Genomic DNA, 46,574 nt, shown 5'->3' on the forward strand with positions numbered 1-46,574 from the left:
AGACAGCTCTTCTGCTGGGCCGCCGCGAGCGACTCCGCCAGCGCGACGGCATCGAAGGGCGACACCGGCAGCGTCGGGCACTGCCATTCGCCGAGCCGCCCGAGTTCCGCGAGACGCGCGTGCATCACGCGCGCCTTGAACGATTGGGGAGAAGAGCGAAAGCCGTGCAGATAGAGAATCACGAATGTCCTCCTGCGCCACGCGCCGACAGCGCGTCGAGCAGTTTCTGGTGAACGCCGCCGAAGCCGCCGTTGCTCATCACGAGCACGTGGTCGCCCGGGCGCGCGGCGGCCGTGACCGCTTTCACCAGCGGTTCGATTTCGTTGAACGCCCGCGCCTTGTCGCCGAGCGGAGACAGCGCCTCGGCGAGATCCCAGCCGAGCTTGTCGCGGCCTTCGCGCGCGCCGTAGCCGAAAACCAGATCGGCGTCCGCGAGACTGGCGGGCAGCTGCGCCTTCATCGTGCCGAGCTTCATCGTGTTCGAGCGCGGCTCCAGCACGGCGAGGATGCGGACATGGCCGTCCCGGCCATCGCCGATGCGCGTGCGCAGTCCCGCGACCGTCGTTTCGATCGCGGTCGGATGATGCGCGAAGTCGTCGTAGACGGTGACGCCGTCCACGCTGCCCTTCACTTCCATGCGCCGCTTGACGTTGCGAAAGCCCGAAAGCGACTTCACCGCCTGCGCCGCCGGCACGCCGACCGAGCGCGCCGCCGCGATCGCCGCGAGCGCGTTCATGCGATTGTGCTCGCCCTGCACCTGCCAATCGACGACGCCCTGGCGCTCGCCTTCCCAATACACGGCGAACTGCTCGTCGACGGGCGCGCCATCGGCCGCGGGCAGCGCCTGCCAGCCGCCTTCCACGCCGAAGCGCTCGACGCCCGACCAGCAGCCGCGCGTGAGCACGCGTTCGAGTGCGGCCTCGCGCCCGTTCGTGACGATGCGGCCGACACCGGGCACCGTGCGCACCAGATGATGGAATTGCGTTTCGATCGCGGCGAGATCGGGAAAGATGTCGGCGTGATCGAATTCGAGATTGTTGAGCACCGCGGTGCGCGGGCGATAGTGGACGAACTTCGAGCGCTTGTCGAAGAACGCGGTGTCGTATTCGTCGGCTTCGATGACGAAGAAGCTGGAATCGGTGAGCCGCGCCGAAATGCCGAAGTTGAGCGGCACGCCGCCGATGAGGAAGCCCGGGTTCATGCCCGAGTCTTCGAGGAGCCACGCGAGCATCGAGCTCGTCGTGGTCTTGCCGTGCGTGCCCGCAACCGCCAGCACCCATTTGCCGGCCAGCACGTGCTCGCCGAGCCATTGCGGGCCGGACGTATACGGCAGGCCGCGGTCGAGGATCGCCTCCATCAGCGGATTGCCGCGCGTCACCACGTTGCCGATGACGAACAGATCCGGCTCGAGCGCGAGCTGCTCGACGCCGTAGCCTTCGATCAGCTCGATGCCCTGCGCTTCGAGCTGCGTGCTCATCGGCGGATAAACGCCCGCGTCGCAGCCGGTGACCTTGTGGCCCGCTTCGCGCGCCAGGACGGCGAGTCCGCCCATGAAGGTGCCGCAGATGCCGAGGATGTGGATGTGCATAAACCGTGTCGCGCCGCGCGGGCGATGAAGTGCGGAAAACAGGAACGGCGCCTTGGGATCAACCCGTGCAGGAAAGCGCCTGAAGGCGCATATTGTAACCGAGCAGGCTAAGCCCTCTTGCGCGCGCGGCAGCGGATCGCGCCGCATGTCGAGCTGCGGGCGGAAAGGCCGCCTGGCGTTATCTAGTATGATTTCGGGATGGTTCGCAAATCACATTTCGATCCGCAGCGCGTGCGCGAGGAAATCGCCATCGCCGCTGCGAGGATGATCGCCGAGGACGGTCTCGACTACTCCACCGCGAAGCGCAAGGCCGCGCGTCAGGTGGTCGGCGAGGCGAAGATCGGCGGCGAGTTCCTGCCTGATAACGATCAGATCGAAGAGGAAATCCGCGAGTATCAGGCGATTTTCCAGAGCGACAGCCAGCCGGCCGTGCTGCGCCGCATGCGCGAGGCCGCGCTCGACTGGATGGAGCGCCTGAAGCCCTTCGATCCGTATCTGACGGGCGCGGTGCTCAACGGCACGGCGGGTGAGCATTCGGACATCCACCTGCAATGCTTCTGCGACAATCCGAAGGAAGTCGCGATTTACCTGCTGAACGCGAACGTGCAGTACGACGTGTCGGAGACGCGGCATTTCGCCGGGCGCGGCTACGTCGAAACCTTGAGCTTTCTGCATCGCGCGCGCGGAGAAGAGCCGATCGGCGTGCATATCGCGCTCTACGGCACCGATGATCTGCGCGGCGCCGTGCGCGCCGACGGCCGCGGCCGTCTCGCCCGCGCGAACGCCGCGGCGGTGCGCTCGCTGCTCGATCATCCCGATTCACCGCCGCTGGAAATCGGCGGCTGACCTTCTTCCGGACGCTCATGAACACTACACGCATTCTGGCGGCCCTCGTGGTGGCGGTCGCCGCGACGGTTGGCGGCTTCTATGCAGGCCACGTCTTCAACGGCGGCGACACCGTGGCGGCGACGCAGCCCGGCGCCGGCTCGGGCAACGCCGTCGAGCAATTGTGGAAGGCCACGCCGCCGGGCGCCGCGGGCACGTCGCAGCCGCTCGCCGCGTTCAAGGGCAAGCCGGTCGTCGTGAATTTCTGGGCGTCGTGGTGCGGGCCATGCGTCAAGGAAATGCCGACGCTTTCCGCCATGCAGCGCGAATACGAGAAGAAAGGCATCACGTTCATCGGGCTCGGCGTGGACAGCGAAAAGAACGTGAACGACTTCCTGCAAAAGGTGCCGGTCGCCTATCCCGTCTACGTGACCGGATTCGGCGGCGCGGACCTTGCGCGCAGCTTCGGCAACAACGCGGGCGGCTTGCCGTTCACCGTCGTGATCGACTCGAAGGGCGCGGTTCGTTCGACAAAATTGGGCGAAGTGAACCCGACGGAGCTCAAGCATATCCTCGACAGCCTGTAATAATTGGCTGTCCGCAGTCTGCGTAATGCCCTAAGTAAGCTGCGAGTTAAGGTGTATTACGGCGATCTTGCATGAATTTCGACGTATTGATTCCAGGCAAACGGTAAATTGTCCCGTACATTCGGAACCGTCCGCACGGTAAAACTAGACAAAATTCTCTAAACGGCGCTAAAGTGCGCCCAATTCCGCACAACCCGAAGCCACCATGACTACTCTGCCGGTGCCGCAAGGCTGCCTTGCCGTCGAGTCCGACACCCGTGAAACCGGTGCCGGCCGCCGCGCGGCATCCGGAACCGTCATGTGCATGCCGTTCGGGCGCGCGCTTCAAAACGACCACGCCGGCGCGTTCGACATGAACGCGCTTCGCGTGCCGATCGATTCTGCCGCCGCATTCCCCGTCGGCGCATGTTCGGGCGCGGCAGGGCGCGCCGGACACGCGCGCGTCGGACGGCTGGCCGCGCCGGCTCGCGGCTGAGCAATCAGAACACCCACAAATCAAGTCAAGTGCCGGGCCACCCCGGTCTCCAAGTATTGAAAGGGGATTTTTCGATGGACCTTCGTAAACTGAAAACGCTGATCGACCTCGTCTCGGAATCCGGCATCTCGGAGCTGGAAGTGACGGAAGGCGAAGGCAAGGTTCGCATCGTCAAGAACGCGGCGCCCGTCTACATGCAGGCGCCGCAGCAATACATACCGCAAGTCCAGGCTCCGGCCGCGCCGCACTTCGCCGCACCGGGCGAAGCGGGCGCGCCGGGCGCCGCGACGCCCGCCGCCGCCGCGCCGCAAGGCCATGTCGTGACCTCGCCGATGGTCGGCTCGTTCTACCGCGCGCCGTCGCCGGGCGCGGACCCGTTCGTGCAGGTCGGCGATACGGTGAAGGAAGGCCAGACCCTCTGCATCATCGAAGCGATGAAGCTCTTGAACGAGATCGAATCGGACAAGTCCGGCATCGTGAAGGAAATCCTCGTCGAGAACGGCCAGGCGGTCGAGTACGGCCAGCCGCTCTTCGTGATCGGCGACTGACGCGTCCTCGCGCCGGATGCGCCGCCTTCGCAGTCGTTCGCACCGTTCGCACATTGAACGCGCGCTTCTCGCTCCCGCCGTCCGGCATCGCGCCTCGTGCGCGCGCCTCGTCGCGGACATCGTCCGAACGAAGAGCGCGCGCCGCCGATTGGATCCCCGAGGGCCGCTCGCGCGAGCCCGTTGATGAGCCGACCCACCACCATGTTTGAAAAAATTCTCATTGCGAACCGCGGCGAAATCGCGCTTCGCATCCAGCGCGCGTGCCGCGAGCTGGGCGTCAAGACAGTCGTCGTCTACTCGGAAGCCGACAAGGAAGCCAAGTACGTCAAGCTCGCCGATGAAGCCGTGTGCATCGGCCCGGCGCCCTCCAATCTCTCTTACCTGAACATGCCGGCGCTCATCAGCGCCGCCGAAGTCACCGACGCCGAGGCGATCCATCCCGGCTACGGCTTCCTCTCCGAAAACGCGGATTTCGCCGAGCGCGTCGAGCAATCCGGCTTCACGTTCATCGGGCCGCGTCCCGAGACCATTCGCCTGATGGGCGACAAGGTCACCGCCAAGCAGACGATGATCAAGACCGGCGTGCCGTGCGTGCCGGGTTCGGAAGGCGCGTTGCCGGACGATCCGCGCGAAATCGTGAAGATTGCCCGCACGATCGGCTACCCGGTCATCATCAAGGCGGCGGGCGGCGGCGGCGGGCGCGGCATGCGCGTGGTGCACACCGAAGCGGCGCTCGTCAACGCGGTCAACATGACGCGCGAGGAAGCGGGCCGCGCCTTCGGCAACCCGCAGGTGTACATGGAGAAGTTTCTCGAGAATCCGCGCCACATCGAGATTCAGGTGCTGTCGGATTCGTTCCGCAACGCGATCTGGCTCGGCGAGCGCGACTGCTCGATGCAGCGCCGTCACCAGAAAGTGATCGAGGAAGCGCCGGCGCCGGGCATCGCGCGGCGGCTGATCGAGCGCATCGGCGACCGCTGCGCCGACGCGTGCAAGAAGATGGGCTATCTCGGCGCGGGCACGTTCGAATTCCTGTACGAGAACAACGAGTTCTACTTCATCGAAATGAACACGCGGGTGCAGGTCGAGCATCCGGTGACGGAGCTCATCACGGGCGTCGACATCGTGCAGGAGCAGATCCGCATCGCCGCCGGCGAGAAACTCTCGATCCGCCAGAAGGACATCCAGTTCCGCGGCCACGCGATCGAATGCCGCATCAACGCGGAAGATCCGTTCAAGTTCACGCCGTCGCCGGGACGCATCACGTCGTGGCACACGCCGGGCGGCCCCGGCATCCGCGTCGATTCACACGCCTACAATGGCTATTTCGTCCCGCCGAACTACGATTCGATGATCGGCAAGCTCATCGCCTATGGCGCGACGCGCGAGCAGGCGATCAACCGCATGCGCATCGCGTTGTCGGAGATGGTCGTGGAAGGCATCCAGACCAACATCCCGCTGCATCGCGAGCTGATGATCGACGCGAAGTTCGTCGAAGGCGGCACGAGCATCCACTATCTCGAGAACAAGCTGGCCGCGCGTCAGGCGGCAGTGGCCGAAGAGTCGTAAGCGCAAGGGAACGAGACGAGAGCATGAGTTACCGGGAACTGATCGCCGAACTGGACCGTGAGCACGCGGAAGCGCTGTCGGATGCGCTGCTCGAAGTCGGAGCGCTGTCGGTGTCCGTCGAGGACGCCGACGCCGATACGCCCGACGAGCAGCCGCTCTTCGGCGAGCCGGGTCTCGTGCCCGAAAAAAGCGCGTGGAAGCGCTCGCGCGTCGTCGCGCTGCTCGCCGAGGAAGCCGATCCGGCCGTGCTGCTCGCGGCCGCCGCGAACGAGGTCGGACTCGACGCGACGCCCGCGTTCACGGTGCGCGAGGTCGAGGAGCAGGACTGGGTGCGCCTGACGCAAGCCCAGTTCGATCCGATCTCCATCGGCGAGCGCATCTGGGTCGTGCCTTCGTGGCATGACGCACCCGATCCGGACGCGCTCGTGCTCGAGCTCGATCCCGGTCTCGCGTTCGGCACCGGCAGCCATCCGACCACGCGGCTGTGCATGGAATGGCTGGAGCAATCGGTCGGTCCCGGACAGTCGCTGCTGGATTACGGCTGCGGCTCAGGCATCCTCGCGATTCTTGCGAAGAAATGCGGCGCGGACCCCGTCTTTGGCATCGACATCGACCCGCAGGCGGTGGAATCCGCGCGGCAGAACAGCGAGCGCAATCGCGCCGAAGTGACCTACGGATTGCCCGGTGAATGTCCCGCCGGCGAGTTCGACATCGTCGTCGCGAACATTCTCTCGAATCCGCTCAAGCTAATGGCGTCGATGCTTTCCGCGAAGGTGAAGCCGGGCGGCAGGATCGCGCTCTCGGGCGTGCTCGCACGGCAGGCCGACGAGGTTGCGGCGGCCTATGCGAAATGGATCGACATCGGCGTCTGGCGCGAGCACGAAGGCTGGGTGTGCCTTGCGGGAACCCGGCGCGAAAGTCATTAAAATAGCGCCATCGTCCACGAACAGGCCTTCGGGCCAACGGCAATTCTTATATGGCGCTGGCAACCCGCTGCCCTCACTGCGAAACCGTATTCAAGCTCGACCCGCACCTGCTCGCGCCCCATGACGGCCGCGTGCGCTGCGGGCACTGCCAGGAAGTTTTCGACGCCGCGCATCATCGCTTCGAGCTTCCGGAGGAAACGGCCGCGCCGAACGTCGCCCAGCATGCCGCGATCATCGACGACGAGGCCGCAGTCGGCCCCTCGACGAGCTCCGGCGCCGCTCCGGCTGCCGCTGCCGCCGCGACGTCCGAGGCGCCGCTAAAGCCAAAGCCATTCGCACCGCGCACGCTCGACCTCGGCGCGTCGGGGCCGGCCAGGCGCGTCGATGCGCCCCCTTCTCCTCCACCGTCTCCGCCAGTCAGCGTCAGCCCCGACGAAGACGCCGATCGCACCGTCTACGCGAACGCGCCCTCGTTTGCCGACGCATCCGCGCAGACGCACGCGACGCCGCCGCGCAACGACGTCACGCCTCCCGGGCAGGCGGACGCGGCAAACGAACCTTCCGCCGAGCCTGTGGAACCACCGCGCATGAAGCAATTCATCCGCGTGGGCGCGCCGCAACCCGATCTCGCGAAACCCGCGCAAGCCAGAGCGGATGCGCCGCCCGTCGAACCGCCCGCTCCGCCCTTCGCGGATCGGCTCGACGATCGCGCCGAGCCTTTCATCGGTCCGGCGCAGCGACCGGCCGACACGCCGCCGCCCGCGCGCCCCGCGCCGGAGCCGCCCGCCGCACCCGCGTGGCGCGACGAGGCCGAGCCCGGCTTCGGCGGCAGGCCGCCCGGCGGCGCGCGTCCGGCAAGCGCCAACGAAGCGTTTCCCGCGACCCGCGAATCGCGCCCGCCCGCGGCTTCGCGCAAGGACAAGAGCAAAGGCAGGCGCATCGTGGGGACCCTCGTCGCAGTGCTGCTGGCGTTGCTGCTCGTCGTGCAGCTCGCGTGGTGGCAGCGCGAAATCGTGATGGTCAATGTCCCCGGTGCACATGCCCTCTACTCGGACGTGTGCGACGAGCTCGGCTGCACGATCTCGCCGCCGCGCGACATCGACGGATTGCAGATCGAGAGCTCCGGCCTGCGCCAGGTCGATGGCCCGCACAAGCTCGAGCTGAAGCTGTCGCTGCGCAATCGCAAGGACGTCGCGCTTGCTTATCCTGCGCTCGAACTCACGCTCCTCGACGACAAGAACAATGTCGCGATCCGCCGGGTGCTTTGGCCGCAGGATTACGCGCGACCGGGTACGATATTCGCCATCGGCCTTCCGCCGCAAAGCGCGCAGCCGGTCGTCGTCCGGCTCGATACGGGCGATGCGGTCGCCGCGAATTACCGGGTTCAGGTCTTTTATCCGTGATCGCGGGCAGGCGCGGGGCTTCCGCCTCGCACGGCCCGGCGCGCGAAAGGCGCCTGGCCCCTGTTCCATACGACGCGCGTCACGGCCCTCAGGGTTAGTCACGCGCGATTTTCCCGTCAGCATCTGACAATTCTCTGGAGCGCAACATGAGTCAAGTTACCCTCGGCGGCAATCCCATCGACGTAAGCGGCACGTTCCCGGGCAAGGGACAGCAGGCGGCCGAGTTCACGCTCGTCGGCGCGGACCTCGGCGACGTCAAACTCGCGAGCTTCGCCGGCAAGCGCAAGGTGCTGAACATCGTGCCGAGCCTCGACACACCGACCTGCGCCACCTCGACGCGCAAATTCAACGAAGCCGCGGCCAAGCTGGACAACACCGTGGTCGTGGTCGTCTCGGGCGATCTGCCGTTCGCCGCGAAGCGCTTCTGCACGACCGAAGGCATCGCGAACGTGGTGACCGCTTCGACCTTCCGCGGCCACGAGTTCGCGCAAGCATATGGCGTCGACGTGACGAGCGGCCCGCTCAAGGGCCTGACGGCGCGCGCGGTCGTCGTGCTGGACGAGAACAACAAGGTGCTGCACTCGGAACTCGTGTCGGAAATCAAGAACGAGCCGAACTACGACGCGGCGCTCGCCTCGCTGAAGTAACACCGGTCGGGCCGCGCGGCTGGCGGCCCGCGCATACGAGGCGCGGCAACCGGCTTCGCCGCGCGCCGTATGCGCCTTCCCTTTCCAGGCTCCTAACGATAAGGACGTTCGCCTTGGCTACGCTCATCTGCGGCTCGCTCGCCTACGACAACATCATGACCTTCCAGGGCCGCTTCGGCGACCACATCCTGCCGGACCAGGTGCACATGCTGAACATCAGCTTCCTGGTGCCGACGATGCGGCGCAACTTCGGCGGCTGCGCGGGCAACATCGCCTATGCGCTCAAGCTGCTCGGCGGCGACGCGAAGATCATGGCCACGCTCGGCGCGGCGGACGCGCAGCTCTACATCGACCGGCTCGACGCGCTCGGCCTGTCGAAGCAATACGTGCGCGTGCTGCCCGATCAGCACTCGGCGCAGTGCTTCATCACGACCGACCTCGCGAACAATCAGATCACCGCGTTCCACCCCGGCGCGATGATGGAATCGCACCTGAATCGCGCCGACGAAGCGCAGGGCATCACGCTCGGCATCGTCGCCCCCGACGGCGCCCAAGGCATGCGCGAGCACGCCGAAGGATTCGCCCGCGCGGGCGTGCCGTTCGTGTTCGATCCGGGTCAGGGATTGCCTATTCTTGAAGGTGTAGAGCTTTGTCGCATGATTGAACTTGCCACCTACGTGGCGGTCAACGACTACGAAGCCAAGTTGTTGAGCAACAAGACCGGATGGTCGATCGAAGACATCATGAGCCGCATCAAGGCGCTCGTGATCACGCGCGGAGAACACGGCGCGCAGATCTATCATGAAGACGGCGTGCTGGAAGTGCCGGCCGTCAAGGCGCGGCAGGTGGTCGATCCCACCGGTTGCGGCGACGCATTCCGCGGCGGCCTTCTCTACGGCATCGAAAACGAGCTTGGCTGGGAAAAGACGGGGCGTCTCGCGAGCCTGATGGGCGCATTGAAAATCGAGCATCAGGGGCCACAAACCTACGCGCCGACGCGCGCCGAAATTGAAGAGCGTTACCAGCAGGCATTCGGAACCAGCCTGTCGTGATGATTTGGAGTAAGAGTATGAAAACGGTTAGTCGTATCGTGCTGGCGGCGGCGCTCGCCGGCTCAGTGGCGATGACGGGCTGTGCCTACAACAGCAGTTCGCCCGACGTCTACACGGCGTCGCAGGCGCAGCGCGAGGAAACGGTTCGCATGGCGACCGTCGAAAGCGTGCGCGGCGTGAAGATCAGTTCGAACAACGGTCAGCCGACCGGTCTCGGCACGATCGGCGGCGGCGCGCTGGGCGGCGTCGCGGCGGCGAGCGCGATCGGCGGCGGCAATGGTTCGATCATCGCGGGCATCATCGGCGGCCTGGCGGGCGCGGTCGCGGGCAACGCCGTCGAGAACAACGTCGCGATGAAGAACGGGCTCGAGATCACCGTGCGTCTGGACAACGGCGATCTGCGCGCGATCACTCAAACCGCGAACGGCGAAGTGTTCCAGGCGGGCGAGCGAGTGCGTCTGCTGTCGAGCGGCGGCGTCACGCGCGTCACGCACTGACGCATTCAGCGGAGGAATAGACACCGCACCGCAAGGCGGGCATCTGTTTCGACACACGAGCGCATGTATCGAAAGATACATGCGCTTTTTCTTTGCGTGCTTCCGCCCAGCCTCCCGCGCGCGGGAAATTCGTTCGCCGAAACGAAAAACCCGCCGCCGGGATTGCGCCGGCGACGGGTTCAGGCCGGGTAGGACTACCCGGGCTAAAGGCACATCGTGTGTGCCTGAGTGTCGCTTACCGCGAGAACTTACGGACGGCTGCCCGTCGGGAACGGCCATGCCGCTGCCGGGTTCAACGCCGTCTTGACCGCAGCGGCCGGTGCCGGAGCAGGCGCCGATACGGTCGTTGCCGTCGTTGCAGGAGCAGCAGCCGTGGTCTTCTTCGCAGCAGCGGCCTTCTTGGCCGGAGCCTTTTTCGCGGGGGCCTTTTTCGCAGCGGGAGCAGGCGCAGCGGCTGCGGATTTCGCAGCCGCCTTTTTCGCAGGAGCCTTTTTCGCAGCGCCCTTCTTCGCCGCCGCCTTCTTCGCAGGCGCCTTCTTCGCGGCTGCCTTCTTCGCAGGCGCCTTCTTGGCCGCGGCCTTCTTCGCCGCTACCTTCTTGGTCGCGACCTTCTTGGCTGCCGTCTTCTTCGCTGCTGCCTTCTTCGCGGGCGCCTTCTTCGCTGCAACCTTCTTTGCGGCGACCTTCTTCGCCGCTACTTTCTTCGCAGCGACTTTCTTGGTTGCCACTTTCTTCGCAGCGACCTTCTTGGCTGCAACCTTCTTCGCCGCAACCTTCTTAGCGGCAACCTTCTTCGCGGCGACCTTCTTCACAGCAACCTTCTTCGCTGCGACCTTCTTCGCCGGAGCGGCCTTCTTGGCGGTGACTTTCTTCGCTGCAGCCTTCTTGGCGGCGGGTTTTTTCTTGGCAACTGCCATGGTTTTCTCCTTCAGGTTTTCGGATGAGAGTCAGTTCAAACAACACCCTTCGTCAAAACCCGCTTCCCACGTGTCGCCTTCTCGACAGCGCACGCTACGAAGCGGATTATTCATCGGCGTACGCTGATCCCACCTGCTTACGCTAATGAATACGGCAAGGCGCGCCGTGCCCCGAGGCACCGCGCGCCAAATTGAGTCAGCACCGCATCTTCGCGGCGCCGGCCATCGCTTGATCGAGCCGGCGAGCTTGTCGCCGGCATTTTCCGGGGGGAAGTTTGCCCATCCCCTTTCGGGGATCGCAAAACGCCTGTCTTCTATTCGAGCCACTCGGCCCGCCAAGTCAGTAGGCGCACTTTGCATCAGGCGACCGTTCTCCTAAACCTTGTCGGTCGGGCGCGCGTGAGCGACACGCAGCTGCCCGACCGTCCCATCGATTTCGTCTGCAACACGTCCTGGATTTTTATTATTCCCAAGTCAGCGCGCCGCCGGTTTGATACTCAATCACGCGTGTCTCGAAGAAGTTGCGTTCCTTCTTCAAGTCGATCATTTCGCTCATCCACGGGAACGGGTTTTCCTCGTTCGGGAAGAGCGGGTCAAGCCCGATCTGCTGGCAACGCCGGTTGCAGATGAAGCGCAAGTAGCTCTTGAACATCGACGCATTCAGGCCGAGAACCCCGCGCGGCATGGTGTCTTCAGCGTAGCGATATTCAAGATCGACAGCCTGCTTGAAGAGCTCGCGGATCTCGGCCTTGAATTCGGCGGTCCACAGTTGCGGCTCTTCCAGCTTGATCTGGTTGATGAGGTCGATGCCGAAGTTGCAGTGCATCGACTCGTCGCGGAGGATGTACTGATACTGCTCCGCCGCGCCCGTCATCTTGTTCTGGCGACCCAGCGCCAGAATCTGCGTGAAGCCTACATAGAAGAACAGCCCTTCCATGATGCAGGCGAACACGATCAACGACTTCAGCAATTTCTGGTCCGCTTCCAGCGTGCCGGTGGTGAAGGCCGGGTCGGTCAGCGTCTGGATGAACGGAATGAGGAACTCGTCCTTGTCGCGGATCGACTTGACCTCGTGGTACGCGTTGAAGATTTCGCTCTCGTCGAGACCCAGCGATTCGACGATGTACTGGTACGCGTGCGTGTGGATCGCCTCTTCGAAAGCCTGGCGCAGCAGGAACTGGCGGCACTCCGGAGCGGTGATGTGACGGTACGTGCCGAGCACGATGTTGTTCGCGGCGAGCGAGTCGGCGGTGACGAAGAAGCCAAGGTTGCGCTTGACGATGCGGCGCTCGTCGTCGGACAGACCGTTCGGATCTTTCCAGAGGGCGATGTCGCGCGACATGTTCACTTCCTGCGGCATCCAGTGGTTCGCGCAGCCGGCGAGGTACTTCTCCCACGCCCACTTGTACTTGAACGGGACGAGCTGATTGACGTCGGTCTTGCCGTTGATGATGCGCTTGTCGGCGACGTTGACGCGCGCTTCGCTCGGAGCGGCGATGGCGCCGGCGGACGCGGCCGTTGCAGGATTGGCGGCTGCCGGCGGAACGAAGCCATCGGAGAAGATGTTGTTCGTGTTCGCCTGAGCAGTCTGATGGGCAGCTTGATGAGCGTGCGCAAATTGCGTTGCGCCCTGCGTACCGAAAGTCGTGCCTTGAGCGTGACGCAACGCGTTCTGTTGCGAAGCGCTCGAGGGAGCTACGGCAGTGGTCTCGTCATCCCAGTTGAGCATAAATTCTCACCATCAATTTAGATCGGTTTGTACCATCTTTTCATGAGCGTTAAAAGAGTTTGCTCATGAAAATTCTCGTTTTCTTGCGATTTAGATTCGACGTTGCTACCTGCATACAACACTCGGCTCTTCGCTTCGTGTGTGAAGCTTGATGCGACATCCATGGAAACGTGTGTGAAGCGGTCCTCATCGAGTGACTTCGAAGCCACCGCAACTTGCTTCGACTGCGCTTCGAGCGGACTTCATCGCCGCCTCGAAAGCCTTGCCGCATAAGGCTCTGCGGCCGGAGCGCCATGCGCGGTGCGAAGCGCGACTTGCTTCGCTGCGAACATCGGCCCGATGCTGCGCGCTCGATCATCAACGCATCGAAGCGTGGTTCGCTTCGCTCATCGATCGATGTCTCTCGACGACACTCGATGCGATGCAAAACATGCGTCGAGAAACGATCGACTCGCGTGATGTCTTGCCACGTTCGCTCGTCCTCTTCGATGACCTTCGATGCGTGTCATCCAACGCACTTCGCTTCGTTCGAAACGCGCTCGCGAAGACACCTCAATCGAGCTTTCCCGCCTGCCGCGCGCTTCGAATTCGTTGACGCAGTTTAGCATTCGGCGTCTCGCATTTCCACAATATCTTGTGCTTGAAATTCTCACGAATACAACCTATTGCGTGTTTACGCGACCATCCGTCTCACCATGAAAGCCGCCGTGCAAGCCCTCAGCGGCCTCTCAGAGGATCGAGCAGCGAGCGCAGGTTGTTGTGGTCGATCTCATGCATCAACGAGAGCAGCGCGCCCAGCTTGCCCTCAGGAAAACCCTCACGCGCGAACCACGCGAGATAGTGGCCAGGCAGATCGGCGATGAGCCGGTCCTTGTACTTGCCATAGGGCATCGTCTGCGTGACGAGACGTTGCAGGTCTTGCGGATCCATCTCTTCCTCACTCGTCGTTCAATGTTCATCGCACCACGCTGCGAGACTCAAACACTCAGCGATTGCTCCATATCGGTGCCATAATCGCCGCTCTTGCCGCCAAGAGTCGATCGCGAATCACCATGCCGCTTGCCGTCAAAGCTTTCATCGCCCCTCTCATCGTCGCGTGCGCGATGTTCATGGAAAGCGTCGACGCCAACGTCATCGTCACCGCGATTCCCGAAATGGCGCGCGCCTTCGGACGCGATCCCGTCACGTTGAAAGTCGCCGTCACGAGCTACGTGCTCGGGCTCGGCGTCTTCATTCCGATCTGCGGCTGGGTCGCCGACCGCTTCGGCGCACGCGTCGTGTTCCGCACGGCCATCGGCATCTTCGTCGTCGGCTCGCTGCTCTGCGCGGCGTCCACCTCGCTCGGACCGTTCACCGTCGCGCGGTTCATCCAGGGCGTCGGCGGCGCGATGATGGTGCCGGTCGGCCGCATCATCATCTTCCGCTCGGTGCGACGCTCCGAGTTCATTCGCGCGATGAACTATCTCTCCGTGCCCGCAATGCTCGGACCAGCCGTCGGGCCGCTGCTCGGCGGCTTCATCACGACCTATCTGCACTGGCGCCTGATCTTCTTCATCAACATTCCGATCGGCATCGCCGGCATTTGGCTGACCAACCGTTACATCGCCAATTCGCACGAGGAACATCCGGGCCGGCTCGACTGGTTCGGCTTCTTCCTCTCGGCGAGCGCGGGCGTGCTGCTGTTGCTCGGCCTCTCGCTCGTCGGCGGCGAACTGATCCCGCAAGGCACGGCCTATGCGATGTGCGCCGCCGGCGCGCTGATGGTCGCGCTCTACTGCGTGCACGCGCGCCGCGCCGAGAAGCCGCTGCTCGACCTGCGCTTCTTCCGCGTGCCGACCTTCCAGGCCAGCGTCCTCGGCGGCTCGATGTTCCGCATCGGCTTGGGCGCCGTGCCCTTCCTTCTGCCGCTCGCGCTCCAGGAAGGCCTCGGCATGACCGCCTTCAAGTCCGGCGCGATTACCTGCGCGTCCGCGTTCGGCGGCATGTTCATGCGCTCGCTCGCCTCGCGCGTGCTGCATCGCTTCGGCTTCCGGCAGACGCTCTTCTACAACGCCGCGCTGTCCGGCATCGCCATTGCGGCGTGCGGCACGTTCTTTCCCGGCACGCCGACCTGGGTGATCTGGACCGTCGTGCTGCTCGGCGGCTTCTTCCCCGCGTTGCAGTTCACGAGCCTCAACTCGCTCGCGTATGCGGAAATCGAAACGCGCGACGTCGGCCGCGCGACCAGCCTCGCGAGCTTCGTGCAGCAGGTATCGCTCGGTCTCGGCGTGACGGTTGCGGGCATCACGCTCGAGCTCTCGCAGTATCTGAACGGCCATGCGAGCGTGCAATGGTCCGACTTCTGGCCCGCGTTCGTCGTCGTCGGGCTGTTCTCCTTCATCTCGATGCCGATCACCGCGCGCCTCGCGCACGACGCCGGAACGGAGATCTCGCGCGGCACGCGCGGCTGAGGCCCTTTCTCTCCCGACGCGTTCGACGTTCTATCTGACCGAACGCGCAGCAAAACAAACGGGCCGGCACCGGAGCGATACGCTGCTCCGATGCCGGCCCGCAGGACCGGCTCAACCGATCTTTACTGGCAAGCCTCGCACTCGTCGAAGCCCGGGTCGCCCGGACGCATCATGCACACGGGGCCGTCCGCTTCCGGCGCGGGTGCTGCCTCGACCGCCGGTGCGCTCGCAGCCGCGGCGTTGAAGCCGCCGTTGCCCGCAGCCGACGCGCCGCCGCTCACGCCACCACCGAAGCTTCCGCTCGCGCCGGAACCGCTGTCGCCCGACGGCACCGCGTTCAGCGCGCCGTGCGCGACCGTCGACTTCTCGACGTGCGTCGCCGCCATCGTGCGGAGGTAGTACGTGGTCTTGAGGCCGCGCACCCATGCGAGCTTGTAGACCTCGTCGAGCTTCTTGCCCGACGCGCCCGCCATGTAGATGTTCAGCGACTGCGCCTGATCGATCCACTTCTGACGGCGTGCCGCCGCTTCCACGAGCCACTTCGGATCGACTTCGAAGGCCGTCGCGTAGATCGCGCGCAGGTCGGCCGGGATGCGGTCGATGCGCGAGAGCGTGCCGTCGAAGTACTTCAGATCCGACACCATGACTTCGTCCCACAGGCCGCGGGCCTTCAGATCGCGCACGAGGTAGTCGTTCACGACCGTGAATTCGCCCGACAGGTTCGACTTCACGTACAGGTTCTGGAAGGTCGGCTCGATGCACGCCGACACGCCGATGATGTTGGAAATCGTCGCCGTCGGCGCGATCGCCACGCAGTTCGAGTTGCGCATGCCGTGCGTCGAGATGCGCGAGCGCAGCGCGGGCCAGTCCATCGACTCCGAGGCGTCGACTTCGACGTAGCCGCCACGCGCGTCGGCCAACAGCCTCAGCGAATCCTGCGGGAGGATGCCGCGATCCCACAGCGAGCCGCGGTAGCTCGAGTAGCGGCCGCGCTCTTCCGCCAGTTCCGTCGACGCGTAGTAGGCGTAGTAGCAGACGGCTTCCATCGAGCGATCCGCGAACTCGACGGCTTCCGGCGACGCGTACGGCGTGCGCAGCAGGTGCAGGCAGTCCTGGAAGCCCATGATGCCCATGCCGACCGGGCGATGCTTCAGGTTCGAGTTACGCGCCTTCGGCACCGCGTAGTAGTTGATGTCGATGACGTTGTCGAGCATGCGCATCGCCACGCTGATGGTGCGCTTGAGCTTCGCGTGATCCAGCGCGTAGGTGCCGTCGGCCTGCTTGACCATGTGCGCGACGAGGTTCACCGAGCCGAGATTGCACACGGCGATTTCCGTGTCGCTCGTGTTCAGCGTGATTTCCGTGCACAGGTTCGACGAGTGCACGACGCCCACGTGCTGCTGCGGCGAGCGGACGTTGCACGGATCCTTGAACGTGATCCACGGATGGCCGGTCTCGAACAGCATGCCGAGCATCTTGCGCCAGAGTTGCGCCGCCGGAATCTTCTTGAACAGCTTGATCTCGCCGCGCGCGGCTTTCTCTTCGTAAGCCGTGTACGCCTTTTCGAAGTCCGCGCCGAACAGGTCGTGCAGGTCCGGGCAGGTGGACGGCGAGAACAGCGTCCAGTCGCCGCCTTCCATCACGCGCTTCATGAACAGGTCGGGAATCCAGTTCGCCGTGTTCATGTCGTGCGTGCGGCGACGGTCATCGCCCGTGTTCTTGCGCAGCTCGAGGAATTCCTCGATGTCGAGGTGCCACGACTCCAGGTACGCGCACACCGCGCCCTTGCGCTTGCCGCCCTGGTTCACGGCCACCGCCGTGTCGTTCACCACCTTCAGGAACGGCACCACGCCTTGCGACTTGCCGTTCGTGCCCTTGATGTGCGAGCCGAGGGCGCGCACGCGCGTCCAGTCGTTGCCGAGGCCGCCCGCGAACTTCGAGAGCAGCGCGTTTTCCTTCAGCGCCTCGTAGATGCCGTCGAGGTCGTCGGCGACGGTCGTCAGATAGCACGACGACAGCTGCGAGCGGTGCGTGCCCGAGTTGAACAGCGTCGGCGTCGAGGACATGAAGTCGAACGACGACAGCACCTGATAGAACTCGATCGCGCGCGCTTCACGGTCGATCTCGTTGAGCGACAGGCCCATCGCGACGCGCATGAAGAATGCCTGCGGCAGCTCGATGCGCGTGCCGTCGACGTGCAGGAAGTAGCGGTCGTACAGCGTCTGCAGGCCGAGGTAGCCGAACTGCAGGTCGCGGTTCGCGTCCAGCGCGGCGCCCAGGCGCTTGAGGTCGAACTGTTGCAGCTTGTCGTCGAGCAGGCCGGCTTCGACGCCGCGCTTGATGAACAGCGGGAAGTATTCGGCGTAGCGCTCGCCCATTTCGGCTTGCGTCACTTCTTCTTCGAGAATTTCGCGGCGGATCGTGTGCAGCAGGATGCGCGCGGTGACCTGGCTGTACGCCGGGTCCTTTTCGATCATCGTGCGCGCGGCGAGAATGGCCGAGTCGTAGACCTGGCTCATCGGCACGCCGTCGTACAGGTTCTTCACCGTTTCGGCGACGATCGGGTCGGCGGAAACCGCGTCGCCCAGATTCGCGCAAGCGGAGACGATCAGCGCCTTGAGCGCTTCGAGGTCGAGCGGGCGCGTGACGCCGTTGTCCGTCACGTTGACGGCGCCTTCGTGCGACTGCCCCTTCTGTGCGTGGCCGCGCTCCTGCTCGCGCTGCTGCGTGCGCTTTTCGCGATACAGCACGTAGGCGCGCGCGACGTTATGCTCGCCGCCGCGCATCAGCGCGAGTTCGACCTGATCCTGAATGTCTTCGATATGGAATGTGCCGCCGTGCGGACGGCTGCGCACGAGCGCGCGCACGACCGCTTGCGTCAGCTGCTCGACGAGCTCGCGCACGCGCGCGGAAGCGGCGCCCTGGCCGCCGTTTACGGCGATGAACGCCTTGGTCACGGCGATCGCGATCTTCGTCGGCTCGAACGACACCACGCTCCCGTTGCGACGGATGACTTTGTAGTCGGCAAACGTCGTGTTCGGCGCGAGCGCCTGGGCGCCCGCGGCTTGCGCACCGCCCGTCGGCAGTGCGGATGCGCCTTCGAAGGAAGTCGTGGCGTTTTCGGTGGTTTGCATGTGCAAAACTCCTGGTGTTCGAATGGTGCGGATGGTCCGCGGATTTATCACTTATGCCGCGCGCATCACGAGATCGTCATGACACTCGCGCGGTGTTTTGGCGGTAAAGCCGGGCTGTGAATGCAGCAGGCTCGGAATTCGAATCGCGGCGATGTCGGCCCGCATCGTTCTTGGCGTCTCATGCGGTGCCCGCGTTGGCGCACGGTGTCGATCGACGCAACTCCCCTTCACTTGCATGCTTCTTCACGGTGCTGCTCGCTGGCGCTCGATGCGCTCGAGGTCTCTTTCCCTGGCGGAAGAAACCGCCTCGCACACCGCCCCGGGCCAGCCAAACTTCTCCTACGCCGGAAAGCCGACGGCGCCGGCTCATCGGAGCGGGCGCCGCCTCAACAACACAAGATCTAGTGCAAAGTACGTCTGTCGGCACCAAGTATAGTGGACATCCGCACAGTCTCAAAAAGTTTTATTTGCTTGACGATTGCCGTTGCGGGGTTGACTTTTGCTATCGCGAAGCGCGGCAAGGCCTTGCGCGCGACGCTGCTGCACCGCAGCGAGAAAGACCTTACGCGGCGCTCAGATGTTGCTCAGTTCGCGGACTGAAACGGGAAGAAGGAAGGCGGCAACGCGCTGTCGTGACGCAGGCGCGGCCACTCGAAGTGAGGGCCGGGATCGGTCTTGCGGCCCGGCGCAATGTCGGAGTGCCCGGCCACCGCGTCGATCGGATAGCGCTTCACGACGATGCGCACGAGCGCGGCAAGCGCGGCGTATTGCGCGTCTTCGAAAGGCACGCGATCGCTGCCTTCGAGCTCGATGCCGATCGAGAAGTCGTTGCAGCGCTCGCGTCCGAAGAACGACGAGACGCCTGCGTGCCACGCGCGTTCATCGCATGAGACGAACTGCTCGATCGTGCCGTCGCGGCGAATCACGAAGTGCGCCGACACGCGCATGCCGCGCAGATGATCGAAGTACGGATGCGCGTCGTGATCGAGCTGGTTGAGGAAGAAGTCCGCGATGGCGTTCGTCGTGAAGTCGTCGGGCGGCAGGCTGATGTTGTGCACGACGATGAGCGTCGGCACCGCGCTGTCCGGCCGCGCCTCGAAGTTCGGCGACGGCAGGCGCTTCGCGCTCGTGAGCCAGCCTTGCCCGTCGATGTGCGGATCGCGCGGCCTGCTGACCTGCGGGACGTGCAGGGTGTTCATCGGGCGTCGCGGCCGGTCGGGCGGCTCGCGTGAGCACGCGCGTGATCGGCGCAGCAGAAGCGCTCGCCCGCCACGACGATCGACTCGCTGCGCGGCGTGTGCACGCCGCATTGCGCGCAGCGGATGAGCGGGTCGGCGAGCTGCGGTGCGCTATCCGTGGCGGCGCCATTGCCGTTGCGCGCGCGCCGCGCGCCGCTGGCGCCGCCGGCAGTCGCGCTGCCCGCCGTCCGGGCGTCGGATGCGTCGTGCGGCACGCGCTCGTTCGCGCGGCGCAGCTTCTTCAGGAGCCACTGGCTCAGGAAGAACAGGACGATCAGGAAGAAGAAATTTCGCATCGGTTCAATGTCGGGTTGGAGTGCGCCCGCTCAGACGACCGCGCGATGCAGCAGCACTTCGAACACGAAGCGGCTGCCCACATACGCGAGCAGCAGCGCGGCGAACGAGGCCAGCACCCAGCGCAACGCGGCGCGTCCGCGCCAGCCGGAGAGGCGGCGCGCGGTGAGCAATGCGCCGAACATCAGCCAGGACAGGAAGGCGAACACGGTCTTGTGGTCGAAGCGCAGCGCACGATCGACCAGTTGCTCGTTGAACGCGATGCCCGACACGAGCGTGAGCGTGAGCAGCACGAAGCCCGCCGCGATCAGACGGAACAGCAGCTTTTCGAGGGTCAGGAGGGGCGGCAGCGTATCGAGCCAGCTCGCGAGCCAGCCATTGCCGGTATGACGCGTCGCCAGCCCGCGCATGCGCTGCAGACGGCGCTCGAGCATCAGCATGAGCACGGCGTGCAGCGCGGCGATCGCAAAAAGCCCGTACGCGATATTGGCGATCAGGAAGTGCAGCTTGAACATCGGCGCGGCCGAATACGACAGCACGCGCACGCCGCCGAACACGAGTGGCAGCAGCGATGCGATGCACGCGAGCGGCAGCACGAGCAGACGCAGGCCGTCGAGCGGGAAGAAGAAGCTCTCGATCCAGTAGATGCCCGCGCCGAGCCAGAACATCGCGGAGAGCGCGAACGCGAAGCCGAAGATCATCGCGTTCTGGGGGAAGATCGTGGTGTGCAGGAGGACGCCGTGCACGAGCAACGCTATTAATAATAGAGCTCGACCGACGCCGCTCATTCCGGACGCCTTCGATTTCGGCGCCGGCGCCGTCGCAATGCCCGAAGGCACGCCCGCCAGCGCCGGCTCCACGGCCGTGTGACGATGCGCGCGCCAGCCCGCCACGGCGAGTCCGCCGTAGAGAAGCGCAGTGAGGGCATACAGTACAATATCCATGTTCGAAGTTTACACTAGGCCCCTGAATCGCGACGTTTTCCCCCTTGCGACAACGCGGGGCGGCGCGCGGGTCGGCGTATCAAATTGCGTTGAAAAAGGGCCGCATTCTCTACCGTTTCCCCATGCTCGATAACCTCACTCAACGGATGGCGCGCGTCGTCAAGACGCTGCGCGGCGAGGCCCGGCTCACCGAGGCCAACACGCAGGAGATGCTGCGCGAGGTGCGTCTCGCGCTGCTCGAAGCGGACGTGGCGCTGCCGGTCGTGCGCGAATTCATCGCGAAGGTGAAGGAAAAGGCGCTCGGCGAGGAAGTGCTCTCGAGCCTGTCGCCGGGTCAGGCGCTCGTCGGCGTCGTGCAGAAAGAACTGACGGCCGTGATCGGCGGCGATTACGAAGGCAAGGCCGCCGAACTGAATCTCGCCGTCGCGCCGCCTGCGGTCATCCTGATGGCGGGTCTCCAGGGCGCGGGTAAGACGACCACCACCGGCAAGCTCGCGAAGCTGCTGCGCGAGAAGCAGAAGAAGAAGGTGCTCACGGTTTCCGTCGACGTGTACCGCCCCGCCGCCATCCGTCAGCTGCAGACGGTGACCGAGCAGGTCGGCGCGGATTTCTTCCCGTCGGAGCCGAACCAGAAGCCCGCGGACATCGCGCGCGCGGCGATCGACTGGGCGAAGCGTCATTATCACGACGTCGTGATCGTCGATACGGCCGGCCGTCTCGGCATCGACGAAGCGATGATGAACGAGATCAGCGAGCTGCACGCACTGCTCAAGCCCGCTGAAACGCTCTTCGTCGTCGATGCCATGCTGGGGCAGGACGCCGTCAACACCGCGAAGGCGTTCAACGACGCGCTGCCGCTCACCGGCGTCGTGCTCACCAAGCTCGACGGCGATTCGCGCGGCGGCGCGGCGCTCTCCGTGCGCCACGTCACCGGCAAGCCGATCAAGTTCGTCGGCGTCGCGGAAAAGCTGGACGGCCTCGAAGTCTTCCATCCGGATCGCATGGCGAACCGGATTCTCGGCATGGGCGACATCATGGCGCTCGTCGAGGAAGCGCAGCGCGGCGTCGACCAGCAGGCCGCGCAGAAGCTCGCCGATAAGGTCAAGAAAGGCGGCGACTTCGACCTGAACGACTTCAAGGCGCAGCTCGCGCAGATGAAGAACATGGGCGGCCTCTCGTCGCTCATGGACAAGCTGCCCGCGCAGTTCCAGCAGGCGGCGCAAGGCGCGGACATGAACAATGCCGAAAAGCAGATGCGCCGCATGGAAGGCATCATCAATTCGATGACGCTGGCGGAGCGCGCCAAGCCCGAGCTCATCAAGGCCGCGCGCAAGCGCCGCATCGCGGCGGGCGCGGGCGTGCACGTTCAGGAAGTGAACCGCATGCTCAATCAGTACGAGCAGATGCGCGGCATGATGAAGAAGCTCAAGGGCGGCAACCTGCAGAAGATGATGCGCGGCATGAAGGGCATGCTGCCCGGCATGCGCTGATCGCAGCCCCCGGACCCGCGTTTTCCCGCGTCGCCCGACGCGAAGGAAACGCGGGTTTATCATATGGCGCACGCCGCCGTTTTTTTCCACACTAAGAAGTCAGCCTCTCCCCCGCTTTCCCTATGAATCGCGAAGAAGCTCTCCATATTTTCAGCCACTCCGAAGAGATCGTGTCGGCTGACGAAGTCAACGCATCGATCGGCAAGATGGCCGCGGCCATCAAGGCAGCGACGAAAGACGACTTCCCGCTCGTGCTCTCGGTCATGGGGGGCGCGGCCGTGTTCACCGGCATGCTGCTGCCGCATCTGGATTTCCCGCTCGAGTTCGATTACATCCACCTGACGCGCTACCGCAACGCCATCAAGGGCGGCAGCGAGATGCAATGGCGCGTGGCGCCGGCGGAATCGGTAAAGGATCGCGTGGTGCTCGTGCTCGACGACATCCTCGACGAAGGCGAGACGATGGCCGCGATCCGCGACCGCATCATGGCGATGGGAGCGAAGACGTTCCTGTCGGCGGTGCTGTGCGAGAAGATCATCCCGAAGGCGAAGCCGCTGCGTCCGGATTTCTGCGGGTTCGAGGTGCCGGATCGTTACGTGTTCGGCTGCGGGATGGATGCCAAGGGTTACTGGCGCAATCTGCCGACGATCCGCGCGCTGACCGAAGGCGCCTGAGCGTTCCCCGATGCGACATGAAAAAAGCGGCCTCGGCCGCTTTTTTTACAGCTGATGCACGAAAGTGCGTATTCCCGTGAGCATCATCTCCACCGAAATCGCCACGAGCACGAGTCCCATCAACCGCTCGAAGGCCGTGACCGCGCGCTCGCCGAGCCACTGCTGAATCTTCTCCGCGAGAATCAGCACGATCGCGCAGACGATCATGGTGATCGTCAGCGCGCCGATCCACTCCAGCATCTTGCCGGGCGCCTGCGAAGTCAGCAGCATGACCGTCGCAAGCGCGGAAGGCCCGGCCAGCGCCGGAATCGCGAGCGGCACGATGAGCGGCTCGCCGCCGCGCGAGTCGCCGCCCATCGGGCCATCGGGATGCGGGAAGATCATCCGCAGCGCGATCAGGAACAGCACGATCCCGCCGCCGATGCGCAGCGACAGATCCGTGAGATTCATCGCGCGCAGGAAGCGGTCGCCCGCCAGCATGAACACCAGCAGGATGACGAAGGCGATCGCCACTTCCCGCAGGATCACGACGCGGCGCCGCTCCTTCGCGACGCCGCGCAGCGCGTTGATGAAGATCGGAATGTTGCCGAGCGGATCGGTGATCAGCAGCAGCAGGATCGTCGCCGACAGGAAGTTGTACTGCATTACTTCCCGAGCGCGGCCCGCACCTTGCCCGTCACCACGTTCGCCGCTTCTTCGACCGGCAGCAGCGTCGCCTCGGTATCGCGGCGGCCCTGATATTCGAGCTTGCCTTCCTTCAGCCCGCGATCGCCGATCACGATGCGATGCGGCACGCCGATCAGCTCCCAATCCGCGAACATCACGCCGGGACGCTCGCCGCGATCGTCGAGGATCACGTCGATGCCCGCTTCCTGCAGCGTCGCGTAGAGCTTGTCGGCCTGCTCGCGCACGGCCTCGCTGCGGTCATAGCCCATCGGACAGATCACGACTTCGAACGGCGCGATGGCTTCCGGCCAGATGATGCCGCGATCGTCGAAGTTCTGTTCGATCGCGGCGCCCAGCACGCGCGTCACGCCGATGCCGTAGCAGCCCATCTGCATCGGCGCGGGCTTACCGTTTTCGTCGAGATAGGTCGCGCCCATCGCGTCGGAGTACTTCGTGCCGAGCTGGAACACGTGGCCCACTTCGATGCCGCGGCAGATTTCGAGCGTGCCACGGCCGTCCGGCGACGGATCGCCCGCGACGACATTGCGGATATCCGCCACTTCCGGCTCGGGCAGATCGCGGCCCCAGTTCACGCCGGTCGTGTGGTAATCGACCTCGTTCGTGCCGACGACGAAATCGCTCATGTTCGCGACCGTGCGGTCCGCGATCACGCGCACCGGCTTCTTCGTGCCGATCGGGCCGAGATAGCCCGGCGGCGTGCCGAACCATTCGATGATCTCGGCTTCCGTCGCGAAACGGTAGCCCTTCAGACCCGGCAGCTTGCCCGTCTTGATGTCGTTGAGCGAATGGTCGCCGCGCAGCATCAGCAGCCAGATGGTCGGCTCGGCGCCTTCGTTGTCCGTCGCCAGGACGATCGACTTGATGGTTCGCTCGAGCGGAATGTTCAAGAGTTGCGCGACCGCCTCGCATTTCGCGGCGCCCGGCGTCGGCGTCTTCTTCAGCTCCTCGGTCGGTGCGGCGCGCTTTTCGATGAGCGGCAGCGCATCGGCAGCCTCGACGTTCGCCGCGAAGTCCGAGTTCGGGCAATAGGCGATGTCGTCCTCGCCCGTATCGGCGATCACGTGGAACTCATGCGAGCCGCTGCCGCCGATGGAGCCGTTGTCCGCCGCGACGGCGCGGAACTCGAGGCCGATGCGCGTGAAGATGCGCACGTAGGCGTCGTACATCTTCCGGTACGACTCGGCGAGGCCGTCGAGGTCCTTATCGAAGGAGTACGCGTCCTTCATGATGAACTCGCGGCCGCGCATCACGCCGAAGCGCGGACGGATCTCGTCGCGGAACTTCGTCTGGATCTGGTAGAAGTTGACCGGCAACTGGCGATAGCTCTTGATCTCGCGGCGCGCGATGTCGGTGACGACTTCCTCGTGCGTCGGGCCCATCACGAAATCGCGCTCGTGGCGATCCTTGAAGCGCAGCAGTTCCGGGCCGTATTGCTCCCAGCGGCCCGACTCCTGCCAGAGCTCGGCGGGCTGCACGGCGGGCATCAGAAGTTCGAGCGCGCCCGCGCGATTCATCTCTTCACGCACGATGGCTTCGACCTTGCGCACCGAGCGCAGGCCGATCGGCATGTAATCGTAGATACCGCCCGCGACGCGGCGGATCATGCCGGCGCGCATCATCAGCTTGTGGCTGACGATCTCGGCGTCGGCGGGAGCTTCCTTGAGGGTGCCGATGAAGAAACGGGATGCTTTCATTCAAATTTTCCAAAAGCGGCGCGCGCTTCAGTGCTCGATGAGCGCCGGAGCAGGCGAAACGAAGGTGAACGACGGAAACGGTCGACGGCTTTGCACGGGGCCAGAGTAAGCGTTCATTCCGGCCGGCAGACAGAAGATTTTGCCGCCTTCCCGGTTGTCTGGCAAAGAGTCTTGACTCCGGCCCGGCATTCATGCCCCGAATTGGGGTTCCTGCCGGTGCGCGGGGCTCGTTAACTGTTTATAATCAAAGCAATTTTAAAGGATTCAAAGGTGGTTGTATGCTGGATCGTGAAGGCTTTCGCCCGAACGTCGGCATCATCCTCTTGAACGCGCGCAACGAAGTGTTTTGGGGTAAGCGGCTGCGTGAACATTCCTGGCAGTTTCCGCAAGGGGGTATCAAATACGGCGAGACCCCCGTGCAAGCGATGTATCGGGAGTTACACGAAGAAACCGGCCTGCTTCCGGAGCACGTGAAAGTTGTAGGTCGCACGCGCGACTGGCTGCGTTATGAGGTGCCGGACAAGTTCATCAAGCGCGAGGTGCGCGGACATTATCGCGGTCAGAAACAGATCTGGTTTCTGCTGCGCATGGTGGGACGCGATTGCGACATCTGTCTGCGCGCGACGGACCATCCGGAGTTCGATGCCTGGCGCTGGAACGAGTATTGGGTGCCGCTCGATGCGGTCATCGAGTTCAAGCGCGACGTTTATCAACTGGCTCTGAGCGAGCTGTCCCGGTTCCTGCGGCGAACCAACTCCCGCGGCGATCGCGGCGAGCGAGCCGCGCATCACGGACCGCGCTATCCGCGCATGGTCCAGACGATGACGATCGAAGCACCTCCTGTTACTGCCTCCGGCGCGGCAGTTCAGGCAGAATGCACGGTCAGCGAAGAAGTGCAGGTGATCGCGCAGCAGCGTTCATCGTGCGACTGAGTTCCTCGGTCCTTCGCACACTTTGACACTCAGCATTCGGAGCGGTGGCACGGCGAAATTCTTGCCGTGCCATTTCGTCTTTTGCCCTTTGTCGCCGGGCGGGCGCCCGAAGCCCCGCGCGCATGTTTCCGGGAAGACCCAATTGAAAGTGAATGCCTCACTCGCGGTAATCGCCGCATCCGCGGCGGCGCTGGCCGTGCTCGCCGGATGTTCCAGTTCCAAGGCGCCGTCCAGTCAGGACGACGGCGTGTTCACCTACCTGCTCGACCGCAAGCCGAACTGGACCGAAGAGAAGATCGAGACGCTGCCGCCGCTGCCTCAAGCGTCGAATCTGCTGCCCTTCAGCGTCTCGCAGAACACGCCGCTCACGTTCGCGGTCGACAAGACAACGCTTACCGTCGGCAAGGATGGCGTCGTGCGCTACGTGATCGTCGTGACGAGCCCGGCGGGTGCGCGCAACGTCAACTACGAGGGCATTCGCTGCGATACCTACGAATGGCGCCGCTACGCCAGCATCAACGACGACCAGAACGGCTGGGATCAAGGCGTCGCGTTCGATTTCAGGCGCATCGAGAACGGCGAGTTGAACGCGTATCAGGCGGCGCTCTATCAGGATTACTTCTGCACGAGCAAGCTGCCGGTGGGTACGGCCAAGCAGATCGTGAACAACATCCAGTACAGGCGCACGCAGAGCTCGATCAACGTGCGCTGACGCGGCTTTCGCCGTGAAAGAAAGCCCGCTGGCCGTGCGGCTCAGCGGGCTTTTTCTTTTTGCTCCGTGGCTCAGACGAGCACGAGATTGTCGCGATGGATCAGTTCGGGCTCGAGCATGTAGCCGAGCACGCTCTCGATCTCGCCGCTCGGCCGTCGATGGATCAGCCGCGCCTCCGAGCTGCTGTAGTTCGTGATGCCGCGCGCCACCTCTTGCCCCAGATTGTTGATGCAGGCAATGACCTCGCCGCGATCGAACGCGCCCTTCACGTCGATCACGCCGATCGGCAACAGGCTCTTGCCGTCCGCGGTGAGCTTGTGCACCGCGCCGTCGTCGATCACGACATGTCCGCGCACTTGCAGGTGATCCGCCATCCATTGCTTGCGCGCCGCCATGCGCGCCGTGCGCGCGACGAGCTGCGTGCCGATCATCTCACCCGACGCCAGACGCGTGAGCACGTCGGCCTCCCGGCCGCTCGCGATCACCGTGTTCGCGCCGCTATGCGCCGCGCGCTTCGCCGCGAGAATCTTGGTCAGCATGCCGCCGCGTCCGAGGCTCGAGCCCGCGCCGCCCGCCATCGCCTCCAGTTCGGGCGTGCCGGCATCGGCCTGCTCGACGAGCGTCGCGTTCGGGTCCTTGCGCGGATCGGCGGTGAACAGGCCGCGCTGATCGGTGAGAATGACGAGCGCATCGCCCTCGATCAGGTTGGCCACCAGCGCGCCGAGCGTGTCGTTGTCGCCGAACTTGATTTCGTCGGTGATGACGGTGTCGTTTTCGTTGATGATCGGCACCGCGCCCAGACGCAGCAGCGTGAGCAGCGTCGAGCGCGCGTTGAGATAGCGTTCGCGATCGGCCAGGTCGGCGTGCGTGAGCAGAATCTGTGCGGTGCGGATGCCGTGCGCGCCGAAGCTGCTTTCATAGACCTGCGCGAGGCCCATCTGTCCGACGGCCGCGGCCGCCTGCAGTTCGTCGATCTCGCGCGGCCGCTTGTTCCAGCCGAGCCGATGGATGCCCTCCGCGATCGCCCCCGAGCTCACGAGCACGACTTCCTTGCCCTGCCCGCGCAGCGCCGCGATCTGCGACGCCCAGCGACCGATGGCCGCATGATCGAGCCCGCGCCCGTCGTTGGTGACGAGGCTGGACCCCACTTTCACTACGATTCGCTTTGCAGCGGCGATGACCGAACGCATCGTGCGCTTTCTCCTCGGGTGTCGCGGCCCGCTTTGACGGGCGCGTCGTTATTCGTAGTCGTTTGACTGATCGCTCGCCAGATCGCCGCGAAAGCGCACGTCAGCGGCGAGATCTTCCGCCTCCGCCGCGCGCGACGCGTCCGAATGCTTCGAGATGTAGTCGTACACCGCATAGCAGAGCGCTTCGCAACCCTGACCGGTCAGCGCCGAAATCTCGAAGACCGGACCGTCCCACTCGAAACGCTCGACGAAATCCTTCACGCGCGCTTCGCGCTCGTCTTCCGGCACCATGTCGAGCTTGTTCAGCACGAGCCAGCGCGGCTTCTCGTAGAGCGCCTCGTCGTACTTGCGCAGCTCGCCCACGATCGCCCGCGCCTCCGCGACGGGATCGACGTTTTCATCGAACGGCGCCATGTCGACCAGATGCAGCAGCACGCCCGTGCGCTGCAAGTGACGCAGGAAGCGGTGGCCCAAACCAGCGCCCTCCGCCGCGCCTTCGATCAGTCCCGGAATGTCGGCGATCACGAAGCTCTTGCTCGGACCGACGCGCACCACGCCGAGATTCGGCGCGAGCGTCGTGAACGGATAGTCCGCGATCTTCGGGCGCGCGTTCGACACCGAGGAGATGAACGTCGACTTGCCCGCGTTAGGCATGCCGAGCAGCCCGACATCGGCGAGCACTTTCAGCTCGAGCTTGAGCATGCGGCGCTCGCCGGGCTTGCCTTCGGTCTTCTGACGCGGCGCGCGGTTCGTGCTCGACTTGAAATGCAGGTTGCCGAGGCCGCCCGCGCCGCCTTGCGCGATCAATACCTGTTGATTGTGCTCGGTCAGGTCGGCGATCAGCTCGCCCGTGTCCTGATCGGTGATGATGGTGCCGACCGGCATGCGCAGCGTGATGTCGTCGCCGCCCTTGCCGTAGCAGTCGGCGCCGCGGCCGTTTTCGCCGTTGCGCGCCTGGTGCTTTTTCGCGAACCGGTAGTCGATCAGCGTGTTGATGTTGCGATCCGCGATTGCGTAGACGCTGCCGCCGCGCCCGCCGTCGCCGCCGTCCGGCCCGCCGAACGGGACGAACTTTTCGCGGCGCATCGACGCGCTGCCATCTCCTCCGTCGCCGGCGATGACTTCGATCCTCGCTTCGTCAATGAACTTCATGCGTTGCTCCGTCCCGTGTATTTCCAGCTATTTTGCCGTGACCAGACGAAGCCGGTCACCGATATCCTTGAATTCGCCCAATACGCCTTTTCCGCGCACCAAATAAAAATGGCCCCGCGAACTTCGCGGGGCCATTTTTCGGTCCTGAAGCCCGTGCGTAAAATTTACGCTGCCGGGACGACGACGACCGTGTGCTTCTTCGCAGCGCCCTTGGTCACGAACTTGACGTGGCCGTCGGCCAGCGCGAACAGCGTGTGGTCCTTGCCGATGCCGACGTTCTCACCCGGGTGCATGCGCGTGCCGCGCTGGCGAACGATGATGCCGCCTGCGTTGATTGCCTGGCCGCCGTACACCTTCACGCCGAGGCGTTTCGACTCGGAGTCGCGGCCGTTGCGGGAAGACCCGCCTGCTTTTTTGTGTGCCATTTGATAGCTCCTTTACCGATTACTGTGCGAAACGTTCGACGCCGCCTTAGGCGTTGATCGCGTCGATGCGCAGTTCGGTGTAGTTCTGGCGGTGGCCAGCGTGCTTTTGGTAGTGCTTCCGGCGACGCATCTTGAAGATGGTCACTTTGGCGTGACGACCCTGGGAGACGACGGTAGCCTTGACGGAAGCCCCACTGACCAGCGGCGTACCGAACTTAATCGATTCGCCTTCGCCCACTGCGAGAACCTGGTCGAGCGTGATTTCAGCGTCAATGTCTGCCGGTATCTGTTCTACTTTCAATTTTTCGCCAACGGCAACCTTGTACTGCTTGCCGCCGGTTTTTATGACCGCGTACATTGAGAACCTCATTCAAAATTCTTTTTCCACGCACCACGCGGGGAAAACACGCGATTATACATAGGGTTACGCTCGACGTCAAAGCGCAATGAGATCCGCGGCGCGCGGGCGCGATCCGTGCGCGAACCTCGGCGAAAAGGGTCCCAATCGGATGCCAATCGCGCCCGAATTTCGCCGACACGCTTCGATTCGACGCCCCGAGCACCCGTCGTCTGTCGGATTCGCCTTATAATCCGCCGGATTACCCTAATTGCCGATCATGTCGTCCACCGCCACTTCCTCCCCAAACGCCGCCGCACTGCTCGCCCCGATCGCCGAGGACATGCAGCAGGTCAATCGCGTCATCCGGCAGCGCCTGGCATCAGAAGTGATGCTCATCAACCAGATTTCGGAGTACATCATCGGCGCGGGCGGCAAGCGGCTACGCCCGGCGCTGCTGCTTCTGGTCGCGGGCGCGCTGGGCGACACGAGCGGACATCGCCACGAGCTGGCGGCCGTGGTGGAGTTCATCCACACGGCGACGCTACTGCACGACGACGTGGTCGACGAGTCCGACCTGCGGCGCGGCCGCAAGACGGCGAACGCCCTGTTCGGCAACGCGGCGAGCGTGCTGGTCGGCGACTTCCTGTACTCGCGCTCGTTCGAAATGATGGTGGGCGTCGGCAAGATGCGCGTGATGGAGATTCTCTCGGTCGCGACCAACATCATTTCCGAAGGCGAAGTGCTGCAACTGCTCAACATGCACGACCCGGACGTCGACGAAGCGCGCTACATGCAGGTGATCCGCTACAAGACGGCGAAGCTGTTCGAAGCGGCGGCCCAGCTGGGCGCGGTGCTCTCCGGAGCGGACGCGCGCACGGAGGCGGCGGCGGCGGAGTTCGGCCGGCGCATCGGCACGGCGTTCCAGATCATGGACGACTGGCTCGACTACACGGGCACGCCAGAATCGATGGGCAAGAACGCCGGCGACGACCTGCGCGAAGGCAAGCCCACCTTGCCGCTCATCTATCTGATGGAGCACGGCACGCCGGAGCAGGCCGCGCTCGCGCGCGAGGCGATCGAGCAGGGCGGAACCGATCGCTTCGAGACGATCTTCCACGCAATCACGACGTCGGGTGCGCTGGATCACACGCTGGAATGCGCGCGGAAAGAAGCTCACGCAGCCGCGAATGCGATTTCTTCGTTTCCCGATTCCATTTTCAAAGAAAGCCTGCTAGAATTATGTTCTTACTCGACGTCGCGGCAGTCTTGAACGAGACTAAAGCGGCCTGGAAGTACAAGTCGAGTGCAAGTTAATTGAATTCGGGGTGTAGCTTAGCCTGGTAGAGCGCTACGTTCGGGACGTAGAGGCCGGAGGTTCGAATCCTCTCACCCCGACCAGAATTGCCGAAACCCGCATGGTCTGCCATGCGGGTTTTTTGTTTTCCGGCGGGCTTCGACCATGGCCATCCGGCCGACGGCAAGGTTCCGAACCCGTCTGCTATATTCCCTCCCATCTTCGCCCCTACCCGATCATCGCGTGGACAACCTCCCCTTATGGGCGCAAATTTGCGCCATTTTTCTGCTTCTCTTCCTTTCCGGTTTCTTTTCCATCTCCGAAACGTCGATGATGGCGCTCAACCGCCATCGCCTGAAATATCTGGCCAGCCAGGGATCGCTGCGCGCCCGCACGACTCAGGGCCTGCTCGCCAAGACCGACCAGTTGCTCTCGGTCATCCTCATCGGCAACAACCTGATAAACACGATCATCCCGGTGCTAACCACATCGATCGCGCTGCGCACTTTCGGTCACAATAATCTCGTCCTGTCGATCACGACCGGCGGCATCGCGTTTCTGATCATCGTGTTCGCGGAAATCGCGCCGAAGATCGTCGGCGCGACCTATCCGGAGAAAGTGGCGCTGCCCGCGAGCCTCGTGCTCGCGCCGCTCATGCGCGTGTCGCGTCCGCTCATCTGGTTCGTGAATCTCTTCGCCAACGCCATCCTCGCCGCGCTGCACATCAACACGAAGAACAAGCGCGATCAACGGATCTCGCCCGAGGAGCTGCGCACCATCGTGCTCGAAACCGGCAGCTTCATGCCGACGAAGCACCGCAGCATCCTGCTGAATCTGTTCGATCTGGAAAACATCTCGGTCGACGACGTGATGATCCCGCGCCGCCGCATCGAAGCGCTCGATTTCGACGCGCCTTTTGAGCAGATCCTGCATCAGCTGGAGACGTGCTATCACAACAAGCTGGTCGTCTATCAGGGCGACATCGACCGCGTGCTCGGCATTCTGCACGTGCGCAAGACGCTTTCGGCGCTGCATAACCAGGAGCTCGAGCGCGAGACCCTGCGCGAACTGCTCGCCGAGCCCTATTTCGTGCCGACCGGCACGCCGGTCTTTCAGCAATTGCAGTACTTCCAGGAAAGCGGACATCGCATCGCGATCGTCGTCGACGAGTACGGTGAACTGCAGGGGCTCGTGACGCCCGAGGACATCATCGAGGAACTGATCGGCGAATTCACGACGACGATCCCGCGCGGCACCGGCTCGCGCGGCGGCTGGGACGACAATGGCGAGTGCATCGTGGCCGGCAGCATGCCGCTGCGGGAGCTGAACCGCTGGCTGCATCTGTCGCTGCCCACGGACGGTCCGAAGACGCTCAACGGGCTCATTCTCGAGACGCTGGAGGACATTCCGGACGGCGACGTATCGGTGCGCATCGCAGGCGTGAATTTCGAGGTGATGCGCAGCGACGATCAGGCAATCCGCACCGTGAAAATCTTCCGTCCATCCGCGCCGCCGAGTCGCGCGCAGCGTTAGCCGTCCGGACGACTGGGCGTTGCCGCCCGCCGGCGGGATGATCGGCTCATCCCGACTCCGACGGCACGACGCCCATGATCTCCCCCTCTCGCGACGCTTTCGACACTTTCGCGCGCCCGCCCCGCACGGCCGATCCCGCGCGCGATTCCGCACCCGACAACGAAGCGCCCGCCGTCTCGCTGCTCGCCGAAACCTTGCGCGAAGCCGCCGAGCGCGGCGCGTCCGATATTCACGTCGAGCCGTCCGAGCACGACTGGCGCATCCGGGTGCGCGTCGACGGCGTGCTGCATGGGCTCAGGCGCCCGCCGCCGCACCTGCGCGATGCGTTCGTCACGCGCATCAAGGTGCTGGCGCGCATGGACATCGCGGAGCGCCGTGTGCCGCAGGACGGCCGCCTGCGTTTGAATCTGCCGGGCGGGCGGTTCGGCGACTATCGCGTCAACTCGCTGCCGACGCTCTTCGGCGAGAAGCTCGTCTTGCGACGGCTCGACGCGCTGCCGTCCGATCTGTCGCTCGCCGCCCTCGGCCTCGCGGACGCGCAAGGCCGCGTGGTCGAATCGGCGATTCGCGCGCCGCACGGCCTCGTGCTCGTGACCGGTCCGACCGGCAGCGGCAAGACCCTGTCGCTCTACTGCTTCCTGCAGATGCTCAACGCCGAGGCGCGCAACGTGTGTTCGGTCGAAGACCCGGTCGAGATCCAGCTCGCGGGCATCAATCAGGTGAGCGTTCGCGAAAAAGCGGGACTGACTTTCGCCGTCGCGCTGCGCGCGTTCATGCGGCAGGATCCGGACGTCATCATGGTCGGCGAGATACGCGATGCAGAAACCGCGGACGTCGCGGTGAAAGCCGCGCAGACCGGGCATCTCGTACTCTCGACGCTCCACACGAACGATGCCCCCGCCGCGATCGCGCGTCTCATCGACATCGGCGTGGCGCCTTACAACCTCGCGTCGGCGTTGAGGCTCGTCACGGCGCAGCGGCTCGTGCGCAAGCTGTGCGAACAGTGCCGCGCGCCGTCGGCGCTGCCGCTCGACGACGGGTTCCATCCGTTCGAGCCGCGCGGCTGCGCGGCGTGCCACGGCATCGGGTATCGCGGGCGCGTCGGCGTGCATCAGCTGATGCCGGTGTCGGATGAACTCCGCGAGCTGATCGTCTCGCGCGCCGCGACGCATGCGATCTCGCGCGCGGCGCAATCGCAGGGCATGCCCGCGCTGCGCGATGCGGCCTTCGCTCGCGTGCGCGAAGGCGTGACGAGCATCGCGGAAGCGGCCGAAGCGACGGAGGTCGAATGATGCGCGCCGCCATGCGGGACTCGCCGGAATTGCGCTTCGCCTGGCGCGGGATGGATGCGGAGGGCAAACAGAAGCACGGGAGAATCATCGCCGCCGACGCCGTCTCGGCGCGCGCATCGCTGCGGCGCGAGGGCGTGATCGTCACCGGACTCGAGATGCTCGGCGCCGCGCCGCCGCCCAAGGCGACGACCGCCGACGTCACGCTCTTCACGCGCCAGCTGGCCAGCCTCCTGCGCGCGGGCCTGCCGCTCGCAGGCGCGCTCGAGCTGATCGGCGGCACCACGGCGCGCGGCGGACTGCCGCGCATCGTGCGCGCGCTCGCCCGCGATATCACGCGCGGCGTGCCGTTCTCCGCGGCGCTCGCGCATCATCCGGCCGCGTTCGGTGCGCTCTATTGCCAGCTCGTTTCGGTCGGCGAAGTGGCAGGCGCGCTGCCGGCGGTGCTCGCGCGTCTCGCGGACGATCGCGAGCGTGCCGCCTCGCAGCGGGCCAGACTGCGCGCCGCCCTCGCGTATCCGGTCATGGTGCTGCTGTTGTCGCTTGCGATCACGGCGGGCTTGCTGATCGGCGTCGTGCCGACTTTCAAGACCATCTTCGACGGCTTCGGCGCCGCGCTGCCCGCGCCCACGCGCTTCGTGCTCGCGCTGTCCGATGGCGTCGGGCGCTTTGGCGTACCGTTCGTGGCCACATGCGCGTGCGCGATGATCGCCGCGCCGAGCTGGATGAAGCGTTCGCACGACGCACGCGAAACCGCCGATCGCCTGGCGTTGCGTCTGCCCCTCGCCGGCGCGCTGCTGCGCTCGCTCGCGGTCGCGCGCTGGAGCCGCGCGCTTGGCACGCTGCTGTCGGCGGGCACGCCGCTGTCCGATGCCTTCGACTCGCTCGCGCACGCCACGGGCAATCACGTGTTCGACCGCGCGACCGTCGAAATCGCGGCGCGCCTGCGCAATGGCGAGCGTCTCGCCGCCGCGATGCGCGCGCTCGGATGCTTCCCGCAGGACGTCGTGCAGCCGATCGCGGTCGCCGAAGAATCGGGCTCGCTCGATGCGATGCTGCTCGATCTCGCCACGCTCGCGGATCGTCAGGTGGACGAACGCATCGGCTCATTCGCAAGCCTGTGCGAGCCGCTCGTCATCACGGTGCTGGGCGCGCTCGTGGGCGGCCTCGTCATCGCGATGTATCTTCCTATCATTCAGCTCGGCAACGTGGTGTAGCATCGCGGGCCAAAGCCACCGTTCGACCATCATGCAGCCTTCGTTCGATCCGTCCGCCGCGCACTTCGCAAGCCGCTATCTGGCGGCCTTCGCCGCGCTTCCCGTCGACGTGCAGTACGGGTTCGCCGTCGTGTTCGGCCTCGTGATCGGCAGCTTTCTGACCGTCGTCGTGCATCGTCTGCCGATCATGCTCGAACGCGCCTGGCGCTCGGAAGTCGAAGCGGCGATGCCCGATGCGCCCAAGCCCGCCGCCGCCCCCTGCCCCGAGCGCTTCAACCTCGCCGTGCCGCGCAGCGCGTGTCCGCATTGCGGGCACGTGCTGCGCGCGTGGGAGAACATTCCCGTCATCAGCTATCTCGCACTGCGCGGACGCTGCTCGGCCTGCGGCGCGCGCGTGAGCCCGCGCTATCCTCTGACGGAACTCGCGACCGGCGCGCTCGCGGCGCTTTCGCTTTACGCGTATGGTCCGGATTGGGCCGCGCTCGCCGCATTCGGGCTGTGCGCGACCTTGCTGGCGGCGGCGCTCATCGACCACGACACGCGCTACCTGCCCGATGTCCTGACGCTGCCGCTGCTCTGGGCCGGCCTCATCGTCAACTTCGGCGAAGGCGGATTCGCGACGCTGCACGACGCGGTGACCGGCGCGATCGCGGGCTATCTCTTCCTGTGGTGCGTGTACTGGCTCTTCAGGCTCGCGCGCGGCGTGGAAGGCATGGGATACGGTGACTTCAAGCTGCTGGCCGCGATCGGCGCGTGGCTCGGCTGGGCCGCTCTCGCGCAGGTCGTGCTGATCGCGGCGGTCTCGGGCGCGGCGTTCGGCATCGCCGCGACGTGGCGCAAGCGCATGCGTTTCGAGGAGCCCTTGCCGTTCGGGCCGTTTCTCGCGGCGGGCGGTGCGATCACGCTCTTCGTCGGCACGCCGCTTTATGCATTGTTCGGATGATCGAAGGGAGCAACGGATGTTCAGCATCGGCCTCACCGGCGGCATCGGCAGCGGCAAGAGCACGGTCGCGGATCTGTTCGCGGCGCGCGGCGTGCCGTTGATCGACACCGACCTGATCGCGCACCGCATCACCGCGCCTGGCGGCGTCGCGATGCCGCTCATCGCGAGCGAGTTCGGCCAGGAATTCGTCGCGGCGGACGGCTCCCTCGATCGCGCGGAGATGCGCACGCTCGTCTTCGCCGACGACACCGCGAAGGCGCGGCTCGAGGCGATCGTGCATCCGCTGATCCGCGCCGAAACGGAGCGCCAGCGCCACGCGGCACAAGGCGCGTATCACATCGTGGTCGTACCGTTGCTCGTGGAGTCCGGCGAGTGGTCGACGCGCGTGTCGCGCGTGCTCGTCGTGGATTGTCCCGTCGAGACGCAGATCACACGCGTCATGCGCCGCAACGGCTTCACGCGCGAACAGGTGCTCGCGATCATCGCGAAACAGGCGACGCGGGAAGCACGGCTCGCCGCCGCCGACGACATCGTGCTCAACGACGAATCCGCCACCCTCGACACGCTGGCGCACGATGTCGACGCGCTTCACACACGTTATCTCGCGCTGGCGTCAGCGTGATTCGGCGTGGACGCCTGAGTTGTCGAAACCGCCCGAAAGTTCCCGTTTTTCACGAAATGGCGCAGCTTGCGGCACGATTTCGCCTCGATTTGCTAGGGTGAGGATGCGGCATTAGAATGTGCTCACTTCCGCTCACGGAAGCAACCGACCCACGCCGAGGCGAGCGCGCTTGATCCTTTACGAGTATCCCTTCAACGAGCGAATCCGCACGCTGTTGCGGCTCGAAGACCTGTTCGAGCGCTTCACGTTCTTTCTGACTCAGGAAGACGCGCGCGAACATCACGTCGCGCTCACGACGCTCTTCGAGATTGCCGAAGTCGCAGGCCGCACGGATCTCAAGGCCGACCTCATGAAGGAGCTGGAGCGGCAGCGGCAGACGCTCGCGCCGTTCCGCGGCAATCCGGGTATCGAACAGGAAGCGCTCGAAGCCGTGCTCGGCGAAATCGAGCAGACGCTCGGCGGGCTCACCGACATGCACGGCAAGACCGGCCAGCATCTCGCCGACAACGAGTGGCTCGCGAGCATTCGCAGCCGCACCATCATCCCCGGTGGAACGTGCAAGTTCGATCTGCCGTCGTACTACGCGTGGCAGCAGTTGCCGGTGGAAGAGCGGCGTCAGGACATCGCCAAATGGGTCATGCCGATGCTCGCGCTGCGCGACGCGGCGGCCATCGTCCTGCGCCTCGCGCGCGAGTCAGGTCAGGCATCGAAAGTGATGGCCATGCAGGGCAGCTATCAGCAGATGCTGTCGGGCCGCACATATCAACTGATGCAAGTGCGTGTCTCGCCCGACACGCGAGTGATTCCGGAAGCGAGCGCGAACAAGTACATGCTGTGGGTGCGCTTCACGGTGCAGGACGGCGATCTGAAGCCGCGCGCCGTCGATGTCGACGTGCCCTTTCATCTGACGCTTTGCAGCCTTTGAACCGCAGCGGCCGGCCCCATATGGATCGAATGTCGATCAACGCCGGCGCGAATCGTCACGCCTTACCGTCATGACCACTGTCGTCAAATGTCCGACCTGCGGCAAGGAAGTCCGCTGGGTCCCGGAAAACCGCTTTCGTCCGTTCTGCTCGGAGCGCTGCAAGCAGATCGATCTCGGCGCCTGGGCGGCCGAAAAGTACAAGATTGCGGGCAATCCGCAGGAAACGCCGCCGGACGAAGACCAGCACGGCGGCCTGAACTGATCGTTACTCGCGCTCTTCCTCTTCGAGCCATTCCAGCACGGGAATGGCCGCGGGCAAGAGTGGCGCGACCTCCACGGGAAGCGTCTGCCAGGCGATCGCCTGACCTTCGCGTCCGAGCGGCGTGCCCTTCCAGTCTGTCACCTTGCAGAAAAACAGACGCACGTACGCATGCGGATAGTCGTGCTCGAGCGTGCGCCAGAGCTGGCACCCGGTGACGTCGATACCCAGCTCCTCGTGCAGTTCGCGCCCGAGCGCCGCCTCGATGCTCTCCCCCGGCTCCAGCTTGCCGCCGGGAAATTCCCAATAACCTTCGTACGGCTTTCCTTCGGGCCGTTGCGCGAGCAGATAGCGTCCATCCGGCTGCACCATCACGCCGACGGCCACTTCCGTGACCTTGCGGCCGTCGGGCGCGATGTCGGTCTGAGAATCGGTCATTGCTTGCGCCCCGACCAGTCGCGCGCGAACTGCCAGGCGACGCGTCCCGAGCGCGATCCGCGTTCGAGCGCCCAGACGAGGGCGTCGCCGCGTGCGCTTTCGACCTCGGACTCATCGCAGCCGAAGTGCTTCAGCCAGTGGCTGACGATCGACAGATAATCGTCCTGCTTGAACGGATAGAAGCTGACCCAGAGGCCGAAGCGTTCCGACAGAGAAATCTTCTCCTCGACGACTTCGCCCGGATGAATCTCGCCATCGGACGTGTGCTTGTACGTCTCGTTGTCGCTCATGTATTCGGGCAGCAGATGGCGGCGGTTCGACGTCGCGTAGATCAGCACGTTGTCCGATTGCGCCGCGACCGAGCCGTCGAGCGCCACTTTCAGCGCCTTGTAGCCCGACTCGCCTTCCTCGAAGGAAAGATCGTCGCAGAACACGATGAAGCGCTCGGGCCGCATCGAGATCAGATCGACGATGTCGCCGAGATCGTGCAGATCGTCCTTGTCGACTTCGATGAGACGCAAGCCGTCCTTCGCGTAAGCGTTCAAACACGCTTTGATCAGCGACGACTTGCCCGTGCCGCGCGCGCCCGTCAGCAGCACGTTGTTCGCCGGCAGCTTCTTCACGAATTGCAGCGTGTTCTGCTCGATCAGGCCCTTCTGGCGGTCGATGTTCTGAAGGTCGTCTAGCGAGATTTGCGAGATAGCCGGCACGGGCTGCAGGAAACCGCGGCCCTGACGCTTGCGCCAGCGAAACGCCGTCGCGGATTCCCAGTCGATATCCGGCGCCGCGGGCGGCAACATGCCTTCGATGCGCGCGAGCACAGCTTCGGCGCGCGTGAGAAATTGTTCGAGCTTGTCCATGTTCGTATCGTTGCGCGCCGCCTGCTCAGGAACGGTAGTCGGCGTTGATGCTCACGTAGTCGTGGGAGAGGTCGCAGGTCCAGATCGTCGCTTGCGCGTTGCCGCGGCCGAGCAGAACGCGAATCGCGATCTCGCTCTTCTTCATCACGCGCTGGCCGTCTTCTTCCTTGTACTCGGGATTGCGGCCGCCCGCTTTTGCGACCAGCACGTCATCGAGATAGAGATCGATCTTGCCGACGTCGAGATCCGTCACGCCCGCATAGCCGATCGCCGCGAGAATGCGGCCGAGGTTGGGGTCCGACGCGTAGAACGCCGTCTTCACGAGCGGCGAATGGCCGATCGCATAGGCGATCTGACGGCACTCCGCCGCGTCCTTGCCGCCTTCGACGGTGACGGTCATGAACTTGGTCGCGCCCTCGCCGTCGCGCACGATGAGCTGCGCCAACTCCTGCGCCACCTCGGTCACGACGTCGCGCAGCGCGGCGTAGGCGGGCGAATCCGTCGAGGTGATCGCGGGCAGGCTCGACTTGCCCGATGCGATCAGGATGAACGAATCGTTCGTCGACGTATCGCCGTCGATCGTGATGCAGTTGAACGAGCGATCCGCGACATGCTTCACCAGCTCGTCGAGCACGGGCTGCGCGACGGTGGCATCGAAGGCGAGGAAGCCGAGCATCGTCGCCATGTTCGGGCGGATCATGCCCGCGCCCTTGCTGATGCCCGACAGCGTGACGATGTGTCCGTCGATCGTCACCTGGCGCGACGCCGCCTTCGGCAGCGTGTCGGTCGTCATGATGGCTTGCGCCGCATCGAACCAGTGCGCGGCTTTCTGATTCGCGAGCGCGGCGGGCAGGCCGGCCTTCAGGCGGTCGATCGGCAGCGGCTCGAGAATCACGCCCGTCGAGAACGGCAGGACCTGCTGCGCATCGAGGCCAGCGAGGCGTGCGAGCTCCGCGCAGGTTTCGCGCGCGTGCGCCATGCCCGGCTCGCCCGTGCCCGCGTTCGCGTTGCCGGTGTTCACCACGAGGGCGCGAATGCCCTTGCCGCCCTTGCCAGCCGCTGCGAGATGCTCGCGGCACACGGTGACGGGCGCGGCGCAGAAGCGGTTCTGCGTGAACACGCCCGCCACGCTCGCGCCTTCGTCGACGCGAATGACGAGCACATCCTTGCGATTGGGCTTGCGAATGTTCGCCTCGGCCCAGCCTAGCGTGACGCCGGCGACGGGATGAAGCGCTGCGGGATCGATCGAGGGGAAGTTGACGGCCATGTTCGCGACTCGGCTTGGTGGCGAGTGCCGGCGGGCGAGCCGGCACGGGATGGAAGACTGACGCCGCTCGGCCAGGCCGGATCGGCGTCGTGAATAAGGGAACCTGCAAAGACAAACGACGCATCGCTGCGTCGCTTGGTCGTAAGTCAGCAGCCGATTACACCAGCTTGCCGTGACAGTTCTTGTACTTCTTCCCGCTGCCGCACGGGCAGGGATCGTTGCGGCCGACCTTCGGCACGTCGTCCGGGCCGCGCGTCGCGACGCTGACATCGTCGCCGGCGCCCATCGCCTGGTTGACCATCTGCGCGGTGGCGCTCGCCGCCGCTGCCGCCGGCGTGGGCTCCGCGGCGGGCGCATTGAAGTCCGCATGCGTGAACGACACGTTCTCCAGATGGCTGCCCTTCTCTTCGTACTGCTCGGCGGCTTCCTCGAGCTGTTCCGGCGACTGAATCTGCACGTTCATCACGACGCGCGTGACTTCCTGCTTCACGGCATCGAGCATCGCGGCGAAGAGTTCGAACGCCTCGCGTTTGTACTCCTGCTTCGGATTCTTCTGCGCATAGCCGCGCAGATGAATGCCCTGACGCAGGTGATCGAGCGCGGCGAGGTGCTCACGCCAGCGGCTGTCGAGCGTCTGCAGCATGATCGAGCGTTCGAACGCGCTGAACGATTCGCGGCCCACCAGCGCGACCTTCGCCTCGTAGGCTTCGTCGGCGGCGGCGAGCACGGCTTCGCAGATTTCCTCGGCGTCGATCGAGTTCGACTCGTTGATCATCTCCTGAACGGCCAGGTCGAGCGACCAGTCGTTGCGCAGCACTTCTTCAAGCTCGGGCGCTTCCCACTGCTCCTCGATGCTGCCCGCCGGAATGAACGTGCGCACCACGTCGCCGATCACGCTGTGGCGCATCGCCGCGATGGTTTCCTGCACGTCGTTCGCTTCGAGCAGTTCGTTGCGCTGCTGGTAGATCACCTTGCGCTGATCGTTCGCGACGTCGTCGTATTCGAGCAGTTGCTTGCGGATGTCGAAGTTGCGCGCCTCGACCTTGCGCTGCGCGCCTTCGATCGAGCGCGTGACCATGCCCGCTTCGATCGGCTCGCCTTCCGGCATCTTGAGGCGGTCCATGATGGCGCGCACACGGTCGCCGGCGAAGATGCGCAGAAGCGGATCGTCCAGCGACAGATAGAAGCGCGACGAGCCCGGATCGCCCTGACGGCCCGCGCGGCCGCGCAACTGGTTGTCGATCCGGCGCGACTCGTGACGCTCGGTGCCGATGATGTGCAGGCCGCCCGCGGCCTTCACCTGATCGTGCAACGTCTGCCATTCGTCATGCAGCTTCTGGATGCGCGCGGCTTTTTCGTCCTCGGGAATCGACAGATCCGCTTCGATGAACGACGCCTGCTTCTCGACGTTGCCGCCGAGCACGATGTCCGTGCCGCGGCCGGCCATGTTCGTCGCGATCGTGACGACGCCCGGACGTCCCGCTTCCGCGACGATCGACGCTTCGCGCGCGTGCTGCTTCGCGTTGAGCACTTCGTGTTTGATGGCCGCCTTGGTCAACAGGCCGGACAGCAGTTCGGACGCCTCGATCGACGTCGTGCCGACGAGCGTCGGCTGGCCGCGCTCGACGCAATCGCGGATATCGCGAATCACGGCGTCGTAGCGCTCCTTCGAGGTCTTGTAGATCTGGTCCTGCTTGTCGGCGCGCTTCGGCGGACGGTTGGTCGGGATCACGACCGTTTCGAGGCCGTAGATTTCCTGGAATTCGTACGCTTCCGTGTCCGCCGTGCCGGTCATGCCGGAGAGCTTCGCGTACATGCGGAAGTAGTTCTGCAGCGTGATCGAGGCGAGCGTCTGGTTTTCGGCCTGGATCTGGACGTGCTCCTTCGCCTCCACGGCCTGATGCAGACCGTCCGACCAGCGCCGGCCGGTCATCATGCGGCCCGTGAACTCGTCGACGATCACGACTTCGCCGTTCTGCACCACGTAATGCTGATCGCGATGGAACAGCGTGTGCGCGCGCAACGCGGCATAGATGTGGTGCATCAGCGTGATGTTCTGCGGCGCGTACAGGCTTTCGCCTTCGCCGATCAGACCCCACTCGGCGAGCAGGCGTTCGGCCTTTTCGTGGCCCGATTCGGTCAGGAACACCTGGCGCGCTTTTTCGTCGAGCGTGTAGTCGCCCGGCTTCTCGACGCCCGTGCCGTCGGCCTTCTCCTCGCCGATCTGCTGCTCGAGCAGCGGCGGCAGCGCGTTCATGCGCACGTAGAGCTCGGTGTGATCCTCGGCCTGGCCGGAGATGATGAGCGGCGTACGCGCTTCGTCGATGAGGATCGAGTCCACTTCGTCGACGATCGCGAAATTGAGCGGCCGTTGCACGCGCGCGGTCGGCTCGTAGACCATGTTGTCGCGCAGGTAGTCGAAGCCGAACTCGTTGTTCGTGCCGTAGGTGATGTCTGCCGCGTAGGCCTCCTGCTTCTGCGCGTGCTCCATCTGCGACAGATTCACGCCGCAGGAAAGCCCGAGGAAGTTGTAGAGGCGCGCCATCCATTCGGCGTCACGCTGCGCGAGGTAGTCGTTCACCGTGACGACGTGCACGCCGCGGCCCGACAGCGCATTCAGATACGCCGCAAGCGTCGCGACGAGCGTCTTGCCCTCGCCGGTGCGCATTTCGGCGATCTTGCCGTAGTGCAGGACCATGCCGCCGATCAGCTGGACGTCGAAGTGGCGCATCTTCAGGACGCGCCGGCTCGCCTCGCGGCACACCGCGAACGCCTCGGGCAGGATCACGTCGAGCGATTCGCCGCCCGCGACCCGCTGGCGAAACTCGTCGGTCTTGGCGCGCAGTTGGTCGTCCGAGTACTTCTCGACGGTCGGCTCGAGGGCATTGATCGCCGCAACGGTCTTTTGGTACTGCTTGATCAGCCGCTGATTGCGGCTGCCAAAAATCTTTTGAAGGAAACCGGTCGTCATCGGATCAGTGTCTGCGTCGCGGCTTCGGACGGGCGCCAGCACCAGGCTGCGTCCGGGCTCGGAGAACCTCGGCGACTTAAGTCCATAAGGTGAAATTCGAATCGGGAATTTTAGCACGCGAGTCCGGCAGGCCTTGTGTCGGCGTGCCCGCGCGCGCGTCGGCCCGACGCGACAGTCAACGGGTTGAAAGCTGGGCCTGCGGGCAGCCCGGAAAAGGCTGCGCGCGTCAGGCTGTGCCCCGCCTCGCGTACAATCGAACCATCCCGTCAGGGTCCCGCACAATCAAAAATGAGCCGCTTTTCTACAAATTCAAGGCAGGCGCCGAAGCGATTCGATCCGCGCCGGCCGCAGGCGGTCGCCGACGTGCTCGATCGCACCGATGCGTTTCGCGCGCTGCGTGCGGGCGTCGAACAGGTGGCGGCGCTGCAGCGCGATCTCGGTTCGCTGTTGCCGGACTATCTGGCGTCAAACGTGGAGCCGGGATTCATCAAGGACGGCGTGCTCGCGCTTTTCGCCGCGCACAACGCGCTCGCCGCGCGGCTGCGGCATATCGAGCCGCGTCTTCTGTCGGACCTGCAGCAGCGCGGCTGGGCGGTCGACTCGCTGAAGATCCGCGTGCGCCCCCGGCCGATGACGGATCCGCCGCCGCCCAAGCAGGCGCGCATGTCGGCGGCGGGTGCATCCGCACTGCAGGAGCTCGCACAGGCGCTTCCGTCGTCGCCGTTGCAGGAGGCGCTCGCGAAGATGGCGGCGCGTCATGACGCGCGGCGTGCCCCGGAGCGCAAGAAGTAAATCGGACGTCCGGGCCGCACGTGTTTTTTCGAGCCCTCGCGCAGCAAATTCCGTCATTTAGCCTGACAGCAAACACTCGATTCGCCTTTTATATCGAGAGACAATCAGAAAAATATTAATTAAAAGATTATCTCGATAAAACCCGAAATCCTGGGAACACTTTTCATTACAAATGGAAAAGAGGCATTGCTAGAATCGCCGACGTTCATTTGGTCAGGCGCTAGCCATTTTCCGCCGACGACGCTGGAAATTCGGTTTCGGCTTATCCCTGCGTGCCCTTATCGCCCGCGATTCGTGGCGGCGCGCGCCATTGCGTGCCGAGCGCCTCGCGCCGCGCATTGGCTCGATCGCACTCATTTCACGCGGCCAAATGAATTGACATTCACCCACCCGAGCCATCGCCCTGGTGCAATGACCGATTTCCTCGTGCCAATTTTTTTCTCGCCCGCCGCGCTTCTTTTTTGCCCGGTTTTACTCGCGGCGATTTACGCGATGATCGCCGCGCTCGCCATGCCGCGATTCGAACGGCGCGTGCAAATCAATACGGTTGGTAGCGATCACGGCGTCAGCGTGCTGAAACCGCTTTGCGGCGCCGAGCCGCGCCTGTTCGAGAATCTTTCGACGTTTTGCGAACAGACGCATCGACGGTTCGAGCTGATTTTCAGCGTCGCGTCGGTCACGGATCCGGCCATCGAAACCGTTCGCCGCCTGCAGGCCGCGTATCCCGATTGCGCGATCCGCCTCGTGATCGACGCCCGCGAGCACGGCCGCAACCGCAAGGTGAGCAATCTCATCAACGCGTCGGCGCATGCCCGACACGAGATCATCGTGCTCGCAGACAGCGATATCGCCGTCACGCCGCGCTATCTCGAAACCGTGGCGGCGCCGCTCGCCGATCCCGCCGTCGGCGTCGTGACCTGCCTTTATCGCGCGGCGCCGGTCGGCGGAATCTGGACGCGCATCGGCGCGCTCTTCGTCAACGAATGGTTCGCACCCTCGGTGCGCGTCGCGCATGGCGGCGGCTCGCGGCGCTATGGCTTCGGCGCGACGCTCGCGCTCTCGCGCGCGACGCTCGACGCGATCGGCGGCTTTCACGCGCTCAAGGACTGCCTCGCCGACGACTATTACCTCGCCGAATATGCGCGCCGCGCCGGTCTGCGCACCGTGCTCGCGCCGATGATCGTCGGCACCGACGTGACCGAGCCCACGCTCGCCGCCCTGTGGCAGCGCGAGACGCGCTGGCTTCGCACGATCCGTTCGGTCAATCGCGCGGGCTTCGCGTTCCTGTTCATCACGTTCACGTTCCCGTGGATGTTCGCCGGCGCGGCGTTCGCGCTGACGGATGCGTCCGCGGCGCTGTCGCTGCCGCTGCTCGCCGCGTCGTGCGGCGGTCTCGCGGCGCGCGTCGCACTGCATGCACGAGAATCCCGCCATGCGCGCGCGTTCTGGCGCGACCTGCCGCTCGTGCCGGTGCGCGACACCTTGCTCGCGCTCGAATGGCTGGCAGCGGCGTTCGGTTCGAGCGTAGTCTGGCGAGGCTCGCAGTTGCCGGTCGGAGGCGGGGTGCTGCCGGAGACGGCGCGCGCCGTATCGCACGGACGCTGACTGCGACGGCGGCGCCGTGGTTCCCATCATTCATTCATCGCAACGCATGTTGCGGGAGCATCATTCATGAAGACGCTCTTTCTTCAGGCGCCGTCCTTCGACGGCTTCGACGGTGGCGCCGGCTCGCGCTATCAGGCCAAGCGCGAGATCCGCTCGTTCTGGTATCCGACGTGGCTCGCGCAGCCCGCCGCGCTGATCCCCGACAGCCGCGTGCTCGACGCGCCCGCCGACACGCTCTCAGTCGAAGCGACGCTCGACATCGCGCAACGATACGACCTCGTCATCATTCACACGAGCACGCCGTCGTTTCCGTCGGATGCGCTCTTCGCCGAATATCTGAAAAAGCGCGATCCATCGATTCTGATCGGCATGGTCGGCGCGAAGGTGGCCGTCGATCCGCACAACTCGCTCGCCGCGAGCGAGGCAATCGACTTCGTGTG

The 46,574-nt window shown here is 64.7% G+C and carries 45 protein-coding genes, 1 tRNA gene and 1 pseudogene; 27 read left to right on the forward strand and 20 right to left on the reverse strand.

Features of this window, described 5'->3' with window-relative positions:
* On the reverse strand, nt 1–182 hold a 182-nt coding region (locus AWB83_RS32265), incomplete at its 3' end, for a YqiA/YcfP family alpha/beta fold hydrolase (RefSeq protein ID WP_279629105.1).
* Nucleotides 179–1,588, reverse strand: coding sequence for a UDP-N-acetylmuramate:L-alanyl-gamma-D-glutamyl-meso-diaminopimelate ligase (gene mpl / locus AWB83_RS32270; protein ID WP_096059407.1), 1,410 nt, complete (start codon nt 1,586–1,588; stop codon nt 179–181). The genes mpl and AWB83_RS32265, both read right to left, overlap by 4 nt.
* Before the next feature lie 198 nt (nt 1,589–1,786).
* Here mpl and AWB83_RS32275 point away from each other — a divergent pair, with 198 nt between their 5' ends.
* From AWB83_RS32275 to AWB83_RS32320, 10 genes are all read left to right on the forward strand, one after another.
* The gene (locus AWB83_RS32275) at nt 1,787–2,434 is read left to right on the forward strand and encodes a UDP-N-acetylmuramate--alanine ligase (protein WP_087049690.1); all 648 of its coding nucleotides are present in this window, start codon (nt 1,787–1,789) and stop codon (nt 2,432–2,434) included.
* 17 nt (nt 2,435–2,451) lie between these two features.
* A complete protein-coding gene (locus AWB83_RS32280; protein ID WP_087049691.1) occupies nt 2,452–3,000 on the forward strand; it encodes a TlpA family protein disulfide reductase in 549 nt (182 codons plus the stop codon).
* A gap of 205 nt (nt 3,001–3,205) precedes the next feature.
* Entirely contained in the window at nt 3,206–3,475 is a 270-nt protein-coding gene (locus tag AWB83_RS32285; protein WP_143750140.1) for a hypothetical protein, read from the forward strand.
* Nucleotides 3,476–3,549: 74 nt separating this feature from the next.
* On the forward strand, nt 3,550–4,023 hold the full coding sequence (accB, locus tag AWB83_RS32290) for an acetyl-CoA carboxylase biotin carboxyl carrier protein (protein WP_087049693.1): 474 nt from the start codon (nt 3,550–3,552) through the stop codon (nt 4,021–4,023).
* A gap of 201 nt (nt 4,024–4,224) precedes the next feature.
* Nucleotides 4,225–5,592, forward strand: a complete 1,368-nt coding sequence (accC, locus tag AWB83_RS32295; protein ID WP_087049694.1) for an acetyl-CoA carboxylase biotin carboxylase subunit — start codon at nt 4,225–4,227, stop codon at nt 5,590–5,592.
* A 23-nt stretch (nt 5,593–5,615) separates the two neighbouring features.
* The gene (gene prmA, locus AWB83_RS32300; RefSeq protein WP_087049695.1) at nt 5,616–6,518 is read left to right on the forward strand and encodes a 50S ribosomal protein L11 methyltransferase; all 903 of its coding nucleotides are present in this window, start codon (nt 5,616–5,618) and stop codon (nt 6,516–6,518) included.
* A 50-nt stretch (nt 6,519–6,568) separates the two neighbouring features.
* The gene (locus tag AWB83_RS32305; protein ID WP_087049696.1) at nt 6,569–7,921 is read left to right on the forward strand and encodes a zinc-ribbon and DUF3426 domain-containing protein; all 1,353 of its coding nucleotides are present in this window, start codon (nt 6,569–6,571) and stop codon (nt 7,919–7,921) included.
* Between the two features lie 146 nt (nt 7,922–8,067).
* Nucleotides 8,068–8,568: a thiol peroxidase gene (tpx, locus tag AWB83_RS32310; protein ID WP_087049697.1), complete on the forward strand. Its 501-nt coding sequence runs from the start codon at nt 8,068–8,070 to the stop codon at nt 8,566–8,568.
* Nucleotides 8,569–8,681: 113 nt separating this feature from the next.
* Complete coding sequence (locus AWB83_RS32315) at nt 8,682–9,620, forward strand: carbohydrate kinase family protein (protein ID WP_087049698.1); 939 nt, start codon at nt 8,682–8,684, stop codon at nt 9,618–9,620.
* Nucleotides 9,621–9,637: 17 nt separating this feature from the next.
* Nucleotides 9,638–10,117, forward strand: a complete 480-nt coding sequence (locus AWB83_RS32320) for an outer membrane lipoprotein (RefSeq protein ID WP_087049699.1) — start codon at nt 9,638–9,640, stop codon at nt 10,115–10,117.
* 248 nt (nt 10,118–10,365) lie between these two features.
* Here AWB83_RS32320 and AWB83_RS32325 read toward each other — a convergent pair whose 3' ends face one another.
* From AWB83_RS32325 to AWB83_RS32345, 4 genes are all read right to left on the reverse strand, one after another.
* Nucleotides 10,366–11,034: a histone H1-like DNA-binding protein gene (locus AWB83_RS32325; protein ID WP_087049700.1), complete on the reverse strand. Its 669-nt coding sequence runs from the start codon at nt 11,032–11,034 to the stop codon at nt 10,366–10,368.
* A 30-nt stretch (nt 11,035–11,064) separates the two neighbouring features.
* Entirely contained in the window at nt 11,065–11,394 is a 330-nt protein-coding gene (locus AWB83_RS37445; protein WP_087049701.1) for a hypothetical protein, read from the reverse strand.
* A 103-nt stretch (nt 11,395–11,497) separates the two neighbouring features.
* Nucleotides 11,498–12,763: a ribonucleotide-diphosphate reductase subunit beta gene (locus AWB83_RS32335; protein WP_087049702.1), complete on the reverse strand. Its 1,266-nt coding sequence runs from the start codon at nt 12,761–12,763 to the stop codon at nt 11,498–11,500.
* A gap of 717 nt (nt 12,764–13,480) precedes the next feature.
* On the reverse strand, nt 13,481–13,693 hold the full coding sequence (locus AWB83_RS32345; RefSeq protein ID WP_087049704.1) for a DUF3820 family protein: 213 nt from the start codon (nt 13,691–13,693) through the stop codon (nt 13,481–13,483).
* A gap of 122 nt (nt 13,694–13,815) precedes the next feature.
* On the opposite strand from AWB83_RS32345, the gene AWB83_RS32350 reads away from it, so the two are divergent.
* On the forward strand, nt 13,816–15,213 hold the full coding sequence (locus AWB83_RS32350; protein WP_087049705.1) for an MFS transporter: 1,398 nt from the start codon (nt 13,816–13,818) through the stop codon (nt 15,211–15,213).
* Nucleotides 15,214–15,335: 122 nt separating this feature from the next.
* Here the strand turns inward: AWB83_RS32350 and AWB83_RS32355 are convergent, their stop codons facing one another.
* The 4 genes from AWB83_RS32355 to AWB83_RS32370 all read right to left on the reverse strand — a co-directional run bounded on the left by AWB83_RS32355 (nt 15,336) and on the right by AWB83_RS32370 (nt 20,823).
* Nucleotides 15,336–18,347, reverse strand: coding sequence for a ribonucleoside-diphosphate reductase subunit alpha (locus AWB83_RS32355; RefSeq protein ID WP_087049706.1), 3,012 nt, complete (start codon nt 18,345–18,347; stop codon nt 15,336–15,338).
* Between the two features lie 584 nt (nt 18,348–18,931).
* Nucleotides 18,932–19,546 (reverse strand): 1,6-anhydro-N-acetylmuramyl-L-alanine amidase AmpD, encoded by a 615-nt coding sequence (gene ampD, locus AWB83_RS32360; protein WP_087049707.1) that lies wholly within the window; start codon nt 19,544–19,546, stop codon nt 18,932–18,934.
* Nucleotides 19,543–19,881, reverse strand: a complete 339-nt coding sequence (locus AWB83_RS32365; RefSeq protein ID WP_087049708.1) for a PP0621 family protein — start codon at nt 19,879–19,881, stop codon at nt 19,543–19,545. The genes ampD and AWB83_RS32365 overlap by 4 nt, the downstream gene beginning before the upstream one ends.
* Nucleotides 19,882–19,911: 30 nt before the next feature.
* Entirely contained in the window at nt 19,912–20,823 is a 912-nt protein-coding gene (locus tag AWB83_RS32370; RefSeq protein ID WP_087049709.1) for a cytochrome C assembly family protein, read from the reverse strand.
* Nucleotides 20,824–20,945: 122 nt separating this feature from the next.
* Between AWB83_RS32370 and ffh the strand changes: the two genes are divergently transcribed.
* Both ffh and AWB83_RS32380 read left to right on the forward strand, forming a co-directional pair.
* Entirely contained in the window at nt 20,946–22,313 is a 1,368-nt protein-coding gene (ffh, locus tag AWB83_RS32375; RefSeq protein ID WP_087049731.1) for a signal recognition particle protein, read from the forward strand.
* A gap of 122 nt (nt 22,314–22,435) precedes the next feature.
* On the forward strand, nt 22,436–22,987 hold the full coding sequence (locus AWB83_RS32380; protein ID WP_087049710.1) for a hypoxanthine-guanine phosphoribosyltransferase: 552 nt from the start codon (nt 22,436–22,438) through the stop codon (nt 22,985–22,987).
* 45 nt (nt 22,988–23,032) lie between these two features.
* On the opposite strand, the gene AWB83_RS32385 is transcribed toward AWB83_RS32380, so the two are convergent.
* On the reverse strand, nt 23,033–23,632 hold the full coding sequence (locus AWB83_RS32385; RefSeq protein WP_087049711.1) for a MarC family protein: 600 nt from the start codon (nt 23,630–23,632) through the stop codon (nt 23,033–23,035).
* A complete protein-coding gene (locus tag AWB83_RS32390) occupies nt 23,632–25,368 on the reverse strand; it encodes a proline--tRNA ligase (RefSeq protein WP_087049712.1) in 1,737 nt (578 codons plus the stop codon). Before AWB83_RS32390 ends, AWB83_RS32385 begins: the two co-directional genes overlap by 1 nt.
* 278 nt (nt 25,369–25,646) lie before the next feature.
* Here AWB83_RS32390 and AWB83_RS32395 point away from each other — a divergent pair, with 278 nt between their 5' ends.
* A complete protein-coding gene (locus tag AWB83_RS32395; RefSeq protein ID WP_087049713.1) occupies nt 25,647–26,300 on the forward strand; it encodes an RNA pyrophosphohydrolase in 654 nt (217 codons plus the stop codon).
* A 148-nt stretch (nt 26,301–26,448) separates the two neighbouring features.
* Nucleotides 26,449–27,012, forward strand: a complete 564-nt coding sequence (locus AWB83_RS32400) for a CNP1-like family protein (RefSeq protein ID WP_087049714.1) — start codon at nt 26,449–26,451, stop codon at nt 27,010–27,012.
* Between the two features lie 71 nt (nt 27,013–27,083).
* On the opposite strand, the gene proB is transcribed toward AWB83_RS32400, so the two are convergent.
* From proB to rplU, 4 genes are all read right to left on the reverse strand, one after another.
* The gene (proB, locus tag AWB83_RS32405) at nt 27,084–28,202 is read right to left on the reverse strand and encodes a glutamate 5-kinase (RefSeq protein ID WP_087049715.1); all 1,119 of its coding nucleotides are present in this window, start codon (nt 28,200–28,202) and stop codon (nt 27,084–27,086) included.
* 48 nt (nt 28,203–28,250) lie between these two features.
* Nucleotides 28,251–29,354 carry an Obg family GTPase CgtA gene (cgtA, locus tag AWB83_RS32410; protein WP_087049716.1) on the reverse strand — a complete coding sequence of 368 codons (1,104 nt, stop codon included), beginning with the start codon at nt 29,352–29,354 and terminating at the stop codon, nt 28,251–28,253.
* Nucleotides 29,355–29,518: 164 nt separating this feature from the next.
* Nucleotides 29,519–29,779, reverse strand: coding sequence for a 50S ribosomal protein L27 (rpmA, locus tag AWB83_RS32415; RefSeq protein ID WP_008342952.1), 261 nt, complete (start codon nt 29,777–29,779; stop codon nt 29,519–29,521).
* A gap of 46 nt (nt 29,780–29,825) precedes the next feature.
* On the reverse strand, nt 29,826–30,137 hold the full coding sequence (gene rplU / locus AWB83_RS32420) for a 50S ribosomal protein L21 (RefSeq protein WP_016346298.1): 312 nt from the start codon (nt 30,135–30,137) through the stop codon (nt 29,826–29,828).
* Nucleotides 30,138–30,396: 259 nt separating this feature from the next.
* On the opposite strand from rplU, the gene AWB83_RS32425 reads away from it, so the two are divergent.
* The 9 genes from AWB83_RS32425 (at nt 30,397) to yacG (ending at nt 38,204) form a co-directional block, all read left to right on the forward strand.
* Nucleotides 30,397–31,389, forward strand: a complete 993-nt coding sequence (locus tag AWB83_RS32425) for a polyprenyl synthetase family protein (RefSeq protein WP_087049717.1) — start codon at nt 30,397–30,399, stop codon at nt 31,387–31,389.
* Between the two features lie 51 nt (nt 31,390–31,440).
* Nucleotides 31,441–31,517: transfer RNA gene (locus AWB83_RS32430), tRNA-Pro, on the forward strand.
* Between the two features lie 139 nt (nt 31,518–31,656).
* Nucleotides 31,657–32,946: an HlyC/CorC family transporter gene (locus AWB83_RS32435; RefSeq protein ID WP_096059408.1), complete on the forward strand. Its 1,290-nt coding sequence runs from the start codon at nt 31,657–31,659 to the stop codon at nt 32,944–32,946.
* A 74-nt stretch (nt 32,947–33,020) separates the two neighbouring features.
* Entirely contained in the window at nt 33,021–34,238 is a 1,218-nt protein-coding gene (locus AWB83_RS32440; protein ID WP_087049719.1) for a GspE/PulE family protein, read from the forward strand.
* Complete coding sequence (locus AWB83_RS32445) at nt 34,235–35,452, forward strand: type II secretion system F family protein (protein ID WP_087049720.1); 1,218 nt, start codon at nt 34,235–34,237, stop codon at nt 35,450–35,452. Before AWB83_RS32440 ends, AWB83_RS32445 begins: the two co-directional genes overlap by 4 nt.
* Nucleotides 35,453–35,483: 31 nt before the next feature.
* Complete coding sequence (locus AWB83_RS32450) at nt 35,484–36,395, forward strand: prepilin peptidase (RefSeq protein ID WP_087049721.1); 912 nt, start codon at nt 35,484–35,486, stop codon at nt 36,393–36,395.
* A gap of 16 nt (nt 36,396–36,411) precedes the next feature.
* Nucleotides 36,412–37,017, forward strand: a complete 606-nt coding sequence (gene coaE / locus AWB83_RS32455; protein ID WP_087049722.1) for a dephospho-CoA kinase — start codon at nt 36,412–36,414, stop codon at nt 37,015–37,017.
* A 169-nt stretch (nt 37,018–37,186) separates the two neighbouring features.
* A complete protein-coding gene (zapD, locus tag AWB83_RS32460; RefSeq protein ID WP_035510226.1) occupies nt 37,187–37,942 on the forward strand; it encodes a cell division protein ZapD in 756 nt (251 codons plus the stop codon).
* Nucleotides 37,943–38,012: 70 nt separating this feature from the next.
* Entirely contained in the window at nt 38,013–38,204 is a 192-nt protein-coding gene (yacG, locus tag AWB83_RS32465) for a DNA gyrase inhibitor YacG (RefSeq protein WP_087049723.1), read from the forward strand.
* Between the two features lie 3 nt (nt 38,205–38,207).
* Here yacG and AWB83_RS32470 read toward each other — a convergent pair whose 3' ends face one another.
* The 4 genes from AWB83_RS32470 to secA all read right to left on the reverse strand — a co-directional run bounded on the left by AWB83_RS32470 (nt 38,208) and on the right by secA (nt 43,737).
* Nucleotides 38,208–38,639 carry an NUDIX domain-containing protein gene (locus tag AWB83_RS32470; protein ID WP_087049724.1) on the reverse strand — a complete coding sequence of 144 codons (432 nt, stop codon included), beginning with the start codon at nt 38,637–38,639 and terminating at the stop codon, nt 38,208–38,210.
* On the reverse strand, nt 38,636–39,499 hold the full coding sequence (locus AWB83_RS32475; RefSeq protein WP_087049725.1) for an ATP-binding protein: 864 nt from the start codon (nt 39,497–39,499) through the stop codon (nt 38,636–38,638). Before AWB83_RS32475 ends, AWB83_RS32470 begins: the two co-directional genes overlap by 4 nt.
* Nucleotides 39,500–39,524: 25 nt before the next feature.
* Complete coding sequence (argJ, locus tag AWB83_RS32480) at nt 39,525–40,766, reverse strand: bifunctional glutamate N-acetyltransferase/amino-acid acetyltransferase ArgJ (protein ID WP_087049726.1); 1,242 nt, start codon at nt 40,764–40,766, stop codon at nt 39,525–39,527.
* Nucleotides 40,767–40,923: 157 nt separating this feature from the next.
* On the reverse strand, nt 40,924–43,737 hold the full coding sequence (gene secA, locus AWB83_RS32485) for a preprotein translocase subunit SecA (protein ID WP_087049727.1): 2,814 nt from the start codon (nt 43,735–43,737) through the stop codon (nt 40,924–40,926).
* A 288-nt stretch (nt 43,738–44,025) separates the two neighbouring features.
* On the opposite strand from secA, the gene AWB83_RS32490 reads away from it, so the two are divergent.
* The 3 genes and pseudogenes from AWB83_RS32490 to AWB83_RS32500 form a co-directional block, all read left to right on the forward strand.
* On the forward strand, nt 44,026–44,529 hold the full coding sequence (locus AWB83_RS32490) for a DciA family protein (protein ID WP_087049728.1): 504 nt from the start codon (nt 44,026–44,028) through the stop codon (nt 44,527–44,529).
* A gap of 411 nt (nt 44,530–44,940) precedes the next feature.
* Entirely contained in the window at nt 44,941–46,134 is a 1,194-nt protein-coding gene (gene hpnI, locus AWB83_RS32495) for a bacteriohopanetetrol glucosamine biosynthesis glycosyltransferase HpnI (RefSeq protein ID WP_087049729.1), read from the forward strand.
* Nucleotides 46,135–46,200: 66 nt separating this feature from the next.
* A pseudogene (locus tag AWB83_RS32500) lies at nt 46,201–46,574 on the forward strand (hopanoid biosynthesis associated radical SAM protein HpnJ); the annotation flags it as partial.

It is taken from the genome of Caballeronia ptereochthonis (assembly GCF_001545075.1).
Classification (GTDB): domain Bacteria; phylum Pseudomonadota; class Gammaproteobacteria; order Burkholderiales; family Burkholderiaceae; genus Caballeronia; species Caballeronia ptereochthonis.

Coding starts and splice junctions, on each gene's coding strand:
- coaE (WP_087049722.1), top strand. CDS start 36,412: ATGTTCAGCATCGGCCTCACCGGCGGCATCGGCAGCGGCAAGAGCACG.
- secA (WP_087049727.1), bottom strand. CDS start 43,737: ATGACGACCGGTTTCCTTCAAAAGATTTTTGGCAGCCGCAATCAGCGG.
- AWB83_RS32355 (WP_087049706.1), bottom strand. CDS start 18,347: ATGCAAACCACCGAAAACGCCACGACTTCCTTCGAAGGCGCATCCGCA.
- AWB83_RS32285 (WP_143750140.1), top strand. CDS start 3,206: ATGACTACTCTGCCGGTGCCGCAAGGCTGCCTTGCCGTCGAGTCCGAC.
- proB (WP_087049715.1), bottom strand. CDS start 28,202: ATGCGTTCGGTCATCGCCGCTGCAAAGCGAATCGTAGTGAAAGTGGGG.
- AWB83_RS32425 (WP_087049717.1), top strand. CDS start 30,397: ATGTCGTCCACCGCCACTTCCTCCCCAAACGCCGCCGCACTGCTCGCC.
- accC (WP_087049694.1), top strand. CDS start 4,225: ATGTTTGAAAAAATTCTCATTGCGAACCGCGGCGAAATCGCGCTTCGC.
- AWB83_RS32335 (WP_087049702.1), bottom strand. CDS start 12,763: ATGCTCAACTGGGATGACGAGACCACTGCCGTAGCTCCCTCGAGCGCT.
- accB (WP_087049693.1), top strand. CDS start 3,550: ATGGACCTTCGTAAACTGAAAACGCTGATCGACCTCGTCTCGGAATCC.
- AWB83_RS32450 (WP_087049721.1), top strand. CDS start 35,484: ATGCAGCCTTCGTTCGATCCGTCCGCCGCGCACTTCGCAAGCCGCTAT.
- AWB83_RS32280 (WP_087049691.1), top strand. CDS start 2,452: ATGAACACTACACGCATTCTGGCGGCCCTCGTGGTGGCGGTCGCCGCG.
- mpl (WP_096059407.1), bottom strand. CDS start 1,588: ATGCACATCCACATCCTCGGCATCTGCGGCACCTTCATGGGCGGACTC.
- AWB83_RS32275 (WP_087049690.1), top strand. CDS start 1,787: ATGGTTCGCAAATCACATTTCGATCCGCAGCGCGTGCGCGAGGAAATC.
- rplU (WP_016346298.1), bottom strand. CDS start 30,137: ATGTACGCGGTCATAAAAACCGGCGGCAAGCAGTACAAGGTTGCCGTT.
- argJ (WP_087049726.1), bottom strand. CDS start 40,766: ATGGCCGTCAACTTCCCCTCGATCGATCCCGCAGCGCTTCATCCCGTC.
- AWB83_RS32345 (WP_087049704.1), bottom strand. CDS start 13,693: ATGGATCCGCAAGACCTGCAACGTCTCGTCACGCAGACGATGCCCTAT.
- yacG (WP_087049723.1), top strand. CDS start 38,013: ATGACCACTGTCGTCAAATGTCCGACCTGCGGCAAGGAAGTCCGCTGG.
- AWB83_RS32325 (WP_087049700.1), bottom strand. CDS start 11,034: ATGGCAGTTGCCAAGAAAAAACCCGCCGCCAAGAAGGCTGCAGCGAAG.
- rpmA (WP_008342952.1), bottom strand. CDS start 29,779: ATGGCACACAAAAAAGCAGGCGGGTCTTCCCGCAACGGCCGCGACTCC.
- AWB83_RS32305 (WP_087049696.1), top strand. CDS start 6,569: ATGGCGCTGGCAACCCGCTGCCCTCACTGCGAAACCGTATTCAAGCTC.
- AWB83_RS32320 (WP_087049699.1), top strand. CDS start 9,638: ATGAAAACGGTTAGTCGTATCGTGCTGGCGGCGGCGCTCGCCGGCTCA.
- ffh (WP_087049731.1), top strand. CDS start 20,946: ATGCTCGATAACCTCACTCAACGGATGGCGCGCGTCGTCAAGACGCTG.
- AWB83_RS32350 (WP_087049705.1), top strand. CDS start 13,816: ATGCCGCTTGCCGTCAAAGCTTTCATCGCCCCTCTCATCGTCGCGTGC.
- AWB83_RS32365 (WP_087049708.1), bottom strand. CDS start 19,881: ATGCGAAATTTCTTCTTCCTGATCGTCCTGTTCTTCCTGAGCCAGTGG.
- AWB83_RS32490 (WP_087049728.1), top strand. CDS start 44,026: ATGAGCCGCTTTTCTACAAATTCAAGGCAGGCGCCGAAGCGATTCGAT.
- AWB83_RS32380 (WP_087049710.1), top strand. CDS start 22,436: ATGAATCGCGAAGAAGCTCTCCATATTTTCAGCCACTCCGAAGAGATC.
- AWB83_RS32370 (WP_087049709.1), bottom strand. CDS start 20,823: ATGGATATTGTACTGTATGCCCTCACTGCGCTTCTCTACGGCGGACTC.
- prmA (WP_087049695.1), top strand. CDS start 5,616: ATGAGTTACCGGGAACTGATCGCCGAACTGGACCGTGAGCACGCGGAA.
- tpx (WP_087049697.1), top strand. CDS start 8,068: ATGAGTCAAGTTACCCTCGGCGGCAATCCCATCGACGTAAGCGGCACG.
- hpnI (WP_087049729.1), top strand. CDS start 44,941: ATGACCGATTTCCTCGTGCCAATTTTTTTCTCGCCCGCCGCGCTTCTT.
- AWB83_RS32470 (WP_087049724.1), bottom strand. CDS start 38,639: ATGACCGATTCTCAGACCGACATCGCGCCCGACGGCCGCAAGGTCACG.
- AWB83_RS37445 (WP_087049701.1), bottom strand. CDS start 11,394: ATGCAAAGTGCGCCTACTGACTTGGCGGGCCGAGTGGCTCGAATAGAA.
- AWB83_RS32385 (WP_087049711.1), bottom strand. CDS start 23,632: ATGCAGTACAACTTCCTGTCGGCGACGATCCTGCTGCTGCTGATCACC.
- AWB83_RS32395 (WP_087049713.1), top strand. CDS start 25,647: ATGCTGGATCGTGAAGGCTTTCGCCCGAACGTCGGCATCATCCTCTTG.
- AWB83_RS32440 (WP_087049719.1), top strand. CDS start 33,021: ATGATCTCCCCCTCTCGCGACGCTTTCGACACTTTCGCGCGCCCGCCC.
- ampD (WP_087049707.1), bottom strand. CDS start 19,546: ATGAACACCCTGCACGTCCCGCAGGTCAGCAGGCCGCGCGATCCGCAC.
- AWB83_RS32390 (WP_087049712.1), bottom strand. CDS start 25,368: ATGAAAGCATCCCGTTTCTTCATCGGCACCCTCAAGGAAGCTCCCGCC.
- AWB83_RS32445 (WP_087049720.1), top strand. CDS start 34,235: ATGATGCGCGCCGCCATGCGGGACTCGCCGGAATTGCGCTTCGCCTGG.
- AWB83_RS32475 (WP_087049725.1), bottom strand. CDS start 39,499: ATGGACAAGCTCGAACAATTTCTCACGCGCGCCGAAGCTGTGCTCGCG.
- cgtA (WP_087049716.1), bottom strand. CDS start 29,354: ATGAAGTTCATTGACGAAGCGAGGATCGAAGTCATCGCCGGCGACGGA.